Raw genomic sequence first — 57671 nt, forward strand, 5'->3', positions numbered from 1 at the left:
AAATAAAAGAATTAAAGGTAAAGAGGCGAAAGACTAGATGGCGGGTTTAAAAGGCACATTCACCACCGATGGCAATATGGTCTCCAAGACCGAAAATGGTCAAACAACGACATATGTTTACAACTATGAGGATAAGATGGTTCAAGTGAACTTGCCAAACGGCACCTCAATTGTCTATTCCTATGACCATTCAGGGAAGAGAATAGCGAAGACAGCTGGCGGAACGACGATAGATTACTATTTTGACGGCGATGATTTGATAATTGAGGCGCAAGGCTCCTCAATCCTCGCTTATTACACGCAGGGTCAAGGATTGATAAGCCAACGCCGAAACAACGCTTCTTACTTCTATCACTACGACGGTCTCGGCTCAACGAAGGTTTTGACAGATGCTAATCAAAACATCCAAAGCACAACGATTTATGATGCTTGGGGGAATATCTTGCAGGCGAGTGGAGCAATCACAAATCCCTATCTCTATGTTGGCGAGCTCGGGTATTATGGAGATGGCGATGTAGGGATGTATCTTTTGACTCAAAGATGGTATAATCCTACGATTGGAAGGTTTGTGGTGAAGGACCCACTAATCAAAGGTATAAGTGGCAAAACCTTCCAGGGGCAAGGTCTTCTCCCACATTCTTCACTTTATTTATATGTGGCTAATAGTCCCGCAAACGAGGTAGACCCCTATGGATTAGTTAATCCCGTTCTTACAGATTGCTTAAATCAATATTGGGTATGCATAAGAAAAGTTGAAAACGAATACGAGGAGTGCAAGCGGTGTGTTGAGAAGGCAAAGGATTGGTGTAATCGGTGGGGCGCTATAGGTTGGGGTGGAGGTTGCGGTTTGATTTGCGTTCCTTTTGGGGGAGTAGGGATGGTTATATGTTGGATGGCCTGTGGCGGTGTTGGATTCGAGTTAAGTCGCTGGGGATGCGAAGTAATACCTATGAGGATGTGCGAGCATGACCGACTTCGTGGGCAGGAAATGTGCCACAATGCATTTATGATGTGCCGCAATAGATATCGTTCACCTAACCATTATTTTCTTCAGCCAATTTTTGATAAATACTGGTAAATAGAGAGTTATCTCTATTGATAGAACTTAAACCAAATGGAAAGGAGGGCCACCCTGTTATGTTCTCAGAACCTGTGGAGAGAGGTGTCTTGATTAGTATATATCTATTGGGGTTGTTGTTTTTTATGTTTTCTTTTGTTTTACTTCTTCGGTACCGAAAAATAGGTTATATTCGCAACGCAATATTTAACACCTCCTTAATTGTTGTCATTCTTACCTCTTTCCAATATGCCGTGAGAAAATATTATTTTTTGTTTGGAGGTTTCTCCGAACAAGATAGCCACGGGCTCTTTTTTTTTGTTAATATTACCCTTTGTGTTGTCAGCCGCAAATAACCCTGATGTAGCGTTTTTCTTCTTAGCTCCCTACTATCTGCGAGGAAACCTCTCAAAGGGAGTTTGGGAAGCATCCTCACTTCAGGATTTTAGAAACAGTCTTTCTGTTCCTTATAAATCAGCACACATACGAGCTCTATTAGGGGGATACCTTTCTGGCTGGATATATATCTTTCCCGATCTCTTCATTGATAAGGAGAGAGTTGTTGGCTTACCTTGGTTTGTTCCCCCTTTTGCTTTCCTCTATGTTTTCACATTTATGTCCTCGGTTCTACTTCTTTCTTTCCACATTAAGATACCTCGCTGCAAACACGCTTTGCTTTATTCTCCTATAATTTCTTTCATTTTCCTTTTCGGCATCTATGTGACCAGTATAAGCTTTCAATCTTTTCCCCATATAAAATTTTTCTTTTTGTTGTTAATCCTATTATTTTTTATCTTTGGGGTAGGATGGTTAGATCTCCTCTTCTTTTTTGCTTCCCCTTATCTATTCCTTCGGGCAAAAATTAGAAGAGATGTAAAAGAGGAAGAATTGCAGTGGGTATATGACTTTCCACCAACATTATCAATTGAAAGTATGACACTGATGACTTTAATGCAATTAGGGATAATTTTTTCAAGTTGGTTTGTAGTGGATTACTTTATACTATTCCGTTAGCAAGAATAGATAAGAGCTTAGAAGCTATTTATGAATTCTACTCTATGACTAAAATTATTTAACTTAACTTCACGGACGGAGCTATTTCTATTTATAATATATTAGCGAAGGAAAGCGGATTGGGAAAAACAATGAATGGAACGAGGAAAGACTATTATTTCGATAGCGATGACTTGATTACAGAGGCGCAGGGCTCTTTGATCCTCGCTTGCTACACGCAAGGTCAAGGATTGATAAGCCAACGCCGAAACAACGCTTCTTACTCCTACCACTACGATGGTCTCGGCTCAACGAAGGTTTTGACTGATGCAAATCAAAACATCCAAAGCACAACGATTTATGATGCTTGGGGGAATGTTCTCCAAGCTACTGGCACAATCACAAATCCATATCTATATATGGGGATTTCTGGGTTCTACGGAGAAACAGGTATAAGTGAAGGCACCACTTATTCCTTTTCCTCTAGCATTCTAAGAGATACAACAATTTATAATCCCCTTCTAGGATATATTATGAATAAAAGGCGAAGACAGCCTATACCTCCTATACCGCCAGATTGGCCTTGGGGGAATTATGGCAAATGGCAGCCAACTTGTAACCCCCACCAATCACCAATATTTGAACACCCAACAAATTGTCAACAAGAAGCTTGGAGTGATTATATAAAATGTATGCAAAGGAAATGTGATAAATGCTACAGCTTTTGTGCGCAATATTCCGGCGTGTACACAAAGGAGGCCATAGAACTTCCTTGCTTTCCCCTACCCTCCCCACCATCGCATTACCCACCTATACCTCCGATTCCCTCCGCACCCGGTATTCAACCTAATCCTCCTAGCCCAATAGAGCAGTTTTTAGAGGAGCTAACGAAGCTGAGAATATATCTAAATTGCATGTACCATTGCTTAAATACAGCTGGTACTTTCGCACCTACCGAGGGATTGAAAGTGCCAGATCTCCCCAATTGTATATCCAAAGCCAGGGAAAAATACAAGGAGTGCTGTAAGAGAAGTAAACGATGAAAAAGTCGAGATCGTTATTAAAACACTCAGTAGCTTTTGGGATAGCGGTTTTGATAAACTCTGCAGTGATTTTTCTGATATCATCAGCGAAAACCAAGTATAATAGTAAACTCCCTATTAAGGAAGAAATAGTAAGTAACTTTCTTCTAAACAAAATCATCAAAGCAATCAAGTGGCAACCTCCTTCTTCTATTTCTTTTCTTCAGGATAAAGAAATTGTGGTTGATGGGAGATATAAACAAGGAGACCTTCGCGCTCTGCTTATCCTCTCTCCTCGAAAACAAGGAAGAATCCTCTGGCTGAACAGCAATATCGATTGGGTAGCTTGTTCACCTCATGGGAAGTATATAGCTTACCCTGGTCCAGAGGATATAGGTGGAGTTTGGCTCTTGGATTTAAAAACCCACACCGCAAAGCTGCTGGCACCGGAAGTTTTGCGGGGCAAAGTCCTATCAGGATTTGTGCACAGATTTTTGGATGAGAGGCATTTTGTTATAGAGAGGGTAGACGAAGAGTTATTGAAAAAAGGAGAAAAATTGGATGTATCTATCGATTTAAGGTGCTTAAGCCAAAGGGAAGTAGAGCGATATTTTGAATTACTTTCCCTCTTCTTCGCTGGAAAGCTAAAACCCGAGGAAGAGCAAGAATTACACCGCCTGGAAACCAAAGTCTTAAAACAAATTAGCAAGGAGGATTTGCAAAAATTGAAAGATTATGTGAAATACCTTGACCAAATAGCGGCAAGTAAAGAAATAAGGCTGGTGGATATACAAACGGGGAAAGAAAAGCTGCTTGCGAAAGGTGGGACGGTTATCGGGATAAAGGAGGACAAAAAGGGAGTTTATGTTTTAGATAATATGGACCACAAAGTGTTTAAGGTGGATATAGACAATCCTCCCCAAAAAGAGGAGCTTTTTTACAAGGGCTCTTTTGACCTGAGGATAAGAAAAGAAAGACCATTGAGATATGGTTTCGTTTATCCTCCTCTATCTTTCGCTGGTCTTTATTATCCTCTCTATCCTCCCTCCACTTATAAATGCTATTGCTATGAAAAGAAGAACAGCGAGATTAGGCTCTTAAAAACGATAAACTGCGGTGATGGGAGATTCCCTAATGATTCTCGTCTTTCCCTTTCGCCACAAGGGCACTTTTCCATTGCATATGGGCCAAAAGGACTTTTTCTCAAGGATTTAAGCAATGGCAAAATTAAAAAAATCACAGACAAATCAATATCTATAGTTGAGTGGAGCGAAGACGATAAAATGTTATTATACATTTCAAAGGGAAAGAAGTGTTATGAAATCTGGCTTTTTGAAACATCTTCATTGATGAATCTAAAAATGTTTCCTCCATAATAGAGACAAGATGACAACAAAAGCGCCGTCTTGCGAGGTATATTTAATAGAAATTATGATAGCGCGGGAAGGCGAACGAGTATGACCGACTATTTTGGTGGTCAGACAAGTTATAGCTATGATGCTCTGGGAAGATTGACTTCCCTCACTAATCCCGCTCTTGGCGAGCTCGGGTATTATAGAGATGGAGATGCAGGGATGTATCTTCTGACACAAAGATGGTATAATCCTATGATTGGAAGGTTTGTGGTGAAGGACCCCCTGTCACGTCGCGAGGAGAATTTTTCAGCCGAAGGTGTTTATCTCTATGTAAGGGACCTCTCCACAAGTTTAACCGACCCATTGGGCTTAATCAGTAGCGATTTCTGCAGAAAATGGCGAGACAAATGCTTCGAGGAAGCGGTAAAAGAGTTTGGCAAGTGTGTAATCGAGGTCGCGTTTGGTTCTTGGAAGGAAGCCGTAGGTGAATTGGTGTTGTGTAATTGCACGGCGAGAGAAACCCGTATACGGACTGAGAAGGCACCTGTAAAGGAATTTTGATAGCAAAATTTCTAATTGCGTAAAGCGTGATGACAAATATCGGTCTTATAATATCTATACTCTATTATTTAGTGTGTATATGGTGTTTTATAGCCTTAAGGAAACGCATATGGTATGACGAGGCGGCGAAAAGAGGATATAGAATCGCTTTATTAAATGCGATTGCTCTTCCATTTTATGTTGCGTTGGGATCATTTATTATAACTTTCCCTATAGAAGGATATCTGAAAAACAATAGCGTGAGAGCGATAGAGGGATTGATAATTTTCCTTAAAATTTTCTTTGTTTTCGGTTTCCTTTTCGCTTTCTGGATCGGTGAGATGGGCGGTTTTCTTTTTCTCTTTTCGCCAGTTTTTTGCTTTCAAAAGGAGATTAAGGGTTTTAAATTTGAGGACTTTTGCAAGTATATAAATGCTTCGGCTTCTATTAGAAGATGGGCCCGAGATTGGTTTAGAACCTGGTGGGGCATTGCGATTTGGGTCTCCTTTTTCCTACTTATAATGCTAACATTCCTCGGATGATTTCACGTTTAATAGTCTTTTCTTCTAAGTCTTTCAAAGCAATGAAAAGAAACAACCCAATCCACAATTCTTTTTATTTTGACGGCGATGATTTGATAATTGAGGCGCAAGGCTCCTCAATCCTCGCTTACTACACCCAAGGTCAAGGGCTTTTAAGCCAGCGGAGAAACAACGCTTCTTATTTCTACCACTACGACGGTCTCGGCTCAGCGAAGGTTTTGACTGATGCAAATCAAAACATCCAAAACACAACGATTTATGATGCTTGGGGGAATGTTCTTCAATCCTCTGGAACCATTACTAATTCTTACTTATATGTTGGAGAGCATGGCTATTGCTTTGACCAGGACATTAACCTAACATTAACAGGTGAACGGTTCTTAAATATCTCACATGGAACATTTCTAACAAGAGACCCTGCGAGGTTTAACGCACGTAACTCTTCCTTATATAGCTATTCCGATGCTTCTCCTGTGAACTACATCGACCCCACGGGTAGAGCAACGTGTTGGATAGGTTACACTTACTTCAAAAAATATTGTCTCTGGTATGATAGAAAGACCGGGAAATTGGACAAAATCACGCAAGGTTCAGAAAGTGTTCATCATGACTGGTGCGCTGAAGCCCGCTGTATCCCCAAATTTCTGTTGTTTGATTATACATATAAGGGCACTGCAAGATACGAAGACGGATTGTGGTATTTACCCCCTCCTTCAATACCTCTCATTAATTGGCACTTGCCTAGCGTCATAGTGGTTCCTTGGCTTCCTGCGCCGGTTAGTCCTTCCTATGATCGGAAGAAATGGAGGCTTTCTTGCACAATTGATTTTCAGCTTACTGTTAAGCTATTTTGGTGCTGCAAACAAAAGGATAAGGAGTGATAAAAATGGAGCAAACCATGGGCACCAGCAAATGGCTTATCATCAAGGAATACTTAAAATTAATAGCTCTCTGGAAAGGAATTTATGTAGGCTACTTTATATTTTGGATTCCTTTGATGCCCATAATCCAGCAGGTACCCGAAAGAAAGATTAATGCTGTGAAGCTTCCCAAATTGCCTTTTGAATTTTATACCATCCTCTTGGAGCTTTTATCCATAGGAGCTATAGTTTTTATTGTATATTCCCTGAAACATCTTTGGGAAAAAAGTAGTATTATGAAGGTTCACTTATATGTTCTGACCGTTCTCCTCTCTCTTAATTTGTTATTTTGGTTTCATATTATGCTAACTGCACCGCTTTTAATCATGCTCGCAAAACTTATCCAATGAAGAACTTCGCAGTGAGAGGAAGAGATAATCTGCAATTACAAGCTGTGGGAAGGATGACATCCGAATACGATTTGACTTGCACGGGAACCCCTCCGAACTACACAATCACTTGGGCGGGAAACACGATAACCTATCAATACGACTCGGCGGGAAGATTGACGAGAAAGACCTTGCCAAACGGAAGATATATATCTTATACTTATGATAGCGCGGGAAGGCGAACGAGTGTGACCGACTATTTTGGCGGTCAGACAAGTTATAGCTATGATGCTCTGGGAAGATTGACTTCCCTCAATAATCCCGCTCTTGGCGAGCTCGGGTATTATGGAGATGGAGATGCAGGGATGTATCTTCTGACACAAAGATGGTATAATCCTGTGGTTGGGAGGTTTGGGGTGAGAGATCCCACCGCGACGGAAAGGTGGTTTCAGATAAATACATATGCTTATGTAATGGAAAATCCTTTAAACAGCACTGATCCTTCAGGGCAGTACACCCTTATAGGTTTCCCACCAGCAAGTGTGGAACGCATAAGAAAAGAAATGGAAACCCTTTGTAATCTTCTAGTGCCGTCAGACCCCGAGAATCACTTTTGCTGCGCTGGGAAAGAAGCACCAAAATTGATACAGTGTTTGAAAGAATGCTGTAAGTCAGGGGAGATAATTTATATTGGCGTTAACTCTAAGTGTAATGGATTGGAAAACTGTGGTTTTGCTTATATTCATGGCAGAAAATGTAAAGCTTATGTTTGCTTAATGGGATTGAACGAATCTATGTGCGGACCAGTAGGAAGCACAGTAGCCCACGAATGGATACACAGTTGTGGATATCGGGGTGAAGAGTATCCTTCTCTCGTAGAGAAATGTCTCTATTCCCCTATTGGTCCTCCTCATATTCGCTAAAGAAGAAATGGTTACAAAAACACCTTCGTCTTTAAAGCTTACGTTTTTTGTATTGTTAGGGACTATCATTACTTTGGGAAAATTAATTAAAGGCGCGAAAGGGCCGGAATGTGTAGGTGTTAAGGAAGCATTGTGGTTGGCTTACCTTTGTCTATTATTAGCCTTCTTGGGGGGGACACTTATCGCTGTTTTTTCTTTTAAGAAAAAGGTCCCAGTTACCAGGTGTTTACTATGGGGTTTAATTGCGATTTTAATAGGAAGCCTCTCCGCATTATGGATTATTTTGGGGAATCTTTCTGCGCCCCTTTGGCAATGGTCCCATATTGTTCTGCCCTCAGGAGCATTAATAGGGCTTGGAGCATTCGCTGGAATCGCTTTGTGCTTAATTTGCATTTCCAAAGGTTTGAGCCCAATTAAAGCATTCGTTATCGGGTTTATAGTTTCCTTGTTAATTTCTGGGAGTGGCCTCATCTGCTTCTTCACTGTCCCTTGTATCCCCTATCCCGTAGATTTTTCCTGTGATATTGCTTTGGGGACCTATTTAGGTTTTACTGTGGGTTGGATTCTTTACCAGCGGGGTTTCCGAGCTTCCACCTCCTTTTTAACGGGGTTATTCCTATTTTTCATCATTTTAGGTGGTCTAATAGGGATTCTTTATATTCCAAAAGTGGACTTAAGAGAAGGGATTTCGTTTCCTTGGAGGAATATGTCTTCCTCATTTTTTTACACGGTGACCTCGATTTACCTACTGAAGGAAATCCTGTGGAAAACGGGTAGAAATTGCAATGTTATTAAGGCAAAGTAATATAAGAAGAAAAAGCAATAAAAATGTCTTAAGAAGTGATAACTCGCTTGGGGAGTTTAGAGTGCCGAGCATTTTGGCTTACTACACAAAGGGGCAAGGTCTCCCGAGCCAGCGAAGAAACAACGCCTCTTATTTCTACCACTACTATGGTCTTGGCTCAACGAAGGTTTTGACTGATGCAAACAAGAATGTCCAAAGCACAACAATCTACGACGCATGGGGAAATATTCTTCAATCCTCTGGCACACTCACAAATCCCTATCTATATGTCGGCGAGCTCGTGTATTATGGAGATGGGGATGCAGGGATGTATCTTTTGACTCAAAGATGGTATAGCCAAACCGAGGGTAGATTCGCTGTAAAAGATCCGTGGGAACAAGGTGTCAACCTTTATGTATACGCAAGATCAAATCCTCTCAGCTACATAGATCCTGAAGGAACATTTTGTTGGCATTTACTAGGGGATTGTATCGGCACAAGCTGCCATGGCAATCCTATCTGTCCCCCAGCGGGGAATAGTCCCCTTGCAAAGACTTGGAAGTGCGTGAAAGAAGCGATATGTATGTTTGCATTAACGGTCGGGCTATGCGGTATTCCTATGTCAGCAGTAGATGTATGGTGCGCTATAGGTTGCATCGGAACTACGGTGGGGTTTCTACCCTGCCTTGCGGGATGTGTAGCTGCATCAGAACTCGTTTTTGATATATGTTTATACACCCAAATCCCCACAATACTTATTGATTTTATTAATTGTAAAGCTAACGGGCTTACCCCCTGCCTGGACAACAAATCGCCTTTTTTAATTCTGCTACCATGCAAAGGTATCCCAAACTGACAAAGAGTGAACATAAATGGATGGAGGGCAATATAGGTATGAAAAATTTGCTATTAACTCTTATCACTATCTTTAGTAGGCTGATAGGTGTATTCTTCTGGACAGCTCTTTTTTGGGAAATAGGAAGAGCGATTGTGAGTCAATTCTCCTCCTCTTCCTATCTCAAGTTAGTAGGAGGTGCTACTGTTGCTGTTCCCTTCGCTCTAAGCTGCGCCTTGGTGGAATTCGTAATAGCAAACATGAAGTGGGGGATAATGCCCCGAATATCGCTATCTAAATTACTAGTTATAATTACAAATTTGCTAGTCTTCACATTTTGGAATATTCTTTTACTAATGGCTATATGGGTAGTATATACAACGAAATTACCGGTTCCTTTGCAGTTACTCGTCGTCTTACCCATTATTGTCGGATTTATCCTTTGCTCGGTATATGTAAGAAAAATCGTCTCCCTACATATGGACAACGCAAATAAATATCCCCCAGAAGAATATAGCAAGCTGAGGGAAAAATGCTCTAAGCAAGCATTTAGGGTGTTTAATCTCCCTTTCTTGATACTCGAGAGTTGTGCCATTGCTGCCATAGTTTTTTATTTGTATATGACAAGGATATTACCCTCTATTTGGTGGGTTATATTCATAATTGCTGTTAACAGTTATACGATGAGCCTACTAGCAGTTAGCAGATATGTGAAAACATTGGAAACCTTGCTTAAAAAGAAATCCTGCCATGAAGAAGAAAAACCCCCCAGGAAGAGGTGAATAATAAGACTTGAAGCTATTCTCCAAAGAGATAGAAAATGTGTTCTTACGAAAAGGGGCGATGCTCTTTACCAATGATTGCTCCGGCAATATGGCCTCAAAAACAGAAAATGGTCAGATTACTCCATGTGTTTACAACTATGAGGATAAGATGGTTCAGGTAATATTGACAAGTGGAGCGAGTATAGTTTATAATTATGACCACGAAGGCAAAAGGATAGGAAAGACTATGGACGGAACGACGAAAGACTACTATTTTGATGGTGATGACTTGATAATTGAAGCTCAAGGAGAGAATATATTGGCTTACTACACGCAAGGTCAAGGATTGATAAGCCAACGCCGAAACAACGCTTCTTATTTCTATCACTACGACGGTCTCGGCTCAACGAAGGCTCTGACAGATGCAAATCAAAACATCCAAAGCACAACAATCTACGATGCTTGGGGAAATATCTTACAGGCGAGTGGAGCAATCACAAATCCTTTCTTATATCTTGGAGCTTCAAATTGGTATGCTGAATTTGGGATAGATTCCTCTGTGCTTTATTTGAGTGCAAATACAGTGTTATCCACTTCAACTTTTTATAACCCTGCGATAGCTCGTTCAACGACTTCAAAGCGACCAAGGACCTTTCCTTTCCCCATTGATTGGGAACATGGAGGTTATGGACCTTGGCCAAATTGGCCTGGTGAAGACCCCTATGATATTCCGATTTTCCCTAATCCAAGAACCTGTCAAGGAAAAGCTTGGAATGTATACATCAATTGCTTACGTGGAAAATATTCTAACTGCAAACAGTCGTGTGCATTTCTTGTAGCAGCACTTATGGGGAAAAGGGTTGATCTGCAAATCCCTTCGCCTTTACCTACCCCTCCTTCATCTGCTGCTGTTGTTCAACCATGGCCCCCAAAACCCATCCCTTCTAACTGGGGAGAAGTGCTTATGAACTTGATAGAGCTTGTTTCTAATTCCTTTCAATACAGACTCTGTTTGGGACAATGTATGAACAGTGAGGGACCCTGGGAATTCCCGATTCTCTTGAAGACAGATAAAATAGAGTGGTGGAAATTTAATCTTCCAAATTGTTTTGCAGAAGGGAGGGATTTCTATAAGCAATGCTGCGAGGGTTCAAAATGAAAAAAACTATATGGAATAAACTTACATATTCGTTATTACTTGTAGTTGCGTTGATATTAACAAGCAAATTATTTTGGGCACAACTTGAAGGTCACCATGTTTTAAAAGTCAAGGAAGAACCATTGAAATCTTCAGACTCCATTCTTAATTTTTTCAGAGAGCAAGCTCCTTCTTGGATTGATTTCTTAAACCCAAATGTGGTGTTGGTCAGTAGTATGAGGGGTTCAAATAACCTTACTCCCCTCTTAATACTTTCCGGTCATTCCAGCGGAAAAGTACTATGGTTGAACGGAGAAGCTATCAATTGGTTCTCATCTTCTCCAAATGGAAGATACATAGCCTATTACCCTGGTTCAATCCACCAAAAGGGGATATGGGTCGTGGATCTGAAGGAAAAGCGCTCTAAGTTGGTAGTTCCAGAACTCCTAAAAGGTAAGCAGCTTTCGGTAACGCCTGGGATGTTTCTTGATGATGAACACATTATTATTGAAAGAATTGACGCAAAATTGTACCAGCAAGGGACGGAAACCGATTTTTTATCTAGCTATTATAAAGGGCTTCTGGCTCTAAGTGAAGAGGAAAGAAAACGTTTTGAAAAGTTAGATACACTTTTTTGGCAAAGTAAGCTTAAGCAAGAAGAATTTGAGGAATATATGCGTCTTCTAAGTAAAGTCATTAGTATGATGAGTCCGGAAGACAGGAAAGCAATGGAGCAGGCAGATGAAGCGCTTAGCGCAGCGTTCTCCGGACAAGAAGTCTACATTGTGGACATTATAAATGGGGAAGAAAAATTGTTGTTTAAGGGCGGGGAAGTAATAGGACTCTCGCAGGATGCAAGGTGGGTTTATGTGAGAGATGTACGCAGTAATAAAGTTTACAAGGTAAGCCCGGTTAATCCAAACATAAAGGAAGAGCTTCTTAACCTTTATTATCCTTTTCTTCGCATAAAATCAGATGCACCGTTACAATATGGATTTCCTTATCCTTCGCTCATCAGGTTAGGAGTTGCTACAAAACCATCAGCTTATAGGTGTTATTGTTATGAGAAGAAGGACGGCACTATTGCACTCCGAAAAATCATCAAGATTGGCGATGAAAGATTTCCCCCAGATGCTCGTCTTTCAGTCCCTAAAAATGGGATGTATGTCCTTGCAATAAGCGATAGCGGTTTTTATCTGAAGGAAATTGAAAAGGGGACTATAAGAAAGATAGAAAATGCAGATGTGTCAAGTTATAATTGGAACAGCGACCATACCAAGTTGGTCTATGCTAAAAGGAGCAAGATGGGTTATGAAATTTGGCTTTATGATTTACTCAGCCATAAGAAGACTCGTTTATTTCCTTGATAATAAACATCGCCATTCAACAGCTTGCACAGAGCGCAAATATGGTCTCAAAGACCGAAAATGGTCAAACAACGACATATGTTTACAACTTTGAGGACAAGATGGTTCAAGTGAACTTGACAAGTGGAGCGAGTATATTTTATAATTATGACCACGAAGGCAAAAGGATAGGAAAGACTATGGACGGAACGACGAAAGACTATTATTTTGATGGTGATGATTTGATAATTGAAGCTCAAGGAGAGAATATATTGGCTTACTACACCCAAGGTCAAGGATTGATAAGCCAACACCGAAACAACGCTTCTTATTTCTATCACTACGACGGTCTCGGCTCAACGAAGGCTCTAACCGATGCTAATCAAAACATCCAAAGCTCCACAATTTATGACGCATGGGGAAATATTCTCCAAGCTACTGGCACAATCACAAATCCCTATCTATATGTTGGCGAGCTCGGGTATTATGGAGATGCAGGGATGTATCTTTTGACTCAAAGATGGTATAATCTTACGATTGGAAGGTTTGTTGTGAGGGACCAAAGTAAAGAGGGTGTTAATTATTATCTTTATGCTTTTAATAATTCCCTTATCTTTGTGGACCCCACAGGATATACCACCAAGTCATACCCTGATGTGGGCGTTATAGGCTGGACCGGTGTATGCGATTCTTATTCTTTTGTCGTCGGGATTGGGGGAATTAAGGGTCATTTAGACTTAAGTTGTGTATGGCGTTCTAGTAAGTGTCCCCATAAAGGACTAAGATTTTGGGTTTCAGCAAAGTATTCATGTTTTTGTATAGGTGGAAACGTAGGGGTGGATAGCCATAGTTGTGATTGCTTAGCTAAATCGCTTGCTGGGCTCTTTGGAGAGAATGTGCAATGGAATATAAATGCGTTGAAAATCATTCAAGTGATTTTCTCATATAATGAAGAAGGGGTATGTATAGGGGAGGGCTAACATTGAGTGTTGGATTACTTTCATATTGTAAATGTAAAGTTCAAGTCAAGGATATAGGAGGGATAACCCCAATTAAGGAATGATGGAATTTTTACCCTGCAAGAAATTATTTGAGGGGCGATATCCATACTGGTTTACCTTTCTATTACATCTCCTTTTGACAATTATAATATTTTATATCTTAGGGTTTATCTTTTTCCCCCTTATTTTATTACAATTAAGTCCAAAAATAGAAAATTTCCTGTCTTCCTTCAACTCCTCTTCAAATCCATATTTAGTGAAAGATATAAACGATATCGCTTTTCGTGTCCTGCAATTGGCAAGCTCGCTTCGCAAAATTGGTTTCTGGATTCCCATTCGGAATATACCCTTAGCTATCCTCATTACCTATGCCCTCTGGATAGTAGCTCCTTCTTTGTTCTACAAGGCTTTCATTGTTGGAGAGGATGGCGTTTACCTTATCAGCAAGAGAATCATAAAGATACCCTGGAATAAAATTAAAGGGATAGGTAAACATAGGCTATGGATGCTTATATATTTGGAAAATGAACGAAAAATCCCTCTTGGAATCGTTTTTGTGGTTAAAGCATTGCCTGGATTTAAAGATTTTGAAAAGATAGTGAAAACATATGCGATAGGTAAGCAATCGGTTTCTATGCCTCTTTGCCCAGGTATCTATAAGTATTCTACTTATCATTGGTATTTGCGATTTATCGCCATTTTTTTAATCCTTTTGTTTTTTGTGAATTCCCCGTTTATACTTTATCCATTTTTCTTAGAAGAACCAAATAGAGCCTATCTTCCTTCTTTCCATCTTCTACTTTCCGTCATCTTTTATAATCTTTCTTTTCTTTATTTATACTGTAACGATATTTCGCCCATGCTTTTTCCAAGGGAGGTTCGGATTGAGAATAAAGGTGTTATTGTGCAATCCCTTTTTAAAAAGACCTTCATCCCCAGAGAAAATATTCAAACTGTTCAAAGCGGTGTAGTGCTTTTTCAATTTGGGAGTGTGCTTTCTTTAAAAGCTTCACTCCTGTTATTCACGACAACAGAAGTTAACATATTTAAAATGATAGTGCTTCCACCGGAGTTACCACCTACGGCGAAAAGCAAAAACGAACAAGGTGGTGAAGGTGAGAATGGAAATATTTTACCTGATGTTAATGTTTAACAATTTGTTATGGGCAATCGTCGGTGGGTATTTGGGGAAAATTTATCATAGAAAAACGATAAGTGGTGTTTGTATTGGGATTCTGTTAGGATGGTTAGGATGTGTTTTTCTTTTTCTCTTATCACTGGAAAAAGAGAGAACAGACACGGAGGCGATGAAATAGCCTTGACTCGTTTGTTTTCAATATTACATGAAGGAAATCTTGAGAATGGCTTTTCTTTTGGTTAGCTATTGCGAGGGTCTAATATAATGAGGCGATACCTGATATCATCACGGGTCTCAAATGTTATGAAATCATACAAGAATTTAACAAATTGCTAAGACCGGTTTATAATTTTAAAAAAGAGGTGAGTTAGTTGTTTAAAAAATTAAACATAGGCGCATCCGCAATAAGGGAAGCGATAACTATATGTTTATATTGTCTTCTAATGATGGGTCTTTTCCTTGTTGGCTCTTATAATGTGGAGGCAAGCGATGCAAAAATAAGCAAAATCCTATCCCAGCTAAGGAAAGTAATGGAATCCCCCGAGTTGGAAATTGTTGTAAGCATGGATGAAGGGTATGTAAAAGGACCCAATGGTGAAATTAGACAGCGCTCATACCCTGCCGATGGGGGACGGGTAAGATTTTACACTGATTCTTCTGGAAAGTGGCGTTACGAAAGCGGTGATTCCCTTGTTGTCTACGATGGAAAATATTGGTGGAAATATTCCCGGAAGAGGAATGTTTTCTCAAAAAAATCCATCACATCGGGATTCGCGAATTTTACTAAGCAAACTTATAAAAGAGCGCTATTAACAGCTTTTACATTTGCACTCCCTTTCAATGATGACCCTTTGCAAAAGGGGAAGCCGTGGGATTTCAATAAGGCTACCGTAAAGTGGGATGTAATCAATGGCAGGAAAGCTTTGCTTCTTGTGGTTCCCTCTTTTAAAGAGGCTTTTGAAACTTCCCCTTATTCAGCTGACCCAAAAGAACGTGAGAAGAGGACCGGCACGATGACTTTTAATTTTAAGGTCTGGGCAGACCCGAAAACCTATCTTCCAATCGCGATTCAAGTAGAGATGAAAATGGAAAAAGTTGAAAACCCTGAATTTAAGGGATGCATAGAGGTTCATTCATTAAAGATACATAAACTTTCCTTTAATCCAGCAATCAAAAAGGATATGTTCATCTTTGTCCCTCCTAAGGGGGCAAAGGAGATAAACCCCGCTGAGTGGAATGATTACTATTTAAAGAGGTGATTATGTTATCAAATGAGAAAATCGTTTCCACTGAAAACATTGACAATCCTCGCTTTAGGGATGTTTTTCTTGCAAGCTACCTTTTCAGGTGCTTCTTCAAACGATGATGTGCTCCGAACCGTCTTTGAAAAGCTCAAGGGGAAAGAATCCGGTCTCAAAACAATAACTCTTAATTTCACAATATCGTTGCAACAAACAGCATCATCCGAGAGTGTGCGGACTTCCTCCGAAGGGTGGAGAAGTTTTTCTTCAAGGGATTATCTGTGGCAAATGAAAGGCGAAAAGATGAAATTGGAGCGGAAGGGAGAAACGCAGCAAGAATCCAAAACAATTGCTTCATTTGATGGAGAGAAATTTTTTCGTTTCATTTATTATGAAGAACTTATGCAAGGTCAGAGGGAAGTCCAGAGCTCAAAGAAATATAAGCCCGGAGATGTTGTGCAAGTTCACATTTATGGTGAGCCAACACCTCTTCCCGATGCTTATGTGGGTGATATTTATGTTCCCCTTGGTTATCTCGGCCTGGGTATAAATAAGGAAAAGATTGCCGCTCTCCTTGAAGAAAGCAAGACATCTTTGGTTGGAAAAGAAAATATAGCTGGCGATTTATGTTATATCATAGAAGTGATAAAAGATGAGGAATTTCAGACTTCTAAAGGTGCGAAAACCGTTTTTCGGTGGAGATGGAGGCTTCGGATTGACCCGAACTTAAGCTGGAGCATACTTCGGCGCGTTGATTATGCCCCCGATGGAAGAGTTGTTTATACATTGGAATTTGAAGATTTTAAAAGCTATGCCGAGGGAATTTTTCTTCCGACTAAAGCAACTTCCACCCTGTATTTTTACGATGAGGTAATAAAGAAGAACCTTCCAATTTCCAAGAAAAAATTTGTTGTTAATGAATGCAAAATCAATCAAGATATTCCTGACCAGGTTTTTTCCCCTCAAATTCCTGATGGTGTTCTGGTTTGGGATGCCCGAGTAGATGAGGTTTATGTAGCGGGTCAGAAACAACCTACTGATGAAGACATCTTGTATGTTGCCGAGGCAGCGAGGAGTTTCAGAAACGGGGAAATGGGTTTGGAGGAGATAGAAAAGAACTTTGGTCCCCAAAAGGGGCAGAGGTCGTATAAAAATTGTGGTCCCAACGCCCTCCTTGCCATATGCGGGATTTTGGGGGTAAAGACGAGCTCAAAAGAGATAGCACAGCTTGCAGGCGCTGATGAGAAAGGTTTTACCTCTATGGCTGGTTTGAAGAAGGCAGCTGAGGCGCTGGGCTTGAAGGTGGAAGGCTTGGATATAACGATTGATGATTTGAGGAAATCAAACAAGCTCGCAATAGCCTTCATTCCTCCCAACCATTATATAGTAGTTGTTGGTTTCGCTGATGATAAAGTCGTGCTCATAGACCCTCCCACCATTCTTGGGGTTACTCCTATCTTCGCCCTTGATACCCTATGGGATGGAAGGGCTTTATTAATAAGCAAGCCATAATATTCTCGTTCTTTCTTGCAAATTGTATCCTCCAGGTAAGACCTCAAAGGGTTTACCAATCAGTGGTTGTAGACCATGCTTATCTTCGTATAGCACATTCACTGTATGATTCTGGCACAATCCATATCCTTTTGGTGGCAATCTGTTCCCAACCCTTACTGGCTTTGACCTTGATAATAAAGCTGTTTATGTGTATGTAGAAAATTTATGCGACAAGCCCTTAAATGTTAAAAAGCTATTTCTTGATAACCAAGATGTAACATCTCAAATCGCTAATCATATAAGGGCTATCCCGGCTTTTGGAAAGGATTGCTTAGTGGTTAGCCTAAGCAGACCTTTAAACCAGGGGGAATTTGCCACATTTAAATTGGAAACAGAAGAAGGTAATATAGCGGAAGCTACTGTAAGGGTTTTTTCCTTTTTCCCGATCACCTCGTGGGATGGTGACGACCGACAGGAACTGGATTTTGATTCTCGCCCTTTCTTGAACCTTTACACGTCTAATCCAGAAAAGCTCGTTGAATTTAAGAACAGGTCTCCGAATATGGTTAATTTATTGTTTGATGACCCTGTAGGTATGGATATAAAGAGCAGCTCCTCCAATGGGAATAGCCAGATTTTAACTACTGTCTGCCTTAGAGATGCGGAAAAGTTTCGCGCGTACTTCATATATGGTGAACTCGCCGATTCGCTTGCGATTAATCCCTGTGAAGGAGTTTATTACTTGCATCGTCCCCTCAAAGATGGTTATGAAGCCCAACTTGGGATAGAGAGGGAAATTGGGAAGATAAATCGGGGAATAAGAGAAGTTAGTGAACTTCTTAAAATTGGTGACCTATTCCAAATGGCTGAATCGTCCAATCCCCAGGTTGAGACATATTCTATTCTTTGTGGGGATAAAGGTATCATAGTCATCCTTATAAATCACGATTACGGAGGTAAACTTATTTATATTTTGCTTTTACTTCCTTTCCAACTTATCAAGGCTTCCCCGGATGCTTTTATCTCTCAGCTTAAAACTTTAAACTTGTGTCCTCAAAATGCCTATCTTGGAGATGTAGTGAAGGTAAGAGTTCACGCAAGAGATTTTCTCAAATATCCAATCCTTTTGGATAATAAACCAATTGGTTATATGCTCTGCCGGACGAACGGAGACATTGAAGAATTTAGTTTATCTCCCTTTCCCGCAAAGAGTCTCGTTTCGGTTAAAAGTTTTCCCCGCTACAAATACTTCCTGAATAGTCATGCTACTGTGTGTGGGATGCTTCTTGACCATCTTGGGTTGAGAGGAAACGAGAACGAGAAAAGTTTCGTTGCAAGCATTAATTTATTTATAGAAAAATGCATATGCAACCAACAGGGACAGCCTCTCATTTACGATATCGCAAAAGGTCTTCAAGATTTCGCCACTTATAAAAAGAGAAAGCTCTTAATAAGGGGGGCACGGCAAAGAGCAAAAGAAAGGAGGGAAGCGGATACGTTTTTGGGGGTTGGGCAACTTATAATGGGAAAAGAGACGTACCTTGTTCTCTGGGATGCAAAAATGGATAATTTCCTGGCTAAAAATTGGAATGGTTCGCATACAAACATAATCGTTACAGAGGTTAGCTTGGGGAAATGGTGAAAAGCGGGTTTAACCTGTTTTGGATATTGAGCAGTGCTTCGCGTTGATTTATAATTATTGTCGGGAAGAGATATGCTTGCTTGAGTAGCAAGCAATAAAAATTTTTATGGAGGCGATTACTATGAAAAGGGGTCTCTGTTTATGCTATCTTATTTTTGGCTTCATTATTTTCTCATTGACGCAACAGGGACGATTCAATGAGGGGGAAAAGTATTTTAATCAAGGTAATTATAGTAAAGCAATGTCAATATTTAGAGAGATTTATCAGAGAAAAACGAAAGACGAATTAACCGCAAAATCCGCTTTGAGATTGGGGCAATGTTATCTGGCTTTTAAATCATATGAAAACGCAAGGCAGTTCTTCAAGGAAGCACATAAATGGGGCGGGGCTATAGCTGATGAAGCCCAAATGGGAATAGCTTTAACCTATCTTGGAGAGAAAAAATATGACATAGCAATTGAGAACCTTACGAGCCTCATATCGCAATCCTATAGGGAGGAAATCCTCGCCTACTCCCATTATAATAGGGCGCTGTGCTATGAGGGGAAAAATTGGATTAAGAAGGCTATGGAAGACTTACAGGAAGCGAGGAAGAGGGCTAAAAAAGATGATAACCTCCTTCAAGCGATAAAAGAGGAGCTCAAAAAGTGCGAGTCTTTATATAAGGAATTCCAAGAGAAGGAAAATTCCTACCTCCAGAAAATAAAAGCAGACGAAGCTTTCGGCGATTACGAGAGCTGTGCCGGTTCCCTCAGAGAGCTCGCAAGGCTTTGCGAGGATTGGGGAGAGATGGATAAGGCTATTGACTACGAACTTCAAGCTATTGAGTACTCCCAATCGGAGGAGTTCCGAGCAGGAAGTTTGATGAATATCGCCTGGCGCTACTGCAAGGAGAAAAAATATGAGGCATCCGCCAAGACCTTCAAAAAAGTAGTGGATGAATATCCCTACAGCCAATACGCAGCTGAAGCTCTTTTGCGGGCAGGAGATATGTATTCTTCAGCGGGTAAAAATGAAGAAGCTATGAGATGTTATCAGGAATTTCTTGAAAAATTCCCAAATGACGAAAAGGCGTCAACTGTGATGCTAAACTTGGCTTGGGCTTTGTTTGGGAAGGGCGAGGAGAGCTCTATGGAAAGTTTATTTGAGAAGGTAGCGAAAAGCTTTCCCCAAACTGAAATCGGCTACTTCGCCCTCGGCTATCTCAATGAACTAAGGGGAAAATATAAGGAAGCAATAGAAGCATATAAAAAATGTCAAGATTATAATGGAGCATATTATTTCCTCGCTACTAATGGTATAGGCGTTTGTCTTTATAACATGGGTAAATCGGACGATATTGCAAGTCTGCGGGAATGTTTCAAAGTTTATGCTTCCCTCCTCCGAAGGGAGGATACCCCTGAACCTATAAAACAACAAGCTATGTATTTAGCAACCTTAGCTTCATTGAATCCACGATTAGATAGGAATCTGGGGTATAAGCAGCTTTGGGAGATAAAGGATTTGCTTTTAGAGGATGAGGGTTCATTTCTTCCTTATTTAATGAAGACTCAGGTTTATCTCGCCCTCAGCAGGTGTTATTTACAGATAGGCGAGCTGGAGAAAGCTGTAGAACTTTGGTCATCAGGTATTCCCTATGTTATTCCGAATGTGTCCCCATCTATTGATTTCCTTCACCTCCTATCTTCTAAGTTTTCTCCTATCGTTCAACAATCAAATATTTTCTCCAAATATGGTGGAAACATAGATAAATGCAGTTTCGCCTCAATTGAAAGCTTCTTCTTCCCCAAAGGCAGAGATTATCCCGAGGTTTATGTCATATACGGAACGCACCGTGATTCCCAATGGAAATCGTTTTATGAGAGCGTTGTCAAGGAAATGATTTCCTCTGATACTTTCATAACCTACCCTGAAGACAAAATCAAAGTTATGAAAGACGAGGAGGCAACAGATGAGGATTTGAAAAAGGCAAATCTATTGTTAATTGGCTCGCTAAGCGATAACTCGGTAATTGAGAAAATTAGGGATTCCCTTCCGATAAAGTTGGGTGACAAGTTCGTAGAGATAAGGGAAAGAAGATACGAAGGCGATGCTATCTTCCTTATTATGAATGTTCCCAGTCCCTTCAACAAAGAGAAACAGGTTTTGATAATCTGGTCTACTAATCCTGCTATTTCCTCTAAACAAATGAAGGGACTTTTTGGGTGGCCACTAAATTATGTTATTTCCAAAGGTGGGTTTCCCTCTAAAGAGGAATCTATCCTTGAGGCTGGTTTCTTCTACGAATGCCCGGATGGTAAATTAGAAGCATTTTAAAATTCTCCAAATTGTGGAAGTTCTTATATCCAGTTTAATGAATAGGAGAAGGAAAAAGTATATTTGCCTTTGGCTCGTTTATTCTAACCATAGTGGTTGGGCAGTTGTTCATTTTAGTTCGTCAAAATGCGCCAATTCTTGTTAGATACAAATTTGGGGTCATCCTCTGAACGCTATAATTGGCGCTTTACCTTTGGCAGAAGTTGATGTCCAGAGAAGATGCCTGCTTGGAGCCCTTATGGGTTTCTGCGGAGTTATATACAGTTTTATAATTGGCTGGTTTTTAGCTCATTCCGTTAAAGATAGGCATCCTTATATTAGCATGTATAATTTAATGGCGATAGCATCTATAGCCGTTATTTTTGGAATAGGCGGTTTAATAGGGGGATAATAGCGGACAAGATACATATGAAACGAATTATATTGGAGGATGAGTAAGAGAAGCTTATTCTGGTGCTCGTTTCTCTTTTGAAAGATGAAAAGGGAAAAGAGGATTGGGAAAAATTTCAAAGATTGCTGTTGATTGTTAACGCTTTGAGTGTCTCTTATGAGACCCTTTCTTGAGGTAGCCGAATTCCTCTAAAGCTTTTATGTCGCTTCGCCATTTCTCCCACGCTCTCACTATCAGGTCAAGATAAACAGGTTGATTCAATACCCGTTCACATCTCAAACGCGCTAAATGGGATGCCTGGGATATCAGTCCCCCTTTATATCCTATTATTGAAGATACTCGTTTCTCATTGTCAACATACAAATAGGCGATGATGTGGGTTTTGCCTTTTCCCACTGGTGGTCTTATCTCCTTTACCCTCACCTCCATCCTATTCGGTTCCCTATCGTGGAAGAAGTTCGTCACCTCTTCCCTTATCGCTTCCTGAACGGCGAACCAATCGGGCGGCGGTGGAGGTGGATTCTTAAATATTGGCTCCCTCTCCGGCAAATACAACTTTATTCTCTTGAGAAGGAAGTCAAGATTTTCCTTAAGCAAAGCGGATACAGGGAGCGTCTCAAGAAAAAATGTCTTCTTGAAAGCCTTGAGATATTCTTCCGTCCTTTCCTCTAATCTGAAATTCTTCACCGCGTCCATTTTATTTATGAGCAGGAAAGCGGGAACTTTGCTTTTCCTTATCTTAGCACAAAGCTGAAGCTCGGTAGGGGAAGGAGGGAAAGTCGCATCCACTACCATAAGCGCCAAATCGGAGGAAGTTAGCGCCCCTTTTATAAACGAGTTCATTATCTTCTCCAATTTGTTCTTTGGGATGATGAAAGTGGGGGTATCAATGAGCACTATTTGGCAATCATCCAAGTTCAAAACGCCTGTCATAGGACGCCTTGTAGCCCCCGCCCACCGCGTCACTATTGATCTCTTCTCCCCCAATAAAGAATTAAAAAGGGTGGATTTTCCTACATTACCTCTTCCAACTATAGCGACCCTTCCGCACTTTACCTTTCCCGCCATCAGGGAGGGATATGGCTTATTCCTCCAAGATAGGGACGGAGAGCCTCAGGTACTCTTATCCTACCATCCTCTTCCTGATAATTCTCTATTAAGGCGGCAAGGGTCCTGCCGACAGCTAGCCCCGAGCCGTTGAGTGTGTGAACGAAGCGAGGAGGAGAGGTGGGTGTTTCCCTATATCTAATATTCCCCCTTCTCGCTTGGAAATCGGTGCAATTTGAACAGGAGGAAACCTCTATAAACTTTCCCATCCCGGGAAACCAAGCCTCTATATCGTATTTCTTCGCAGCCGAGAAGCCCAAATCTCCCACGCACACATTCACGACTCTATAGGGAATCTCCAACCTTCTCAGGACTTCCTCCGCGTCATCAACGAGCTTCTCAAGTTCCTCATATGATTCCTCCGGCTTAGTGAACTTGAACAACTCCACTTTGTCAAATTGGTGATGACGAATTAATCCTCTTATCTCCTTTCCCCAAGAGCCCGCTTCCTCTCTGAAGCAGGGAGTGTAGGCCACATATTTCAGGGGTAGAAGGTCGCCGGGAAGGATTTCGTCCCTATGGAGATTCGCAAGGGGAAGCTCAGCTGTGGGGATGAGGAAGAAGCCATCTTTGGTTTGAAAGAGGTCATCAGCAAATTTGGGAAGGTGGGCTGAGGTAAGGCAAGAGGTTTGGTTTGCGAGCAGGGGAGGTGAGACCTCTATATAGCCATGCTCCTTTGTATGAAGGTCAAGCATGAAATCAATCAAAGCTCTCACTAACTTTGCGCCCCAATTCAAAAAGAGAGGAAAGCGAGAGCCAGCGATATCAGCGGCTTTTTCCAAATCGAATAAACCGAGCTTTTTCCCTATCTCCCAATGGGGTTTCACTTCAAATGGGAATCGGCGTATCTCTCCCCATCTTCTGACCTCTTCGTTTTCCTCATCCGTTTGTCCCTCGGGGACGCTTGAATGAGGAAGATTGGGGATGGAGAGCAATATCTCTCGCCAGCGTCCCTCTATTTCCCTTTGCTCAGCCAGTTTCTCCTTCAGAACTTCGGAGATGTGCTTCATCTCCTCAAGCAAAGTTTTGGGGATTTCCTTTTTATTTCGTTTCAATTGGGAGATTTCCTTAGAAGCCTTGTTCTGCTTTTCTCTAAGGGATTGAGTCTCTTGGAGGATTTGCCTTCGCCTCTCATCAACGGCGAGGAACTCATCAATAAGGGAATCCTCCATCCCTCTCAATTTGAGCATTGATTTAAACAGGTCAGGATTTTCTCTAATCAGCTTTGGGTCGTGCATTTTAGAGTATGGGAAGATATTTTTCCAGCTCAAAAGATGTGACCTGTGCCCGGTAGAGCTCCCACTCGTTGAGCTTATTCGTTATGAACCTCGTGAAGATATGCTCACCCAAAGTGCGTTTAACGAGCTCGCTTCTTCTCGTTTCACTTATTGCCTCAAAGAGGTCCACGGGCAGGTCGGGGATGCCCTTTTTCTCCCTCTCTTCTTTGGACATCTCATAGACATTCGCCTCAACAGGTGGAGGAAGTTCATATCCTTTTTCTATTCCTTCCAATCCCGCCGCGAGCATAACGGCGAAGCCGAGATAGGGATTCATAGCGGGGTCGGGAACACGAAACTCAGCCCTTATGGAAACTCCGCCATCGGGGCGATAGGCGGGAACTCTTATCATAGTAGTGCGGTTCTTCTGCGCCCAGGAAACATAGACTGGCGCCTCATAGCCGGGAACGAGCCTTTTGTAGGAATTGACCCATTGAGCAACGACGGAGCAGATTTCTCTTGCGTGCTTCAACTGTCCAGCGATGAATCTCTTCGCAACAATGGAAAGATTGTAGGGGTCGGAAGGGTCATAAAAGGCATTTCTATTCTCCTTGATGGAGAAAAGAGATTGGTGGACATGGAGACCGCTGCCGTTCACCCCGTAAATTGGCTTAGGCATAAATGTTGCATAGAAGCCGTGCTTCTGGGCTACTGCCTTCGTCACGAGGCGAGTAGTTATCAAAGCATCGGCAATTGTGAGAGCGTCGGCATATTTCAAATCAAACTCGTGCTGGCTTGCGGAGACCTCATGATGGATTGCCTCTACCTGGATTCCCATAAGTTCAAGCAATTCAACCGTTTCCCTTCTTAGAGCATTAGCCGTTTCAACCGCGATTACATCAAAGTAGCCACCCTTATCTAAAAGCTCGGGCAATTGGGAAGTCTTGAAATAAAAGAATTCCACCTCTGGTCCGACATTATAGATGTAGCCCATCCCCCTTGCTCTTTCCATCTGCTTTTTAAGGGCGAGGCGTGGGTCTCCATCGTAGGGTCTGCCATCCGGATAAAATATATCGCAGAACATCCTCGCGCTCGGTTGGTCCTGGGGAACATAAGGAAGAATGCAGAAGGTGGAGGGGTCGGGAAGGGCAACGATGTCGCTCTCCTCTATCTCCGCATAGCCGGTTATGGAGGAGCCGTCAAAGCCCTTTCCTCGCCTCAAAACCTCTTCAAGCTCGCCCGAAGTTATTGATATGCATTTTAGAAATCCGAGCAAATCAACAAACCAGAGCTCAATGAACTCAATTTTCTTGTCCTTAACTTCCGCTAACACCTTCTTACAGAGCTCTTCCCTTTTGGTCATAGATTCCTCCTATCTAAATAAGATTTTTGGATTAAATTTTAGGATTGGAAGGGCTAAAAGTCAAGACAAACCTTATGATTTATAAAAATTAACGGAGTGAAAGGAGGATTTTCCCTCCTTTACCGAATTTCAACCCCCGATATTTACATTTTTTTCCGGAAAATCATTTTTAAACTTTTTAAAAGCGCTATTTTCTTGATTAGAAACATCTTAATTTTATCGTTTTTATGCTTGTTATCCTACATAGACGCCATTCAACTTCTAGGACGAGTTTGTTCTTTTTAAGAGGGCTTAATTGTTTTTGACTCTCTATTGATAACTCTATTAATTAAGTTATAATTTTAAAAAAACGAAAAAGGAGGAAAGAACAAATGCGACTTGCTGTCATCGGTTCCGGCGGTATGGCTCAAGCCCACATCAAAGTTTTGCAAGACAAAGGCTTCCTGGGGAAAAGAGCCGATATAGTGGCTCTCTGCGACCCCGACCAGAAATCCTTGGATGCCACTGTGAAGCGATTTCCTCAGCTGAACAAGGCAAATCTTTACAATAATTATGAGGAATTGTTGGAGAAAGAGGAACTGGATGCGGTTTTGATAGCCAGCCCCCATACCTGCCATTACGAGCAATTGATTGGCTGTCTGGAGAAGGGACTCAATATACTTGTTGAGAAACCCATGGTTTGCTCCGTTGCGGAGGCGGAGAGGGTTGTTAAGCTCACTGAGGAGAAAGGAGTAATTGTGATGGTGGCTTATCAGCGCCGATTTATGCCTGCCTTCCTCTATGCCAAGGAGCAGATATCCTCAGGAAAGCTTGGCAAGCTTCTCTTCTTCACCGCTTATCAGGCGCAAAATTGGCTACCAGCCGCGCTCTATAGCTGGAGGGGAGAACCCCATTTGAGCGGCGGTGGGCAGATTAACGATTCAGGAAGCCATTTAGTTCACGCTATGTTGTGGCTAACGGAGGCTCGTCCCCTTGAAGTCTTCGCATATATGGAGAAGGAGGAAGCGAGAGTTGATATCCTTTCAGCGCTCGCAATCAAATTCAGCGATGGAATGCTCGGCTCTGTTGGCATAATTGGAGACAATCCAGGTTGGGGAGAGGAGATAGGAGTTTGGGGGAAGAAGGGAGCAATCTTGATAAGGGATGGATGGCAAGTGATTCAGCAGGGAGAGGATGGCAAATACTTCACTCCCAAAGAGCTTCCCGAAGGCAAACCACCCATAGAGGCTTTCCTTGATTGTGTGGAAGGCAAGGAGGATAACCAGGTTCCTCCGGTTTGGGGATTGAGGGTAATCGCTCTTACAGAGGCTGCTTGGCGTTCGGCTGAACAAGGCACTCCCATTAAGGTAGAGGGTTGGAGGTAGAGAAATGAAGCAATTTTATAGCGATGTAGAAGGATTAAGCAGGGAAGAACTGAGGAATCTGCAATCCGAGAGATTAAGGGCATTGGTTAGATATGTTTACGAGAGAATGCCCTTTTACAGGCAAAAATTTGACTCTCTCGGGATAAAGCCAGAGGATATAAAGGATATATCGGATATCACCAAACTTCCCTTCACCACTAAGCAGGACATCGTTGATAATTATCCCCTGAAGCTTCTCGCGGTTCCTATGAAGGAAGTGGTTCGTCTCCAAAGCTCTTCAGGGACTACTGGCAAGAATATTTACATTTCTAACGAAGGAAGCACTTCCCTTGATAAGGTATAGGACAAGGGATATATGCTCGCTAAATCCCGAACCCTGCAAATGTGGGAGAACTTTTTGGCGTCTCTCAAGGATAGAGGGACGCACTGACGATATGATAATCGTGCGGGGAATAAATGTATTCCCATCCCAAATTGAAAGCGTTCTCTTGAGCGTGGGAGGTGTAACACCCTATTACGAGATTATAGTGGATAGAGAGAAGGGGAGATTGGATACATTGGAGTTGAGGGTTGAGGTATCCGAATCGTTCTTATCTGATGAGATGAGGGATTTGGAGGAGTTGCGTGAGAGGATAGAGGAGGCGTTGGAGAGCGCTCTTGATATATCGGTCAATTTAACTTTGGCTGAGCCTGGTAGCATACCGAGAAGCGAGGGAAAGGCGAAAAGGGTTATTGATAAAAGAGAACTATTCCAAAGGGAAGGAGGTGAGAGGAAATGATAAGGCAGTTAGCTGTGTTCTTGGAAAATAAGCCGGGCAGATTAGCGGCGGTGGCTGATTGTCTTGCCAAAGCAGGGATTAACATTAGGGCGCTTTCGGTTGCTGAGACGAAGGACTACGGAGTTGTTAGATTCATACCTAATGAGCCGGAAAAGGCGAAGGAAGCCCTTCTCAAAGAGGGATATGCTGTTATTGAGACGGAGGTATTGGCAGTTGATGTGCCCGACAAGCCTGGTGGATTAGCCTCAGTAACTTCTCTCCTCGCGAAGGAAGGGATAAATATTGAATATTGTTATGCGAGCGTTATAAGGTTGAAGGAAAGCGCTATCCTCATCCTACAGGTTGACGATAAGGAAAGGGCAAGCGCTCTATTGAAGGAAGCGGGCATTCGCTTATTGACGCAGGACGATGTCAAAGCCATTTAAGGATATGCGGATTGCTCTCGGTAGCGACCACGCGGGCTTTCATTTAAAGGAAGAATTGAAGCAGTATCTGAGGGAGAGAGGATGGGAAGTGGAGGATTGTGGTGCTTTCAACACCGCCCCTTCCGATTATCCTGATATAGCTTTCTTTGTAGCGGAGAAGGTGGCGAGGGGAGAGGTGGATAGGGCGATACTTGTTTGTGGGACGGGGATAGGCATGTGTATGGCGTCGGATAAAGTGGAGGGGATTAGGTGTGCTGTATGCACCGACGAAACGACCGCTCGCTTCGCTCGCACTCACAACGATGCGAATATACTTGCCATAGGGGCAAGAATAGTGGGGAGCGAGCTTGCCAAGAGCATCGTAGATGTTTTCTTGAACACGCCCTTCTCTGGGGCAGAGAGACACATAAGAAGGATTAAAAAGATAGAGGAATATGAGAAAAGGAGGAAAAGAGAATGAGAGACAAGGAAATTATGATGGCTTCTTTGAAGGAAGTTGACCCAGATGTCTGGAATGCGATAAAGGGTGAATTAGTAAGGGAAAGGAACAAGCTGGAACTTATTGCCTCGGAGAACTTCGCTCCTCGCGCTGTTTTGGAAGCGGCAGGTTCGATTATGACGAACAAGTATGCCGAGGGATATCCGGGTAGGCGATATTATGGTGGATGCGAGTTTATGGATATCGTTGAGAACCTTGCCATAGAGAGGGCTAAAGCCCTCTTCGGGGCGGAACATGCCAATGTGCAACCCCACTCGGGCACGCAAGCTAATATGGCGGTCTACTTCGCCACTTTAAAGCCTGGAGATACTATTATGGGAATGAACCTCGCCCATGGTGGACATCTTTCCCATGGTAGCCCCGTTAACTTCTCCGGAATTTTCTATAATGTCGTCTTCTACGGAGTTTCAAGGGAAACAGAGATGATAGATTATGAGGAAGTCTATCGTTTGGCTCAGCAGTATAAGCCCAAATTGATAATCGCCGGCGCTTCCGCTTATCCAAGGGTTATAGATTTCCAGAGATTCAAGGAGATAGCAGATGATGTGGGTGCGCTCTTGATGGTTGATATGGCTCACATTGCGGGATTGGTCGCTGCGGGAATCCATCCCTCCCCTGTTCCCTACTCCCACTTCGTGACATCAACAACTCACAAAACGTTGAGAGGTCCCCGCTCGGGATTCATTCTCTGCAAGCAGGAGTTCGCTAAAATCATAGACAAAATGGTGATGCCTGGTATGCAAGGTGGACCATTAATGCATATAATCTCGGCTAAAGCTGTCTGTTTCAAGCTGGCAATGAGCTCTGAATTTAAAGCTTATCAGGAAAGGATAGTAAAAAACGCGAAAGCCCTCGCTAAAGCCTTGTCTGAAAGGGGATTCCGTATAATCTCTGGTGGAACAGACAACCACCTTATGTTGGTAGATGTTAAGTCAAAAGGGATAACGGGAAAGCAGGCGGAGCTTTTGTTGGATGAAGTGGGAATAACTGTCAACAAGAACCTCATTCCCTTTGATGAGGAAAAGCCGATGGTGACTTCGGGTATAAGACTTGGGACACCAGCTCTGACCACGAGAGGAATGGGGGAGGAAGAAATGGAGGAAATAGGGGATATAATTGCAAGCGTTCTATTACATCCCGATGATGAGAATGTCAAGAAGCAGGCAAGGGAGAGGGTAGCGAGATTATGTGAGCGATTCCCTCTATATGAAGGATTGAATGGTTTATGGAAGGATTAACGAGACCCTCTTGGGATGAATATTTTATGCAGATAGCAAGGGTCGTGGCGACCCGTTCAACTTGTTTAAGGAGACAAGTTGGAGCAGTATTAGTTAAGGAGAAAAGGATTCTTACCACAGGTTATAATGGGGCTCCTCGTGGATTGCCTCATTGTCTTGAAGTTGGTTGCTTGAGGGAGCAATTGGGGATTCCCTCGGGTGAGAGACAGGAGCTTTGCCGTGGTTTACACGCAGAGCAAAACGCCATCATTCAAGCTGCTTATTACGGAGTCTCAATTGAAGGAGCTACTCTCTATTGCACCCATCAGCCCTGCATAACTTGCGCGAAGATGTTAATCAATGCGGGAATTAAAAAGATAATCTTTGAGGCACCTTATCCCGATGAATTGGCTGAGCAGATGCTGAAGGAGGCGGGAGTGGAGCTGATAAAGATAAAATGAAATTCCATCCCTTTGTCCTATTTCTCATCGCCTTTGTTCTTTCACTTCTTTTAACTCCTTTTTCCATTTTCATCGCGAAGAAGGTTGGTGCTCTTGCTGTCCCCGATGAACGGAGGCGTCATAAGGGATATATTCCTCAGCTTGGCGGATTAGCCATCTTCCTTTCCTTTGTGTTCACTTCTTTTTTCCTTCTGCTAAAGGGAGTCATAAGTTGGGAGAGTGGATATAACGCGGTCATTGTAGGTGGTGGGTTGATAGTGATTCTGGGGATATTGGACGACATCTTTGAACTTCCCGCTTATCTCAAGTTCATCGGTCAGGCAATTGTCGCTTGCCTAGCTATCGCGATGGGTTTAAGGGTTTCCCTTTTATCATCTCCCTTCAGTGGAGGGTATATCCGTTTGGGAATTATAGGAACGATAGGGACTTTCTTCTGGATTGTGGGACTAATAAACGCGATAAACTTCATTGACGGCTTGGACGGTTTAGCGGCGGGGATATGCGCCATCTCATCCGTAGCCCTTTTCACCCTTTCCCTTTTCCTTCAGAGAATTGAAGTCGCTCTTCTCTTCCTCATCCTCGCCGGTTCTTGTCTCGGCTTTCTTCCCTTCAATTTTTACCCGGCGAAGACATTTATGGGCGACACTGGAGCGATGTTCCTCGGCTACACCATAGCCGTCCTCGCTGTGATGGGAGCGGTTAAAACCGCCCTCCTCGTTTCAATAGGCGTTCCCTTTTTCGTCTTAGCCATTCCGATTATTGATGCCCTTTTCGTTACCTCAAAGAGGATAGCTAACAGACGCTCACCTTTTAGAGGTGATAGGGAACATATTCATTTCACGCTCTTAAACAGAGGATACAGCGAAAGGGAAGTCGTCATTATTCTTTATTTAGCCACGATTCTTTTCTCAGGTTTAGCTTTATTTCTCGCGAGGAGTTGAAAAATGAAGATAATTTGCGTTGTTGGGACGAGACCCGATGCGATAAAGATGGCACCACTAATTAAAAAACTCAAAGAGGACGAGAGATTTGAGGTAAAGGTCCTCGCCTCAGCCCAACATAGGGAAATGCTTGATGTCGCTTTAAGGGATTTTGATATAATTCCCGATTATGACTTGAATGTTATGCGAAGACTTCAAAGTTTGGAGGAACTTTCTGCAAGATTGTTGAAGAGGGTAGGGGAAATATTGAGGAAGGAAAAACCGGATATGATGATTGTGCAGGGAGATACAACAACGACTTTCATATCCTCCCTCGTAGCGTTTTATCAAAAGGTGAGGGTAGCGCATCTTGAGGCTGGATTGAGAACAAATGATAAGTTTGCTCCCTTTCCCGAGGAGATAAATAGGCGATTGACAACTCATATAGCGGATTTGCATTTCGCCCCTACGAGAAGGGCTAAGGAGAATCTTTTGAGGGAAGGGATAGAGGAGGAGAGGATATTCGTTACCGGCAACACGGTAATAGATGCGTTGGAGATGGCTTTAGAGAAGAACTGTGAGCTTCCTGTTTCTTCCAAAGGGCGCTACATCCTCCTGACGATGCATAGAAGGGAGAATTGGGGAGAGCCTATGAGAAGGGTCGCTTTAGCGGTCAAGAAATTATTGAAAGAATTCAAGGACTTGGAGCTCGTTTTTCCAATGCACAGAAATCCAATTGTGAGGAGGACGGTTAAGCCGATTTTGAAGGGGGAAAGAATTCATCTTCTTGAGCCGCTTTCATTTATACACTTCGTAAAACTAATGCAGGGTGCCTACTTTATCATGACGGATTCTGGTGGTATACAAGAGGAAGCATCATATCTGGGGAAACCGGTTTTGATTTTGCGTGAGGTAACAGAGCGTCCCGAGGTGGTTGAGGCTGGCTGTGGGGTTTTAGTTGGGACGGAGGAGGATAAAATCGTTGAAGAAAGCAAAAAACTCTTGCAATCTCGGGAGGAATATGTGAAAATGTCAAGGAAGGTGAAAATATTTGGAGATGGAAAGGCGAAAGATAGAGTTTATCAAGCTATCCTCTATTTTCTCGGCTGGAGGAAGGAAAAAGTTGAGGAGTTTGAGCCGATATGTTAGGTAGGAGGGAGCTCTTCACTACTTTCCTCTGGCGTCTGCTATTAATCGCTCTTTTCGGTTATTTTCTCTGGAGAATTCGCTCGCTCGTCCTCATAATTATCATTGCGGTTATCTTATACTATTGTCTTGCTCCTTTCATCAAATGGCTTCAGAGAAGAAGGTTTTGGGGGAGGATAAAGGGCGGTGCGAGGAGAACAATCAGCGCGATTATAGTGATAATAGTCACACTTGGCATCGCTGTTGGCGCCTCTTATTTCCTTGTGAGCCCGCTCGTAGGCGAGGCAAGAAGCTTGCAGGTAAACATAACAAAATACACAAAGGATTTGGTAAAGATAGCGGAGGATGTTCAGAGAAAGCTCCTAAATCTACCTGACCCATATCAGAAGGTGATTGCTGACCAATTCGCGAAAATCACAGAGTATATCTCCACGGGCGTTCAATGGATAGTTGAGAAAACCGTATCCGCATTCGGACATATCTTGGAGGTCTTCCTCATCCCAATCATAGCCTTCTATTTAGCAATAGGAGCGAAGGGATTGAGAAGAGAGCTTTTCCTTTTCATCCCTCCCAAATATGCTCGCAAGGCGCTTCTGATATTGAGGGAAACGGACTTGGCTCTTCGTCAATTCATAGTTGGGCAGTTTTTAGCATGTCTCATCGTTTGGATTATTGTGTGGGGAGGTTTAGCGATTTTGGGAATGGATTATCCCCTTTTTCTCGGCGTAATCGCTGGGATAACAAGGGCGATTCCCATCATTGGACCGATTGCAGGAGGCGCCCCTATAGTTCTCTTAGCTCTCATAAAATCACCCCTATTTTCCCTTTATGTCCTCGTCTTTTTCTCCTTCGTTCAGTTCATAGATGACAAATTCATTCTCCCTCTATTTATCGGACATCAGATGCGACTTCATCCGATAACGATAATCATTGCTGTATTCATAGGTGGGGAATTTTTTGGCATCTTGGGGATGTTTATGGCAACTCCCGTGGCGGCGGCGATTAAATCACTCTTTCACATCTTCTACGCACCGAAGGTGAGGATTTGATGAAGGGACTGATTTTATCGGGAGGCAAAGGGGAAAGGATGAGGCCCCTTACTTATACATCCGCCAAGCAACTTCTTCCCGTTGCCAACAAACCGGTTCTCTTTTACGCGATTGAGACCCTCCTTGAGGCGGGAATAAAGGAAATAGGGATAGTTGTGGGCGAGACGAAGGGGGAGATAATCAAGGCTTTGGGAAATGGCTCTCGTTGGGGAATAAATCTGACTTATATTGAGCAGGAAACGCCAGCTGGGCTCGCCCACGCGGTGAAGGTCGCCCATCACTTCCTTGGGGACGAACCATTCGTTATGTTCCTAGGTGATAATATCATAAAGGAGGGGATAAAGAGCTTCGTAGAGGAGTACGAGAGGGAGAAACCTGATGCCCTCGTTCTTTTATCGCCTTCAAAGCATCCCGAGAAGTTCGGCGTTGCGGTTGTTGAAGAGGGAAGGATTGTAAAATTGATGGAAAAGCCGAAACCACCTCCAAGCAACCTTGCCCTCGTCGGCTGCTACATCTTCAACCAGCATATCTTCTCCGCCTGTAGGGAGATTAAACCCTCAAAGAGGGGAGAGCTGGAGATAACGGATGCAATCCAATGGCTGATAGATAAAGGATATAGGGTTAGCTATCACATAATAAAAGGTTGGTGGAAGGATACGGGGATGGCGGAGGATTTGCTTGAGGCAAATAGGTTGGTTTTGGAGGAAATAGAGGAGGAGATAAAGGGGGATATAGATGACTTGACAAAGGTTTCCGGAAGGGTGAAAATTGGGCTAGGGAGTATGATAAGGAATAGCGTTTTGCGAGGTCCACTCGTCATTGGGGATAATTGTGTGATTGAGGATTCTTATATCGGACCGTTTACCTCCATAGGGAATGATGTGAAGGTGAAGGAAACGGAGATAGAGCATTCAATAATCCTTGATGGATGCTTTATAAATCTAAAGGGAAGGCTGGAGGATACAATCTTGGGGAAAGGGGTGATATTAAAGAGGACGGAAGGGCGCCCTCTTAGTTATAAGTTAATTGCGGGAGACAAGAGCATATTGGAGGTGATGTGATGAGATTGATAGAAGGAGTGAAAATAAAAATTCTCAAGCCAATTCCCGATGATAGGGGATGGCTTATGGAGATACTGAGATGCGATGACGAGATATTTGAGAAATTCGGACAGGTTTATCTGACTGTTTGCTATAAAGGGGTGGTGAAGGCGTGGCATTATCACAAATTGCAGACAGACCATTTCGCCGTCATCAAGGGAATGGCTCAAGTAGCCCTCTATGACCTGCGAGAGGATTCCCCTACGAAAGGGGAGATAAACGAGTTCTTCGTCGGGGAGCTCAATCCCCTCCTAATAAAGATACCACCGATGGTAGCCCATGGCTTCAAAGCAGTTGGGGAAGGTGACGCTTATGTGATAAATGTTCCCACGGAACCATATAACAGGGAAAACCCCGATGAATATCGCCTTCCCTGGAACGACCCCAATATTCCCTATAGCTGGGAGGTGAGAATGAGATGATAGGTGGGAGGGTAAAGGTATCGCTTTTGTATGGCGAGAAGGTGCTATTTTTGGAGCTTCCAGCGGAGAGGGTCAAAGCTGTTTTGCACAGCAAAGATGCTCCTGCTTTGGAGGATGTAGAGGGGAGAATTATGGAACTACTTGATAATCCCATCGCTTCTCCACCGTTAAGGGAGATAGCGAGAGGAAAGAAGACTGCTTGCGTTGTCATATCAGATATAACCCGCCCCGTTCCGAATCGTATTATCCTTCCACCTCTCCTTAGGTATTTGGAGGAAGCGGGGATAAGAAGGGAAGACATTTTGATATTGATAGCCACGGGTCTTCACCGTCCCAATTTGGGAGACGAATTGGAGAGAATGGTGGGGAGGGAGATAATGAGGAATTATCGCATTGAAAATCACATAGCAAGGGATAAATCGCAACAGAAATTCTTGGGAAAGACAAAGAGGGGAACGGAGGTGTGGGTCAATAGATTGTATTTGGAAGCGGATTTGAAGATATTGACCGGGCTCATTGAGCCCCATTTTATGGCTGGTTATTCGGGAGGACGCAAGAGCATATGCCCCGGCATTTCAGGGGTTGATACCGTGAAAATCCAGCACGGTCCCCATTTCCTTGAACATCCAAACGCCGATAATGGCATAATTGAGGGGAATCCCTTCCATGAGGAAGCTTTGGAGATAGCGAAAATAGCTGGCGCCGACTTCATTTTGAATATCACGATCAATAGGGAGAGGAAGGTAACAGGTGTTTTCGCTGGAGACATGGAGAAGGCTTGGGAGGAGGGGGTTAAGTTCGTGGATAAATTCGTAAAGGTGGGGATAGATGAACCTGTTGAGGTCGTCCTCACACATGGAGGAGGTGCTCCCCTTGATGCGACCTTCTATCAAACAGTTAAAGGTATGGTGGGCGCCCTCCCAATATTGAAGCCGGGTGGGACAATCATCATAGCCTCCTCCTGTTCAGAGGGAGTGGGTAGTGAGGAGTTCAGGACCCTCCTTTGGAATTCGGAATCTTTGGAGAAGACCGTGGAGAGGATGTATGACCCCGCCAATTTCATAATTGACCAGTGGGAGGTTGAGGAGCTCGCCAAGGTTTACAAGAAAGCGAAGGATGTCTATCTTTACACAGATGGATTGAGCGATGAAGAGATAAGGCACTGCTTTGTCAAGCGAGCGGAGGATTTGGAGAGGACGATTATGGATGTGCTTGAAAGCTATGGGAAGGATGCGAAGTTGGCGGTAATTTCGGAAGGACCGTATATAATTCCCTATGTGAAATGAAAGACACGATAATCTGCCCATATTGTGAAGCGGTTAATAGCAAGGATAGCAAGTTTTGCAGGGTATGTGGCTCAAGGCTGCCCACAGCCTCACAGAAGGAGATAGCTCAGCTGCTCCTTTCCGCAAGCCTCCATTTGGCGAATAAGAGATATGATGATGCGGAGAGGGAATGCAGATTGGCTATTGAGAACGACCCCTTCAACGCGGATGCACATTCCCTTTTGGGGGATATAATGGAGAGGAGGGGAGATTTCCAATCTGCTATAGAGGAATATAGGGAAGCGATTAGGTTGGCGCCGCAGGAGAGATTCTATCGCACGAGATTAGATGAGATAGGAAAAAAGAAGTCCAGGAGAGTTCCTTTAACAAGAAGATATATTCTCTGGCTACTTTCCCTTTCCTTTTTGATATTCTTAGCCTATCGTCTTTTCACCCTTTTAATAAGCCAAGGAAAGCCATAGTTTTCAAGTCTCAATTTCTCAATTGAGGCTTTCCGAAGGAAAGGCCCTGGGGACATCCTGCTTTCCTTTTTGAATACAAGATTGCCACGGCTTCTGAAAAACAGAAGGCGTGCAATGACAAAGGGTGGAGACGCTTTTGCCTCCACTTGCGATGACGGAACATGTAAATTGTCATTGAGGAGGTTTGCATCTTCTTGCTTCCTTTAAAGACAAAGGAGCAATCATTCACATTAAATTCTTTCAAAAATACTTTTTGAAAACGATTTGCAGTATAGCAGTTCCGCCATACATTTGACACAAAAATGACATTTTCACTGGTTAAAATTTCAGTAGGAGGTGAATATTCTATGTTTGGTTTTGCTTGGAAGGAGATAACGAGAAGGAAGGCTCGCTCTACTTTAACCATTGCTGGGATATTCCTCAGCATTCTCCTTCTTGTTGCCGCGCTTGCGATTATGCAGTTTTTTAGAGACGCTATGATGGTCCCCTTCAAGACAGCGGGTTCAGATTTAGCAATTACTGCGTTTGTTGAGCCCGGACCCTTCAAAAAAATACGCCAAGCGAGACATTTAGGCGCCTTACCCGATAGTTTGCTGCAACAAATAAGCCAGGTTCAAGGGGTAAAGGGGGTAAGTGGGGTTCTTCTCTTTTGGGATTATCATCCAGAGGAAAAAAATCCTATGTATAACTGCTGTGGAGTTGATGTTAGCAATCCCTCCATCGGACCTCTTTCCCTTGCTCCCGCTGCAGGTCAGGTATACGCGGTTATAAGTGGACGGTCGTTTAGCTTGGATGACAAGTATGTAGCTATTGTGGATAAGAAATTCGCGCAAGCGAAAAACTTGAATATAGGCGACCATATAGAGATAGGTTATAAAGACTTTGAGATTATTGGGATAGCCGATATGCAGGGTGTGCCCCGTGTGGCTGAAGCGGAGGTATTTATCCCCCTCGCGACAGCCAAGGAGCTCGTTCACGAAAACCAGCCCAATTTCCCGAAGGATGCGGTAAATATGATACTCGTCAAGCTGGAAAATCCCAAGGAGGCTGAAGCAATAAAGCCGAAGATAATGAAGTTGGTAGCGCAAGCGACCGGTCTGAAGCCGAAGGAGCAGATAAAAATCATAACCGCTGAGGCGATACTGCCTGACACAACGGGAGTTTCCACAGTTGCCCAAAGAATGATTAAAGTTCTCAGCATCTTAGTTGTTATAGGGGTGGCGATATTGGTGATGAGGACAGCTGTTGCGTCCATAGGGGAGCGCACGAGGGAGATAGGGATTATGAAAGCCTTGGGTTGGAGAAATGGGGATATCTCAAAGCTAATGATGATGGAGATGGCTGTTCAAACAACTATTGGTGGAGTTCTGGGAATAATAGTAGGCTATATCCTTGCCTATATTTACGCCTCTTCCGCTGTATTCAAGTTGCCTCATATGCTCCTTCCTTATTCCTGCGCCCCCGCTGCCGCTCCACCTGAAAACTTGAAAGTGGCTATGCATGTATATCCTTGGATTATCATAACAGCCCTTCTCATCTCCATAGTCGTGGGCGTGCTTTCTGGATATCTCGCCTCTCGGAAGGCTGCTGCCCTTGAGCCCGCGCAGGCGATTAGGGCTATTTAAGGAGGTGAAAGAAATGCCCTTAATAAAAGTTGATAATGTAACGAAGGTTTATAGAAAAAGGGATTTGGAGATCCGCTCTTTAGATGGAGTGAGTCTGGATATAGAGAAAGGGGAATTTGTGGTGATTTATGGAGTCTCCGGTTCGGGGAAGACGACCCTTTTAAACCTCATAGGAGGATTGGATAAACCTACCTCCGGTAAGGTTATTGTGGATTCAATTGACCTTACTGTTCAGGATGAGGAAAAGCTCTCTTTTTATAGGCGAGAAAAGGTCGGATTTATTTTCCAGGGCTTCAACCTCATCCCAACCCTTACCTCCTTTGAGAATGTCCTTTTCCCGCTCGTCCCCATCCCTATGCCAGAGAGCGAGAAGAGGAAAAGGGCAATGGAAATATTGAGCCAGATATTGCCGAATAAAAGACTTTGGAATCAGCTTCCCGTTGAACTGAGCGGAGGGGAGCAGCAGAGGGTAGCAATTGCGAGAGCGCTCGTCAACAATCCAGAGATTTTGATAGCGGATGAGCCGACGAGCGACCTTGATAGAAAGACAAGCGAGCAGATAATAGACCTCTTATTGGATGCAAATAAGAAGGGATGCACGGTTATAATCGCCACCCATGACCCTCGTATCATGGAGAGGGCAAGCATGGGCGTTGAAATGGAAGATGGAAAGATAATTGATATAAAGAAAGGAGCGAGTGCTTGAAATGAATGTGATGACTTTCCTTTTTCAGCACGGCGGCTTCACTATGTATATCCTCTTCGCCCTTTCGCTTATCCTTATAGCTGTGGCAGTGGAGAGGTCGCTACTCTATCGCAGGTTCAGAAAAGAGCTGGAGAAGTTCCTTTCCGATTTTGAGGCTAAATTCAAAAGCAATAAATCGGCGAAGGCTTTCTTCCCCTCACCGTCAAATCCATTGGTTGAGCTTCATTTCTCAAATCCCGGCGAAAAGGAACACGAGAAGCTGATGGAACTTAACCTGGCAAGGGTTTCCTTTTTCCTTGAGAGAAACCTTCCCTTCTTCGCAACGGTTGGAGCGGTTGCTCCCTTCATAGGTCTTTTTGGAACAGTTTTGGGGATAATGAATGCCTTCCACTCCATATCGGTTTATCGCTCGGCGGGAATAGCGGTAGTTGGGGCTGGAATCGCAGAGGCTCTTGTCTGCACAGCTGCGGGATTGGCGGTCGCTATAGCCGCTGTGACGCTTTACAATGCTTATCGCTCCCTCACGGGAAGGATAGTGGAAGCTTTGGAGATTAGGCAAAACGAGTTTCTTCTCAAAATGAAGGAGGAAGGATGAGAAAGAAAAGGGAGATTTTCTGGGAAATAAATATGGTTCCCTTCAATGACATACTGCTTGTTCTCCTCATCATCTTTATGATGACCGCTTCCTTCATCGTCACGGGAACGGGAATAGACATATCGTTGCCCCAAGCAGCAACCGCTGCCCCCCAGGAGCAGACCCAAGTCGCTATATTCATAACCAAGGATGGCAAGGTTTATCTCGGTGGGGAGGAGGTAACGGTTGAGCGTTTGCTTGATAGGTTGACTGAGGAAGCCCAGAGAAATCAAAAGATAGTCGTGATAGTCAGCGGTGATAGGAATGTTCCCTATGGGAAGGTCATAGATGTTTTGGATGCTGTTCGCCTTTCCGGTTTGGATTATATAGCTTTGGCTGCAGAGCTCAAATCACCGCCCTCTAATGGGAGGGTTAAAAGATGAAGAGAATGGATTTCAACTTCGTTAATAAAAAGAGGGTATGGGCAACGGCATTCGCTGTTTCCTTCTCACTTCATATCGTGGCTCTGCCGATGGCGGGAAGATTCCTTGAGGCTTGTCCAACCTGTCCACCTCCTACTCTTCAGCTTCCACCCATCTACGCAAGGATTCGCAATCCCTCTCAGAAGAGCGAGGAGCTTGAGAAAAGGGCACAAATTGTGAAGCAAAAGATACAAACCATTAAAAAAGAGGCAACTAAGAAAGAGGTAACGAAAGAGCTGCCCAGAAAACCGTTCTTGGCGAAAAATGTTGAGAGGTCTCCTTGGCTTCCCGATGAGAAGCCAGCGTCCCAGACGCCGGGAGGTGGGGCAGCTCAGGTTCTTGCGAAGACGACGCCTGGTGAGGGAGAATTCGTTGTGGGTGGAATCCCGAAGCCGGAGCCAGGCGCCACTGGACCGGGGTTAGGAGGGAGCGGTAGCGCTCCCGGGGTAGGTGGTTCGGGCGATAAGCCAGCGATGCCCTCTTCTCCACCTCCGCCTCCACCACCACCTCCTCAAGAAAAGAAGGAACCGCCTCCACCTCCTCCGCCTCCACCCGTGGAGAAACCAAAGGAGGAAGTGAAGCCACCACCCCCTCCTCCCCCTCCGCCACCCCCTCCACCACCTCCTAAGAAGAAGATAGACCCAAAGGAGATAGCGGCGTTCCAAAAGATGATATACAAGAAGATAAATTCAGCGAAGGAATATCCCTATCAGGCGAAACTGAGTGGGATGGAGGGAACGGTAAAGGTTTCCTTCGTTGTGAAAAGGGATGGCACGGTATCGGATGTAAAAGTCGTCAATTCATCAGGCTATAAGCTCCTTGACGATTCTGCTGTTGATACGGTGAAAAAAGCAGAGCCTTATCTTCCCTTCCCCAAGAGCGTTGAAGCCAACTCCCTGCGAGTGAGCGTAGAAATAGTGTATAAGCTGAGATAAAAACTTTCCGCTCAATAAAGATAAATCTCGTGGATTGACCAGAAGAGGAAGGGATTGGAGCCAAGCTGGGTCAGCTTTATGTATCTTGCCTTGACTTTAGGGAAATCAATTCCTAAAATCCCGTTCCATTGCCTCTTCTCAACCTCCTCGGCGTCTATCTCTGCAATCTTCTGCCAAATCTTCTTATCGAGAGAGACCTCAACTCTCAATCCTCTTGGGTAATCCCCTGGCGAAAGGGAGGAATCCAAAACCATCATGCTTATCTCTTCCTCCCTCCCCAAATCCAAAATGTAAAACATGCCGGGTTCCATCGCTTTATTTGATGACCAACGAGTTCGCACATCCCTATCAAAGGCGAATTCCTCACTGCCCTTCGGCTCTGCCTCGCCCACCCAACCGAAAGGTTTGATTTCCCTCAAGCCTCCCTCGGGAAGAATAAGGGAATAGCGAATGTCTTCAAGGGGATTTCCATCTCCATCAACTATCCTCGCCGATAAGCCCCATTCTCCGCTCAGCTGAGTCACCTTGAATAAGAGGCGATGCCAGCCCTTGCTCAATTTAATCGCTATTTTATCGGAATCCAAAGTCAGGGGACGAACGGCGGGATTCCTCCATATGAGCTTCCCATCAAGCCAAATCATAACGGAATCGTCGCTTCCCACATGAAGATATGCTTCCCTCTCTTTTGGAGAGTATAGGTAAATTCCCGCATAGCCAATTGCATAATTTTTATTCCACAAAGATTTGAAATTGAGAGGGGAATCTATCACTTTCCTCCATACTCTCCCACTTGCCACCGTCATCTCCTGAGGATATATCCCTTCCTCATCAATGTATCTCTCAATAAGCATTTCAAGATTATCCTTCCCCTCAAATGGTCCGAGAACAAGCCAGCTCATTATGTAGCCGTTCTCGTCAACATATATATCGGGCAAACCGCTGGGACGCATCTCCAAACCCAAATTTGAGAGAAGGAGGGAAAAAGCGGTGAGGAATTTGGGATATATCGGGCTTATATTCATTCCACATAGTATCAGCTTTCCCTTCCCTATCTCAATTTCCCCTACAACACACTTGGGCGGAAGAGCGCTTCTCTCCAGCTCCGCTTTGAGGATAGCGGCGGTCTTAATGTTCTCGCCCTGCCAATTCCATTTTCGCCAATCAGTATAGGAGGTTATAAGTATCGGTTTTATATTATCTCCCTCAAAATAATAGTTCGCTATCTCCCTTGCGCTGTTTCTCTCCAACCAATACAGCCAATCCAAATGGAGACCATCGGAAAGAGGATTCTTCCCCGCCCTTATGAGCTGAACTTCTCCTCTCAACGGAAAGATTTTTAATGATGGAACGATCTCGTTTAGGATTTTCTCGTTTTGAATAATCGGGTTAAGGAGGAGTAGTCTCCCACCTTTATCAAGGAAATCTCGCAAGGCGGAGGAAGAGGGGAGTCTTCGCCCATCGCATATAACCACATCATAACTTATTAAGTCTGCTTCCTTTATGTATGTGGCTTGCAGACCCAAAGACGAGATGAGGCTGGAGAGGGGAGTGCCGGCTTGCAAGAGGAGACCGACCTGAGGATAGCTGTTTTGGTCAAGAGAACGGAGATACTCAAGGGAATTTATCAGGAAGGCGAGGGCTGTTGGTTCCTCCTTTACTTGATTCAAGATATCCATCTCACTCAGAAGAATCGTTCCCTTACCTCTTTTTATCTCCAAAAAGCAGACCTCACCTGCACCGCAGAAAATTATAGGCTTAATCGTTCCCGAAATGGGAAGGGAATAACCACCGTTCGCAACCTTTCCGTGTCGCCAAAAGAGAAGTTCCTCTTTCTCTATTCCCTTTAGAATTGGATGCTCAAAGGGAGCGAAGGCTCTTTTGACCGAATAGTTTTGGCGGGAGAGCTTGAGTAGAGTGAGAAGGGAAGGGGAGGGCTCTAAAACCAAGACCTTTCCTCCCTCCTCAACCTTCTCCAACAAATCTTGGGCGCTTGAATCGTCCAATGCCTTAGCAATTATCAAAATATTCTGGGGAGTCAAGGATTTTATATCTGCCAGGGGAACAGCTTGAAAGGGCAGACGATTGGGGTCTCCGTGTATGAGGGGAGGGAAGGTGGGTTGGATGGGTGGATAGACATAGAACTTATAGTGTTCCTCTTTGACCTTAACCCATCCTTTATTCTCCTTCCATAATGCGACATTCATCTGGATGGCTTCCTTTTTGGGAACCTGAGGAAGAGCAAAGGAAATCTTTATTTCTTTGAACTCGCAGGGGGCGAGGGAAAGGGGAATGGCTTGGCTGAAAATCTTCTCCTCACCGCGCAGAACCTCAATGCGAAGCTCCAGATTTGAGCTCTCCGAGATATCATTGAAGATGGTGAATGTGCGGGATATTTTCTCTCCGCTGAAGAAAGAGCAGTTTCTTTCGCTTATAAAGAAGGTAATTGGTTGAAGGAGCTCTTTTATATAGGGATAGAGGGAATTAGGCTTGTAGGGTGGAAGGGAGGGGTCATAACCGGGATTAAGAGTTGAGCAGAAGGGACCCCATCGCTCTGGTTTAACGCCTGGGGTCTGCAAATCTTCATACGAGAGAACTCTTGTTATCGGCAGGGGCTCAAGGGAATACCAAACTACATTGAAGGGGGTGATCTGTTGAGCCCATCTGCGATACTGGGGAATCAAATCCCTAAGCTCTTCGCCGACCCCCTTTAGGCGATTGCTGAAGCTGAGATAAACATCCTCACCAGCTGTGGGGGCGACCTCGGGAGGAGTAGAGTAGAACATAGAGCCGGACTCTCCTATGGTTATTGGTTTCTGAGTTTTAGGGGGATTTGGTCCGGGGTAGTGGAGACTGAAAATCTCGCCTCTTCCACCAATATCTTCATCTCCGTCGGAGGAAACTGGGCGGGTCCCGTCCAATTCCTTTATCTCCCTTACCAATCCATAAATTCTCTCCAATACCCAATCCAAGGAAGGAGCGATATTATGGGGGATTGCTCCAAAGGAAGCCATAATTTCGTTTGCAACGCTCCAAATGACAACCGAGGGATGATTTCTATCCCGCAGGACGAATTCCCTTATATGTTGAGAGGCTCTACGCCAGAAATCATCGTTATAATAAAAATTGCAAGCGGAAGCCCAAATGGCGCTTTCATTCGTTATGAGGATGCCTTCCTCATCAGCGATATCCAAGAAGAAAGAGGGATAAACCTGAGCGTGAAGGCGAATGTGGTTCAAACCTGTTTCCTTAGCCATCTTGAACCAAAGGCGAGCATATTCCGGCGTCTGATAGGGGATTCCCATATAGTGCCAGGCATCGCCCCTGAGCTTTATCCTCTTCCCATTGAGATAGAAGGCGTTTCCCTCAATCCAAAATTCCCTGAAGCCGAAGCGGAGACGGTACTCATCCTTCATTAACGAATTGTGAATGCTTGCAACCAAAGTGTAAAGGTAGGGGTCATCTGGTGACCAAAGGCGAGGATTGTTCCAAGGAATAACGAATTCAATCTCTCCTCTCTCATCGGGAGCCAATCTCATTGGCTTTTCTTGAATGGGAAGGGGAACTTCCTTCCCTTCCTTATCCAGAATTGAAAGGAAAACTCCAAGATTCTGTTCGGACGCGGATTTATTCTGTATCCAGAGCTTTACCTTCATCTCCTTATTGCGATAAGAGGTGTTGACGAAGATGTCGTCAATATATACTTGTGGGCGGGCGATGAGGTAAACATCCTGCCAAATTCCCCTTATATGACCTCCCCAGAAGGAGCCCCAGGGGTAGGGGGTAAGTCCGTTGACATCGTAGAAGCTCTTATCTTTCACACCTACCAAAAGCTCGTTTTCCCCTTGCCAATTGACGAAATCGGTTATATCAAACTCAAAGGGGGTAAATCCACCCTCATGAGCGCCAACCTTCTTGCCATTAAGATAGACCTCGCAATAATAATGAACCGCTTCGAAGCGGAGGAAAAGGCGCATACCTTCCATAACAGGAGGGATTGTGAAGGTGCGTCTATGCCAGCCTATGAGGTATTTTTCCCAATCTTCGGGGTAGGAGGGGAAAAGCCTGAAATCGCCGCCCTCCCCTCGCGAGAAGGAATTAACATTCCAAGGGGAGGGGATGCGGATGGGGACTTTGTCCCATTTCCCTTCTGGTAGGCGGAATTCTCCCTCTTGTCCTTGAAACTGCCAATTGCCGTTGAGGCAAAGTTGTGGGCGGTTAGGGGATAGCCAAGAGACTTCCTCCGCGAAGAGGATGGAAGAGAGAAAGATTGCGAAAACGAAATGGGTCAATTTTGGAATTTTCCTCAAGGCGATATATCACCTACCTGTGAAGTTTTGATAAATTATAATGAGAGGGAAGGAATCTGATAAGGAAAAATGTTCATTTTGTCACTGGGAGGACAGAATCTTTCAGTCATTGTGAGAAGAAAAACGAGGAGGCAGTCTCTTTGAGATTGCTACGGTTTATGCTACTGCGCAGAACCCTCGCAAATAGAAAGGGTTATCTGAAGACCTCTGGGTAACCCTTTATCTGCTTGCCTATATCACTATTGTAGCGAATAACTATAACTCTATATCCATTCAAACGCAAATCCTCGCGAATTATCTCGTCCTTTTCCCTTTGCTTCCTCTCATCGTGGACCGGACCATCGCAAAAAACGCAAACATTCGGTTCATAGAAGAAATCAACAGAGCAATGCTCCTGATTGAGTTTCCTACTTGCTCCCTTGCTCAGCGGATGAGGATAGCTACATCCACACCTTGTCTTCCTCTATAGGTGTGAATCTCGTCAAAGACGAGGAATCTCAGCCCTTCTCCACCGAGGAACATCTTCTGCTCATCCGTTCGCATAATGAAGAATTCAGCCATAACATAATTCGTGAGGATGATATGGGGAGGATTTTTCTGGAGATTTTTTCTTTCCTCGTCAGGGGTATCGCCTGTATAGCGGGCGAATTTGATGTGAAATTCTTTACCATATCTTTCCTTATAGGCTGATTCAAGATTTTGGAGGGATTTGAGTTGGGAGTTGACGAGGGCGTTCATTGGGTAGACGATGAGAGCGAGGACACTTTTTCCCTCAGCTGGCTTGGTGAGAATGGAGTTGAAAATGGGGATGAAATATGTTAGGCTTTTTCCCGAGCCGCTTCCGCTCGTTACGACATAGCTTTTGTTCTTCTGCGCGAGGAGAATGGCTTCTTCCTGATGTTTATAGAGGATGATGGGGGTGCCCTTTCGGCGGAAGATTTTGGGGATTTCGGGATGGAGGATGCCTTCATCGGCGAGTTGTTGGATATTTCTCCCGTTGGCGTAGGAAGGGGATAGGTGGAGGAGGAAATCGGGACAGTAGCGGGCTTCGCCTTTTAAGAGGTGTTCAACCTTAGATGATATTTTATAAGGAGAGGAAGATTTAGCAAGATATTCTTTTAGAGAGGATGAAAAAAACATCGGAAATGTCCTTTAGCCGAGTCGTATTCCAAGATAAAAGATGTTTTCCAGCCCCTTCAAAAGGAATTAGAGGGAGAAATCAGTGGACATGAATGAGATTCGCGCTGAATATAGCGACAGAATTAAGGAAAAAGGAGGATTTATCGCCATCATAACTGATTATAAGTCGGCTTGAGATTAAAATACCCTAAATTCCTCCATGTCTTCTTGCTTCTATTTTACCCTTTCTTTAAGTTTCCTCAATCTCGTTCCGAATTCCTTCTCTTCTTCTCTATTTCAACTTCATCATCAGAATTTGTCGCAACATCCAGAAGGAATGAGAAATCAGGGTTTAGCGTCCTCACAATTCTTGCTATCTTAGTCTGTTAAGGACACAACTACTAAAAAATTGGGAATTTTAAAATGAGAAAGTCTTACTTGAGGAAACTTCCTCATCAAGATAACATTTTAATAAATGAAGAAACTGTCTCTCCTTTTCTGCCTTTTTCTCGCCCTTACCTCCCTTGAGGGAAATGAACTGCCCGATATCATCATAGGGAAAGATGGAATGGAGATGGTCCTCGTTCCCGAAGGGGACTTTGTTATCGGCCCGAATGTTGAACCCGACGAAAAACAGCGGAGAACTATTTATCTTCCTGCCTTCTATATTGACCGCTACGAGGTAAGCAATGCTCAATACGCCCAATTTGTTAAGGAGACCGGCTACCCTCCTCCGCCCCATTGGAATGGAACCAATCCTCCACCTGGAAGCGAGGACTTGCCAGTCACAAACATTACCTGGTTTGATGCGATGCGATATGCAATCTGGGCAGGAAAGCGCCTTCCAACTGAGGCAGAATGGGAGAAGGCAGGAAGGGGAGGGGATGGACGATTGTTTCCTTGGGGAAACGAGGATAATCCAAAAGCGAGAAACCTCAGCACAGATAAGCTCGCTCCCGTGGATTCATATAAGGAAGGCGTTTCCCCTTATAAGTGCTATAATATGACGGGAAATGTATGGGAATGGACAGCGGATTGGTATGAAGCCTATCCAGGCTCGGAGGTGAAATCCCCTCACTTTGGAAGGAAATATAAAGTAGTAAAGGGAGGGGGAGCTTTTGATTTTTATCCAATTCCAAACACGGGACGCCTCGACCAGAGAGCTCGCTGTTTGCCTTATGGCTTCTACGAAGGATTGGGCTTTCGCTGTGTGAAAGATGTCAATCCAAACCAAGCTCCCTATGACCCGAAAGCTCTCCTTGAAGAGGCAGAGAGAATTCTTAAACGTCCTCAGCCACCTCCGAATCCACTCTCCTATGAGATGGAGTTCAAAAAATTTTTGGGGGATGGTTTTCTGCCGATAAAAGTCCAAGGAATGCCTGGGGAGGAGGGATATGTTCGGGTAGGAGTTCCTTTTCCAAGGGGATTTCTTAGGGATTTGAAGAATCTCCAAATTTCCTCTTCTGCTGGGAAAATCCGCCCCCCTACAAGTAAGGGCATTAAGCTTCTGGGATGATGGGTCAATCTCTTGGGCTCTGCTTGATTTTTGGGCAAAAGAGGGAGAGGTTTTGAAGCTTAATTTTTCGAATAAAAATAATCTTCGTTCGCTTAACGAATCTATTGTCTTTAAAGAGAGGGAAAGAGATATACTTATAAATAATGGGAAATTCTTATTCCTGATCTCAAAAGAGCCTCCTTTTATGAAAATCAAAGAAATTGACGGGGTGGAGATTGTTAATGGGTTAGGGATGCGCTTTATGGTGAAAAAGAAAGGAAAAGATGTTATCCTTCTACCTCTACCGGCGGAAAAAGTAGAGAAAGAAGAAATTGGATTCCTGCATTCCGTTTTCCGTATCAGGGGGCAATTCGGCACGGCTGATGGATGGGTTAGCTCCTTCGCCTATGACCTCCGGCTCCATATTTTCCTCGAATCTGAAAGGATTTGTTTCTCTTTAACAATTACTAATTATTCGGAAAGGGAAAGGGACTCAGCTTTAATTTCCTCCGGGAATTTCTTTTTTTCATTGAATGGGAAAGTCTCAAAGGTAATATTTGGGGCTGATGGTGATGAAATCGGATGGGATTTCAAGGAGAAAGCGGAGCTTCTTCAGGAAGGAGCATATAGGTTTAAAATAGATGTTGATGGAAGGAAGAAAGGGGAGGGGAAGAGGGCTGATGGTTGGTTGAGGGTGGAGTTGGGAAGGAAGATTTTATATCTTTGGGTAAAATATTTCTGGCAGAATCATCCAATTGCACTTGTCTCACAAAATAGAGAGTGTGGATTTTCTATCTTTAAGAGAGAGGAACCGTTTGAATGGGAGGGAGGATTGGCAAAGACATTAGATTTCTGCCTTACCATATCGGATAATGGAAGAAAACAGCTACCAAATGAAAGTTTAGTGGGTATTGTTTCTCCTTCCTGGATTGCAGGAACGAAAGCTTTGGATGATTTATTGCCAAGGGGTGAGGAAACATTGAGATATTTCCCCTATTGGGAGGCTATTATGGAAAGCAGCGCGAGGAGGTGGGTAAGGGGGATGGCAACGGGGATACGAGATTTCGGAGATGCATATTATGGAGGTCCTTATAAGGGAAAGAATTCCTATGCGAATTTGGAATACGATGTTCCTCTTAATTTTCTCGTGCAATTCCTCAGGACGGGGAAGAGATGGTATCTTGATGTGGCGGAGATGCAGGTTAGACACCAAGCTGATATAGACATTGACCATTACACCGGACGCCAATGGAAACATAGTCCTCTACACACCACAACGGAAGCTGACCTTGGGCATGTATTCCTCAGGGGACTTCTTTTACATTATCTCTTAAGAGGGGAAAAACGCTCTTTGGAGGCGGCTGAAGAGATAGGAAAATGGCTTGTGCAGAAAGTTGAGAGGTTTGAGGGAATGGGAAACGAAAGACAGATAGGTTGGTCTTTGTTTGCCCTCTCCCAGTTGTTTAAAGTTACGAGAAAGGAAGAATATCTGAAGGCAGCTGAAAAAGCGGCTTTGAAGCTCGCCCAAGGTCAACTTCCTACTGGTCGTTTCAACATTCGTTGGGATAATCGTATATCTTTTATGAACGGCATAGCTATGGCTGGGCTTCTGGAGGTTTATCTTCATTCAAAAAGGGAGGAAATCTATCAAGCTATCCTCAAGCTCGCACATCGCACGCTTGGATTTTACCCTGAATATGCTTGCAGAACCCTTGACGCTCTATCTTGGCTCGCTGAGAAAACGAAGGACCCTCGCTTCTGGGACCTAATTGAAAGAACTTGGGAGACATCAATGGAGTTCTTGATTCCGAGGGATGCCCTCTCAGCAGGAACTTTTTCCTGGAAGTTTCTTCATTTTGCGGGAAAATATCGTTTCCCTTTGTATATAAAAGAGCCGGCAAATCTTGACCCAGAAAGTTGGCGCTTTTTGAGGTTGAGAGGGGAAAAGGTAGAGATAAATATGCAAGGAGAGGGGGAGGTTTTAATTGTCCTTGAAGGATTGGTTGAAGGAAAGGCTATTTTATACAATGAAAAAGGGGCGATTGTTAAGAAGGTGGGGTTGGGAGGAGAAAAGCTTTTTAAGAGCGTTAATTTTAAACTTGCTAAAGGGAAGTGGAAGGTTGTTCTTCTGGGGGAAGAGTCGGCGATTTGGGAGGTTCATTACGATAAGAGAATCACCCCGACTATTTATGACCCTTCATTTTCCCAGCTCGCAAACATTTACCCTAGAGCAAATTGCGTAGTGAGGGAAGGGGCGAGGCAGATAAGGATTAAGATGAAGGCAAAAGGGGAAGGTTTTCATAAGGCAATTATTTACGACCCAAAGGGGCGTTTAGCAGGTGTAGTTGAAAAGTTCATAGAGCTTGGCGACGAGAATACATATGATATGGAGGTAAAAGTTGAGGTTGATAAAGGCATACAGAAGGAAGGGTGGGGGATTGAGATATACGAGTGCGAAGTAACGGAAGTTGAAGGCTTATCGCCCTTCCTTTATCCCTCTCTTTAAAAGGAGTTCAAATTCTTTATAAAAGCCCTAATTCTTTCATAAGAACGGAAAGATACTTTTTCGCTTCTCGCACATCTCCTATGGGGTCCTCGCCGACTTCCCTCTCTATCGTGAGATACCCCTTATAGCCAACCTCTTTTAGAGCCAAAAGATATTCCCGCCAGGGAACCTGTCCCTTTCCAAGAGGTGCCTCTCCGATTCGCCCATCGGGATACCTCACTCCATCCTTTGCGTGGGTGTGAACTATGTAGGGAGCGAGAACCTTCACGCCCTTCACAGGGTCGAAGCCCATCATCACTAAATTAGCTGGGTCAAAGTTTACTTTTATCGCCGAGGTATTCAAGGATTTGAAGAATTCAACCATTAACTCGGGCTCCTCCGGACCAGTTTCAGCGGCGAGGACAGCGCCCACTTTCTCAGCGTGAGCCCCTATCTCATCAAGGGAGCGTCTGAGCTTATCCCAGTCTGGATGATTGCGGTCCTGGGGAATCACCCCTATATGAGTCGTCACTATGGGAGAGCCTAATTCAACGGAATAGGAGAGATATTGTTTTGTCTTCTTTATTCGCCATTCCAAGCCCTCCTCATGGGCGAAACCATAGCCAAGATCACCACAGAGGGCGCTTATCTCCAAACCATATTTAGAAACTTTCTCTTTGACCCATTCCGCACCACCCTCCAACCTCTCTGGGTCCAGCTCTCCCGTTACCCAAATTTGCACGCCTTGAAAGCCCATTTCCTTGGCGATTTTGAGGGCTTCCTCAAATGGCAAGCGAAAGTTAGCATCCACAACGCCGAGCTTCATTTCTGTCCTCCTTTCAATTCATTCAAAATATCTTTTAAGTAAAGAATATCCTTCTTCGCCCTGGGGGTGGGGTCTCCAAGCCCACAATATTCTATGCAGATGTTTCCCTTGTAGCCCTTTCCGTAAATAAAAGATAGAGCCCTGAAGTAATCAATATCTCCATCCTCAAGTGCCCAGCTGTAATCGTATCCATTAGCGATTTTGCGACAATTCTTCAAATGTATATAACCTAATCCATCCCCCAATATCTCTATCGCTTTTATCGGTTCCTCGGCATGAGGAGTCGCATACATATTTCCCAAATCAAGATTAGCCAAAACCAGGGGGGAATTCACTCCATCAATTATCCTCATAGCCGAGGAGGCGGTGTCGTGAAGGGTGTTCATGTGGATTTCCAAAGTGATAAGGAGATTGTTCTCTTCCAAAATAGGCACCAACTCTTTCAGCCCCTTTATCGCTCTTTCATAGTGTTCATCGGTGGCGATAGCGCTTCCTCCCTGAGAGAAATCGCTTGGTTCCTTGCCAGCGAGCGGACCGACGCTTCCATTGAGAATCTTCACACCCAACTTCTTCAGCAGGGGTATCGCTTGTCTCAAAATGTCAACGCTTTCCCTCATACTTTCATCAGATGTAATGAAGTTGGCGGGGAAATCGGCTGTTATAATCGGCAAATCATATTTCTTTTGCATATCATTTAGCCTATGAATTTCTTTCTCAAGCTCGAAGAAGTCAAAATGGACGGTGGAGAGCTCTATCCCGTCGTAGCCGAATTCCTTCGCCTTTTGAAAAGCTTTCTCAAGTGGATAACCTCTATAAGTATAGCTGTGCATAAGAATGCTCATCTTTTATCCTCCTTTCTTGCTACTCTGGAAGACAGAGGATTCTTTTCACTTTCATATTGAAGAAGCGGGAGGAACCCTCCGCTTGGAGTAGGACGCAGGTATCGGCGCCGAAACCTGTTCCCGCAACACAGAGGGCGTCAGCTCCCTCTTGGACAAGACCGGCATCAACCGCCATACTCGCTATCTCCAAGCAGACCTTCATACCTTGTGAGAATATATACAGCACTTCCGCTATGAGGCGGGAATGGGGGATACCTCCAAATCTCTCCATAAGAGCCATATCCAATCCGCCGCTGAGGGTATGGGTGGCTTGAAGGAGAGGAATTCCCTTTGAGGCAAGGAATTCCTTTATGTCCTCTGAGAATTCCACATTGAATTCGTGGTCCCTTGGGACAGCTAATTTGACAACGGACATTTTGACCCTGTCCAAGGGTAGTGCTTTAGCCATCTTTTCTGCCGTGTACCCCCTGCTTGAGGCAACCACGAGGTATTTCACCTCGGGGTGTTTTGTGAGGAAGTCCTTAACCAATTCCACTACCTTCTCCGTGTTTTCCTGCCAATTTTCCTCATCTTTGAAATAAACTATCTTCTCTTCGGTATAGGTCATTTTACAAACCTCCTTTCTAATTTATTTTAAAGGAAATTATGCCATATCAATAGCAATGAGAAAAGGGAAACACTATAGAGAAAGCATTTTCTCAAAAATTTTGAGGAGGGCTCGGCAACAACTTCTCCTGCAAGGAAGAGGAGGAAAAGAGAGTAATAGAGTAGGGTAGGTGGGAGGGAAAGGTTTAAGCTCGCTAAGGGCAAGTGAGAGAAGAAATCAACGATGCGGATGAGAAGGATTATGGGGATATTGAGGAGGGGTGCTATTATGAGTTTAGAGGCAGGGATTATGATTAAGAAAGGAATGAAGATGAGCCCCTCTACAAGGATGAGGAGGGATAAGGGAACGGCGAAGATATTGGCGATTAGAGAAATCGGGCTGAACATCTTAAAATAATGGATTAGGAGAGGGGAGACAGCCAGTTGTGCGGAGAGGGATGTGGCGAAAATTAGGTAAAGGAAGCGCGCGATAGGGGAATGAGGGGTAGGAATTAGGGCTTGAACAATGGGTAGGAGGGATATGAGTCCCCACACAGCCAAGAAGGAGAGTTGGAAGCTTGGTGTGTATAAAGCGGGAGGATGAGATAATAGAATAACCAAAGCAGTGATGGCGAAAATATTGAATGTGTCCATTTTCCTTCCCAATGCCGTGGCTATTAAGCCGAGTATTCCCATCAGAGAGGCACGTTGAATGGGAAGCTCTCCACCAACGAGGAAGGAATAGCCGATGATTAAGAAGGAGAAGAGGAAAAGAAAGCTCAGGCCACGAGAGAGAAGGACAAGCTCGTCTTTTACTTCCAGACCGATTTTTCTCCTGATTTGTTTTCTGAGGAAGAGAACTCCGAGAGAACTTGCTCTTACATGGAAGAGCCTTAAGAGAAACCAGACGAAGGCGAGTAGAAGGGAAACTTGCGTTCCCGATACGACGAGGATGTGGATTGTTCCTGTTTTCTTGAAGCTTTCCAGGAGTTTGGTAGGAGAGGGGGAATCGGCTTTCCCGACGACGAGATTGGTCAATATGAGGGCAGAGGTTGGAGGAAGGGCATTTTTTGAAGCCTCCAAAATCTTACCTCTCAATTTACCGATTAAGGAGAGAAAGCCTTCCCCTTCGCTGACATTGAGAAATTCGGCTGATTTCATATAATAGGAAGTCCCTTGAAGCCTTATCTTGGTGGAAGGAACAACGATATTCCCCTTCAATTCTACTTTTTCTCCCATTTTTATTCTCCTTCCCTCCCAATCGTCAAAGAAAACCTGGACTATTTTCCCTTTATCTTCGTTGTTTCCCGCCCTTATCCTCTCGGCTTTAACGAGAAGAAAAGGCTTTTTATTTTTCGTAAAGCTTATCTCCTCAACTACCTTTCCCTCCAAAAATCCTTTCCCGATACAGGAGGGAGGGGTTCTATTATGGACGAAATAGACGGAGTTTATTGCGACGCTCAAGGGGAAGAAGGCAAATAAAAGGAAAGATTTTGCTAAAGGGTGATGGAAGAAAACGGGGAAAAGAAAGAAGAAACAGGCTAAAAAGAGGAAATATAATGGGGGTGGGATGAAATTGAAGGCTAAAACTATTCCCGCTATCCATAGGAAAAGAACGATTGCTATGGGTCGGTTTAACATTACCTACAGCTTCTTCAATAAATCCCTCACCGTCTGCAAAGTTATATCCTCAACTGTTGGGAGGAAGGGGGCAGGGTAGCCATACCATCTATAGGCGTCGCTTACCTCGTAGCCTCCCTCTTCAAATGCTGATGTAGTTGGCAGATAGCCAATAATTTTATCATAATATCCAACTACAAATGGCATAAATCCCTTCTCCCTGATGAGCTCCTTAGCTTTTTTCCCTATCTCAGAGAAAACCTCCCCTGGGAGGAAGAGAAATAAGAGCTCACCTATTTTAAGAAGGCTGATTTTTCCCTTGACTACCTTCTCATAATTTCCTTCCTCTACCTTTCTCAGCGTGTCGGTAGCCCAGCGAATATAGGAAGTTCGCCAAATCTGTTCGGGAAGCGAAGCGTTTTCTATTCCTTTTTCCTGTTCCTTTATGAAGTCCTTCAGCCAGTCTGTTGAAGGCGGTTCAGCAAGAGGGAAGGATTGGAGTTTGTGAGCATAATCAATATAGTCAGCTTTGACTTCGTTGGATTTCTCATAAACGCTAAAGACGGATTCAGCGAGCTTTCTACCTGTTATCTCCAAGCCGTAAATACCTCTTTCCTTTGGATTTTGGTCGCCAGCAGGTCCATTAGCCATAAGAACAGCGGGAGTAGTGAGAAAGGACTTGAGATAAACCCTTGCTCTTCCGGGAAAGTCAGCGCTTATGAAGCGATTATCTCCTCCTAAGCAGACAGCGTGGCAAGTGAAGTTGACAAGTGGTATATTATCAAAGAAGAGGACGGCGAATTCCTTTTCTACATACCCTTCTTCCTTTCTAGTAGGAAGCCATCCCGGGAGCGTTCTCCTATTCAAAGCGATATCAACTTCCCCAGTGACAACTTTTAATTTTTTCTCCTCTTGTCTTTCCATTGCCTCTTTTATCTTGTTCGCTATGCTTTTCCCAATGTCCTTCAACCAATTTTGATAAGTGTTTCCCATATAGGGAACAGCCCCCGTGCTTGGCGCTGAGTGAGTGTGGGTTGCGAAGGGAAAAATTTCCTCTTGAGAGAAGCCCAATCTCCTTAAATGAGGAAGCAGGCTTTGCCTTAATCTTTCTCCGAAGGCAAGAAGGTCGAAGCTGAGAAGCAAAGCTTTTTTCTTATCGCTTTCCAACAAAATGAATGTGCAAAAAACTGGGTCCAAGATACCTAAGCAAGGGTTCACCCTATTCCCATATCCTACAAGGTCTACGGGAAAATGGGGAGTTATATCAACTTCTCCATAAGAAATTCGCAATTTCGCCATTTCCATACTCCTTTTTAAATTTCCACTTTTCTCAATTCATCAACATTTTCCTTAATTTTCCTTATAGCTTCCGCTATATCTTCCACATCGTTCTTATCGCCTAAGAGAAGAGTATGAAATAGCCATACACTTTCCTTCTCAAGTATTCTCGCATTTGTGAGTGGCTCTCTAACGAATTTCTCATCCTTTAATAGCTTTCCGAAAGGACCGAAATGCCCTTGTGCGTAGACTGGGGCGTCGCAAAGCAGGCTGTATCCCGCTGAGCAGGGAATTCCCTCCGCGTTCAACGCTCTAATAAATACATCCTTATCCACCCCTCCAAAAGCTTCCTTTTGATTGCGGAAGACATAGAGATGATAAGCCCTCCTATTGACTCTCTCATCCCGTTCCTGAGGGATTATACCTTCTATTCCCTTTAGGAGGGAATCCAAATAGAGGGCGTTTTCCTCCCTCCTTTTGAATTCCTCCTCTATCTTATCCATCATGGAGAGTAGAATTGCTGCTTGGAACTCCGTCATTCTCATATTTGCGCCAAGGATGTAATGCTCATACCATTCACCACCCACTCTTTTCCTTCCCACATGATGGACGCTGAAAGCGTATTCGTATAATTCTTCATTATCAGTTGTTATAGCACCTCCTTCTCCCGCGGGTAAATTCTTTGACTCTTGGAAAGAGAAGGCGCCGACATCGCCCAGAGAGCCAACCCTTTTGCCTTTCCATTCCGAGCCGTGTGCATGGGCACAATCCTCAATTATAGCTAAGCCATATTTATCCTTTATTTCCTGGAAGGCATCCATGTTCGCCGGTTCTCCGCCAAGATGGACAGGAATTATTGCCTTGGTGCGTGGAGTGATGAGCGCCTCTGCGGAGAATGGGTCTAAGCAGAAGGTCTTCAAATCTATATCAGCGAAGACTGGAACCGCTCCTAACATAGCGGCAGCATTAGCGGTAGCGATAAATGTATAAGGAGGAACTATCACTTCATCCCCTGGCTCAACACCGCAGACCCAGAGGGCAAGATATAGAGCTGTTGTGCCGGAAGTGAGGGAGACGCAATATTTGGTCTGGCAATATTCAGCGAATTTACTTTCAAATTCCTCCGCCCTTGGTCCCCTTGTCCCCCATTTCCCTGACCTTACCACATCGGCTACCGCCGAAACCTCTTTTTCCCGCCAAATCGGCCAAGATGGAAAGGGTTTCTCTCTCACGGGCTTGCCGCCCAATATAGCCAATTTTGCCAATTTTTAACACCTCCAATCTATTAAAAAGAAAAAATCGCATAATTGCAATTATAGACATGCCCAACCCTCTGTCAATTTTCTAATGGTTTTGAGAGATGTGGGTGAATTTTAGGGTGCGAGGACGCTAATACCCGCTAATAGGATAGAGCTCCTTGTTTTATAAGAAACGATTTTTATCTTTTGTATCTTTCTATGGGGATTTGGATTCTTCCAGAGGAAAATCCTCAAGCCAGGCACTCTATTTGAGAGGGGAGGGGAGAGCCATATCGTCAATTTATCGCTCCCAATGGGCATAATATTGTTGCCCAAGGATAGAACCAATACCTCCTTCCCACCGTCCTCATATTGAATGTCGTATTCACCAATTGGTGTATCGGGCGGTTCTTCTCCTACCGCGGTATGGAGAAAATATATTTCCTTTGCTGGCAAAGGCGCTTGCAATTTCAACTCTATTGTTGTGGGAGCATCAAAAGCAAATGGATTTTGTCCCTGCAAAGACACCTTCTTATCAGGAACGATAAACTTCCTTCCACCTAAAAATCTCTCACCAGAAGGGATATCGGCGAACTCTACTACACCTGAATCGCTCAAATCCAGAAGCCAGCCACTTCCCTCTCTTTCCATTCCGCCTTCCCAGAGGTCCTTGAAGAGTTCCGCTATGTGGGGAAGGAGGTTTGGGGCAGGTGCATCTGGATTCCAAGCATATATGGCGCTTAGGACATAAGGGGCTATCTGGTTAAAGCTCTTTGATAGGGATTGAATATTGTAGAAACCAGCCCAAGTGGTTTGTAGCAGTCCCATAGCTCCTTGTCTATATGCTGATTGAGAAAATTTATAGATGTTTTGAGGTCTATACCAGGTGCAAGCTATGATGTTAGTGAAACCTGCCTGCTTAAAGATTCCGATTGATGGATAATTTTCAAAGGGGTTGTAGTGCCA

The 57671-nt window shown here is 43.8% G+C and carries 50 protein-coding genes and 1 pseudogene (1 of these 51 running past the window's edge); 39 read left to right on the forward strand and 12 right to left on the reverse strand.

What is annotated here, in order from left to right; translation table 11 throughout:
• Positions 1–37 precede the first annotated feature (37 nt).
• The 19 genes from H5T88_05130 to H5T88_05220 all read left to right on the forward strand — a co-directional run bounded on the left by H5T88_05130 (position 38) and on the right by H5T88_05220 (position 21772).
• The gene (locus tag H5T88_05130) at positions 38–1078 is read left to right on the forward strand and encodes an RHS repeat-associated core domain-containing protein (protein ID MBC7329727.1); all 1041 of its coding nucleotides are present in this window, start codon (positions 38–40) and stop codon (positions 1076–1078) included.
• A 1124-nt stretch (positions 1079–2202) separates the two neighbouring features.
• Complete coding sequence (locus H5T88_05135) at positions 2203–3093, forward strand: hypothetical protein (protein MBC7329728.1); 891 nt, start codon at positions 2203–2205, stop codon at positions 3091–3093.
• Positions 3090–4448: a hypothetical protein gene (locus H5T88_05140; protein ID MBC7329729.1), complete on the forward strand. Its 1359-nt coding sequence runs from the start codon at positions 3090–3092 to the stop codon at positions 4446–4448. The genes H5T88_05135 and H5T88_05140 overlap by 4 nt, the downstream gene beginning before the upstream one ends.
• 81 nt (positions 4449–4529) lie before the next feature.
• Positions 4530–4988: a hypothetical protein gene (locus tag H5T88_05145; protein MBC7329730.1), complete on the forward strand. Its 459-nt coding sequence runs from the start codon at positions 4530–4532 to the stop codon at positions 4986–4988.
• Between the two features lie 562 nt (positions 4989–5550).
• Positions 5551–6390: a hypothetical protein gene (locus H5T88_05150; GenBank protein ID MBC7329731.1), complete on the forward strand. Its 840-nt coding sequence runs from the start codon at positions 5551–5553 to the stop codon at positions 6388–6390.
• Entirely contained in the window at positions 6387–6779 is a 393-nt protein-coding gene (locus tag H5T88_05155) for a hypothetical protein (protein ID MBC7329732.1), read from the forward strand. The genes H5T88_05150 and H5T88_05155 overlap by 4 nt, the downstream gene beginning before the upstream one ends.
• A complete protein-coding gene (locus H5T88_05160; GenBank protein ID MBC7329733.1) occupies positions 6776–7681 on the forward strand; it encodes a hypothetical protein in 906 nt (301 codons plus the stop codon). Before H5T88_05155 ends, H5T88_05160 begins: the two co-directional genes overlap by 4 nt.
• Positions 7682–7688: 7 nt before the next feature.
• Complete coding sequence (locus tag H5T88_05165) at positions 7689–8486, forward strand: hypothetical protein (protein MBC7329734.1); 798 nt, start codon at positions 7689–7691, stop codon at positions 8484–8486.
• Positions 8467–9321 carry an RHS repeat-associated core domain-containing protein gene (locus H5T88_05170; protein MBC7329735.1) on the forward strand — a complete coding sequence of 285 codons (855 nt, stop codon included), beginning with the start codon at positions 8467–8469 and terminating at the stop codon, positions 9319–9321. Before H5T88_05165 ends, H5T88_05170 begins: the two co-directional genes overlap by 20 nt.
• A gap of 38 nt (positions 9322–9359) precedes the next feature.
• Positions 9360–10082: a hypothetical protein gene (locus H5T88_05175; protein ID MBC7329736.1), complete on the forward strand. Its 723-nt coding sequence runs from the start codon at positions 9360–9362 to the stop codon at positions 10080–10082.
• A gap of 151 nt (positions 10083–10233) precedes the next feature.
• On the forward strand, positions 10234–11223 hold the full coding sequence (locus H5T88_05180) for a hypothetical protein (GenBank protein MBC7329737.1): 990 nt from the start codon (positions 10234–10236) through the stop codon (positions 11221–11223).
• Positions 11220–12569, forward strand: coding sequence for a hypothetical protein (locus H5T88_05185; GenBank protein MBC7329738.1), 1350 nt, complete (start codon positions 11220–11222; stop codon positions 12567–12569). The genes H5T88_05180 and H5T88_05185 overlap by 4 nt, the downstream gene beginning before the upstream one ends.
• A gap of 41 nt (positions 12570–12610) precedes the next feature.
• On the forward strand, positions 12611–13528 hold the full coding sequence (locus tag H5T88_05190) for a hypothetical protein (GenBank protein MBC7329739.1): 918 nt from the start codon (positions 12611–12613) through the stop codon (positions 13526–13528).
• Between the two features lie 157 nt (positions 13529–13685).
• Positions 13686–14702, forward strand: a complete 1017-nt coding sequence (locus tag H5T88_05195; GenBank protein MBC7329740.1) for a hypothetical protein — start codon at positions 13686–13688, stop codon at positions 14700–14702.
• Positions 14703–15058: 356 nt separating this feature from the next.
• Positions 15059–15946, forward strand: a complete 888-nt coding sequence (locus H5T88_05200) for a hypothetical protein (GenBank protein ID MBC7329741.1) — start codon at positions 15059–15061, stop codon at positions 15944–15946.
• Positions 15947–15958: 12 nt separating this feature from the next.
• Positions 15959–17440, forward strand: coding sequence for a hypothetical protein (locus H5T88_05205; protein MBC7329742.1), 1482 nt, complete (start codon positions 15959–15961; stop codon positions 17438–17440).
• A 544-nt stretch (positions 17441–17984) separates the two neighbouring features.
• The gene (locus H5T88_05210; protein MBC7329743.1) at positions 17985–19064 is read left to right on the forward strand and encodes a hypothetical protein; all 1080 of its coding nucleotides are present in this window, start codon (positions 17985–17987) and stop codon (positions 19062–19064) included.
• A 121-nt stretch (positions 19065–19185) separates the two neighbouring features.
• A complete protein-coding gene (locus H5T88_05215) occupies positions 19186–21381 on the forward strand; it encodes a tetratricopeptide repeat protein (GenBank protein ID MBC7329744.1) in 2196 nt (731 codons plus the stop codon).
• A gap of 193 nt (positions 21382–21574) precedes the next feature.
• Positions 21575–21772, forward strand: coding sequence for a hypothetical protein (locus H5T88_05220; GenBank protein MBC7329745.1), 198 nt, complete (start codon positions 21575–21577; stop codon positions 21770–21772).
• Between the two features lie 135 nt (positions 21773–21907).
• Here H5T88_05220 and era read toward each other — a convergent pair whose 3' ends face one another.
• Genes era through H5T88_05235 form a run of 3 tightly spaced genes read right to left on the reverse strand, consistent with a single transcriptional unit; the run spans position 21908 to position 25459 of the window.
• On the reverse strand, positions 21908–22840 hold the full coding sequence (gene era, locus H5T88_05225) for a GTPase Era (GenBank protein ID MBC7329746.1): 933 nt from the start codon (positions 22838–22840) through the stop codon (positions 21908–21910).
• Complete coding sequence (serS, locus tag H5T88_05230) at positions 22840–24117, reverse strand: serine--tRNA ligase (protein ID MBC7329747.1); 1278 nt, start codon at positions 24115–24117, stop codon at positions 22840–22842. Before serS ends, era begins: the two co-directional genes overlap by 1 nt.
• A 1-nt stretch (position 24118) precedes the next feature.
• The gene (locus H5T88_05235; GenBank protein ID MBC7329748.1) at positions 24119–25459 is read right to left on the reverse strand and encodes a glutamine synthetase; all 1341 of its coding nucleotides are present in this window, start codon (positions 25457–25459) and stop codon (positions 24119–24121) included.
• Positions 25460–25830: 371 nt separating this feature from the next.
• On the opposite strand from H5T88_05235, the gene H5T88_05240 reads away from it, so the two are divergent.
• The 18 genes and pseudogenes from H5T88_05240 to H5T88_05325 all read left to right on the forward strand — a co-directional run bounded on the left by H5T88_05240 (position 25831) and on the right by H5T88_05325 (position 40910).
• Positions 25831–26823 (forward strand): Gfo/Idh/MocA family oxidoreductase, encoded by a 993-nt coding sequence (locus H5T88_05240; GenBank protein ID MBC7329749.1) that lies wholly within the window; start codon positions 25831–25833, stop codon positions 26821–26823.
• A gap of 4 nt (positions 26824–26827) precedes the next feature.
• A pseudogene (locus H5T88_05245) lies at positions 26828–27602 on the forward strand (hypothetical protein).
• Positions 27599–28027: an ACT domain-containing protein gene (locus tag H5T88_05250; protein ID MBC7329750.1), complete on the forward strand. Its 429-nt coding sequence runs from the start codon at positions 27599–27601 to the stop codon at positions 28025–28027. The pseudogene H5T88_05245 and the gene H5T88_05250 overlap by 4 nt, the downstream one beginning before the upstream one ends.
• 4 nt (positions 28028–28031) lie before the next feature.
• Entirely contained in the window at positions 28032–28487 is a 456-nt protein-coding gene (gene rpiB, locus H5T88_05255) for a ribose 5-phosphate isomerase B (protein MBC7329751.1), read from the forward strand.
• Between the two features lie 17 nt (positions 28488–28504).
• Positions 28505–29764 (forward strand): serine hydroxymethyltransferase, encoded by a 1260-nt coding sequence (locus H5T88_05260; protein ID MBC7329752.1) that lies wholly within the window; start codon positions 28505–28507, stop codon positions 29762–29764.
• A complete protein-coding gene (locus H5T88_05265; GenBank protein MBC7329753.1) occupies positions 29752–30204 on the forward strand; it encodes a dCMP deaminase family protein in 453 nt (150 codons plus the stop codon). Before H5T88_05260 ends, H5T88_05265 begins: the two co-directional genes overlap by 13 nt.
• The gene (locus tag H5T88_05270) at positions 30201–31145 is read left to right on the forward strand and encodes an undecaprenyl/decaprenyl-phosphate alpha-N-acetylglucosaminyl 1-phosphate transferase (protein ID MBC7329754.1); all 945 of its coding nucleotides are present in this window, start codon (positions 30201–30203) and stop codon (positions 31143–31145) included. The genes H5T88_05265 and H5T88_05270 overlap by 4 nt, the downstream gene beginning before the upstream one ends.
• Before the next feature lie 3 nt (positions 31146–31148).
• Complete coding sequence (gene wecB / locus H5T88_05275; GenBank protein ID MBC7329755.1) at positions 31149–32273, forward strand: UDP-N-acetylglucosamine 2-epimerase (non-hydrolyzing); 1125 nt, start codon at positions 31149–31151, stop codon at positions 32271–32273.
• A complete protein-coding gene (locus H5T88_05280; GenBank protein ID MBC7329756.1) occupies positions 32267–33319 on the forward strand; it encodes an AI-2E family transporter in 1053 nt (350 codons plus the stop codon). The genes wecB and H5T88_05280 overlap by 7 nt, the downstream gene beginning before the upstream one ends.
• Entirely contained in the window at positions 33319–34380 is a 1062-nt protein-coding gene (locus H5T88_05285; GenBank protein ID MBC7329757.1) for a glucose-1-phosphate thymidylyltransferase, read from the forward strand. The genes H5T88_05280 and H5T88_05285 overlap by 1 nt, the downstream gene beginning before the upstream one ends.
• Entirely contained in the window at positions 34380–34841 is a 462-nt protein-coding gene (locus tag H5T88_05290; GenBank protein ID MBC7329758.1) for a dTDP-4-dehydrorhamnose 3,5-epimerase family protein, read from the forward strand. The genes H5T88_05285 and H5T88_05290 overlap by 1 nt, the downstream gene beginning before the upstream one ends.
• The gene (gene larA, locus H5T88_05295; protein ID MBC7329759.1) at positions 34838–36127 is read left to right on the forward strand and encodes a nickel-dependent lactate racemase; all 1290 of its coding nucleotides are present in this window, start codon (positions 34838–34840) and stop codon (positions 36125–36127) included. The genes H5T88_05290 and larA overlap by 4 nt, the downstream gene beginning before the upstream one ends.
• Complete coding sequence (locus tag H5T88_05300) at positions 36124–36588, forward strand: tetratricopeptide repeat protein (protein ID MBC7329760.1); 465 nt, start codon at positions 36124–36126, stop codon at positions 36586–36588. The genes larA and H5T88_05300 overlap by 4 nt, the downstream gene beginning before the upstream one ends.
• 347 nt (positions 36589–36935) lie before the next feature.
• Positions 36936–38213, forward strand: a complete 1278-nt coding sequence (locus H5T88_05305; protein ID MBC7329761.1) for an ABC transporter permease — start codon at positions 36936–36938, stop codon at positions 38211–38213.
• Positions 38214–38226: 13 nt separating this feature from the next.
• Positions 38227–38919: an ABC transporter ATP-binding protein gene (locus H5T88_05310; GenBank protein ID MBC7329762.1), complete on the forward strand. Its 693-nt coding sequence runs from the start codon at positions 38227–38229 to the stop codon at positions 38917–38919.
• 1 nt (position 38920) lies between these two features.
• Entirely contained in the window at positions 38921–39514 is a 594-nt protein-coding gene (locus H5T88_05315; GenBank protein MBC7329763.1) for a MotA/TolQ/ExbB proton channel family protein, read from the forward strand.
• Positions 39511–39936, forward strand: a complete 426-nt coding sequence (locus H5T88_05320; GenBank protein MBC7329764.1) for a biopolymer transporter ExbD — start codon at positions 39511–39513, stop codon at positions 39934–39936. Before H5T88_05315 ends, H5T88_05320 begins: the two co-directional genes overlap by 4 nt.
• Positions 39933–40910: an energy transducer TonB gene (locus tag H5T88_05325; protein MBC7329765.1), complete on the forward strand. Its 978-nt coding sequence runs from the start codon at positions 39933–39935 to the stop codon at positions 40908–40910. The genes H5T88_05320 and H5T88_05325 overlap by 4 nt, the downstream gene beginning before the upstream one ends.
• Positions 40911–40921: 11 nt before the next feature.
• Here H5T88_05325 and H5T88_05330 read toward each other — a convergent pair whose 3' ends face one another.
• Both H5T88_05330 and H5T88_05335 read right to left on the reverse strand, forming a co-directional pair.
• Entirely contained in the window at positions 40922–45217 is a 4296-nt protein-coding gene (locus tag H5T88_05330) for a discoidin domain-containing protein (GenBank protein MBC7329766.1), read from the reverse strand.
• 423 nt (positions 45218–45640) lie between these two features.
• A complete protein-coding gene (locus H5T88_05335) occupies positions 45641–46357 on the reverse strand; it encodes a DEAD/DEAH box helicase (protein MBC7329767.1) in 717 nt (238 codons plus the stop codon).
• A gap of 454 nt (positions 46358–46811) precedes the next feature.
• On the opposite strand from H5T88_05335, the gene H5T88_05340 reads away from it, so the two are divergent.
• Together H5T88_05340 and H5T88_05345 are read left to right on the forward strand one after the other, a co-directional pair.
• Positions 46812–47852, forward strand: a complete 1041-nt coding sequence (locus H5T88_05340) for a formylglycine-generating enzyme family protein (protein ID MBC7329768.1) — start codon at positions 46812–46814, stop codon at positions 47850–47852.
• 184 nt (positions 47853–48036) lie between these two features.
• A complete protein-coding gene (locus tag H5T88_05345) occupies positions 48037–50337 on the forward strand; it encodes a hypothetical protein (protein MBC7329769.1) in 2301 nt (766 codons plus the stop codon).
• A 16-nt stretch (positions 50338–50353) separates the two neighbouring features.
• On the opposite strand, the gene H5T88_05350 is transcribed toward H5T88_05345, so the two are convergent.
• The 7 genes from H5T88_05350 to H5T88_05380 all read right to left on the reverse strand — a co-directional run.
• Positions 50354–51142, reverse strand: coding sequence for a sugar phosphate isomerase/epimerase (locus H5T88_05350; protein MBC7329770.1), 789 nt, complete (start codon positions 51140–51142; stop codon positions 50354–50356).
• A complete protein-coding gene (locus tag H5T88_05355; protein ID MBC7329771.1) occupies positions 51139–51984 on the reverse strand; it encodes a sugar phosphate isomerase/epimerase in 846 nt (281 codons plus the stop codon). The genes H5T88_05350 and H5T88_05355 overlap by 4 nt, the downstream gene beginning before the upstream one ends.
• Positions 51985–52003: 19 nt before the next feature.
• Positions 52004–52591, reverse strand: coding sequence for a hypothetical protein (locus tag H5T88_05360; protein MBC7329772.1), 588 nt, complete (start codon positions 52589–52591; stop codon positions 52004–52006).
• 26 nt (positions 52592–52617) lie between these two features.
• Entirely contained in the window at positions 52618–54210 is a 1593-nt protein-coding gene (locus tag H5T88_05365; GenBank protein ID MBC7329773.1) for a ComEC/Rec2 family competence protein, read from the reverse strand.
• Positions 54211–54213: 3 nt separating this feature from the next.
• Complete coding sequence (locus tag H5T88_05370) at positions 54214–55488, reverse strand: neutral/alkaline non-lysosomal ceramidase N-terminal domain-containing protein (protein MBC7329774.1); 1275 nt, start codon at positions 55486–55488, stop codon at positions 54214–54216.
• A gap of 14 nt (positions 55489–55502) precedes the next feature.
• Positions 55503–56732 (reverse strand): DegT/DnrJ/EryC1/StrS family aminotransferase, encoded by a 1230-nt coding sequence (locus tag H5T88_05375; protein MBC7329775.1) that lies wholly within the window; start codon positions 56730–56732, stop codon positions 55503–55505.
• Positions 56733–56840: 108 nt separating this feature from the next.
• Positions 56841–57671, reverse strand: partial view of a family 20 glycosylhydrolase gene (locus H5T88_05380; protein ID MBC7329776.1) — the 3' end only. Its footprint extends 1821 nt past the window's final position; only the last 831 of its 2652 coding nucleotides appear in the window; its start codon lies off the right edge, out of view; its stop codon occupies positions 56841–56843.

The organism is bacterium, from assembly GCA_014360495.1.
In the GTDB taxonomy this organism is placed as follows: Bacteria; Armatimonadota; JACIXR01; order JACIXR01; family JACIXR01; genus JACIXR01.

What these genes read in the sequence shown, in the direction of transcription:
- H5T88_05215 (MBC7329744.1), top strand. Translation starts at nt 19,186, where the DNA reads ATGAAAAGGGGTCTCTGTTTATGCTATCTTATTTTTGGCTTCATTATT.
- H5T88_05140 (MBC7329729.1), top strand. Translation starts at nt 3,090, where the DNA reads ATGAAAAAGTCGAGATCGTTATTAAAACACTCAGTAGCTTTTGGGATA.
- H5T88_05135 (MBC7329728.1), top strand. Translation starts at nt 2,203, where the DNA reads ATGAATGGAACGAGGAAAGACTATTATTTCGATAGCGATGACTTGATT.
- H5T88_05185 (MBC7329738.1), top strand. Translation starts at nt 11,220, where the DNA reads ATGAAAAAAACTATATGGAATAAACTTACATATTCGTTATTACTTGTA.
- H5T88_05240 (MBC7329749.1), top strand. Translation starts at nt 25,831, where the DNA reads ATGCGACTTGCTGTCATCGGTTCCGGCGGTATGGCTCAAGCCCACATC.
- H5T88_05130 (MBC7329727.1), top strand. Translation starts at nt 38, where the DNA reads ATGGCGGGTTTAAAAGGCACATTCACCACCGATGGCAATATGGTCTCC.
- H5T88_05250 (MBC7329750.1), top strand. Translation starts at nt 27,599, where the DNA reads ATGATAAGGCAGTTAGCTGTGTTCTTGGAAAATAAGCCGGGCAGATTA.
- H5T88_05350 (MBC7329770.1), bottom strand. Translation starts at nt 51,142, where the DNA reads ATGAAGCTCGGCGTTGTGGATGCTAACTTTCGCTTGCCATTTGAGGAA.
- H5T88_05145 (MBC7329730.1), top strand. Translation starts at nt 4,530, where the DNA reads ATGACCGACTATTTTGGTGGTCAGACAAGTTATAGCTATGATGCTCTG.
- H5T88_05325 (MBC7329765.1), top strand. Translation starts at nt 39,933, where the DNA reads ATGAAGAGAATGGATTTCAACTTCGTTAATAAAAAGAGGGTATGGGCA.
- H5T88_05320 (MBC7329764.1), top strand. Translation starts at nt 39,511, where the DNA reads ATGAGAAAGAAAAGGGAGATTTTCTGGGAAATAAATATGGTTCCCTTC.
- H5T88_05290 (MBC7329758.1), top strand. Translation starts at nt 34,380, where the DNA reads ATGAGATTGATAGAAGGAGTGAAAATAAAAATTCTCAAGCCAATTCCC.
- H5T88_05170 (MBC7329735.1), top strand. Translation starts at nt 8,467, where the DNA reads ATGTTATTAAGGCAAAGTAATATAAGAAGAAAAAGCAATAAAAATGTC.
- H5T88_05300 (MBC7329760.1), top strand. Translation starts at nt 36,124, where the DNA reads ATGAAAGACACGATAATCTGCCCATATTGTGAAGCGGTTAATAGCAAG.
- H5T88_05310 (MBC7329762.1), top strand. Translation starts at nt 38,227, where the DNA reads ATGCCCTTAATAAAAGTTGATAATGTAACGAAGGTTTATAGAAAAAGG.
- H5T88_05235 (MBC7329748.1), bottom strand. Translation starts at nt 25,459, where the DNA reads ATGACCAAAAGGGAAGAGCTCTGTAAGAAGGTGTTAGCGGAAGTTAAG.
- H5T88_05260 (MBC7329752.1), top strand. Translation starts at nt 28,505, where the DNA reads ATGGCTTCTTTGAAGGAAGTTGACCCAGATGTCTGGAATGCGATAAAG.
- H5T88_05305 (MBC7329761.1), top strand. Translation starts at nt 36,936, where the DNA reads ATGTTTGGTTTTGCTTGGAAGGAGATAACGAGAAGGAAGGCTCGCTCT.
- H5T88_05280 (MBC7329756.1), top strand. Translation starts at nt 32,267, where the DNA reads ATGTTAGGTAGGAGGGAGCTCTTCACTACTTTCCTCTGGCGTCTGCTA.
- larA (MBC7329759.1), top strand. Translation starts at nt 34,838, where the DNA reads ATGATAGGTGGGAGGGTAAAGGTATCGCTTTTGTATGGCGAGAAGGTG.
- H5T88_05270 (MBC7329754.1), top strand. Translation starts at nt 30,201, where the DNA reads ATGAAATTCCATCCCTTTGTCCTATTTCTCATCGCCTTTGTTCTTTCA.
- rpiB (MBC7329751.1), top strand. Translation starts at nt 28,032, where the DNA reads ATGCGGATTGCTCTCGGTAGCGACCACGCGGGCTTTCATTTAAAGGAA.
- H5T88_05335 (MBC7329767.1), bottom strand. Translation starts at nt 46,357, where the DNA reads ATGTTTTTTTCATCCTCTCTAAAAGAATATCTTGCTAAATCTTCCTCT.
- wecB (MBC7329755.1), top strand. Translation starts at nt 31,149, where the DNA reads ATGAAGATAATTTGCGTTGTTGGGACGAGACCCGATGCGATAAAGATG.
- H5T88_05165 (MBC7329734.1), top strand. Translation starts at nt 7,689, where the DNA reads ATGGTTACAAAAACACCTTCGTCTTTAAAGCTTACGTTTTTTGTATTG.
- H5T88_05180 (MBC7329737.1), top strand. Translation starts at nt 10,234, where the DNA reads ATGGTTCAGGTAATATTGACAAGTGGAGCGAGTATAGTTTATAATTAT.
- H5T88_05355 (MBC7329771.1), bottom strand. Translation starts at nt 51,984, where the DNA reads ATGAGCATTCTTATGCACAGCTATACTTATAGAGGTTATCCACTTGAG.
- H5T88_05160 (MBC7329733.1), top strand. Translation starts at nt 6,776, where the DNA reads ATGAAGAACTTCGCAGTGAGAGGAAGAGATAATCTGCAATTACAAGCT.
- H5T88_05175 (MBC7329736.1), top strand. Translation starts at nt 9,360, where the DNA reads ATGAAAAATTTGCTATTAACTCTTATCACTATCTTTAGTAGGCTGATA.
- H5T88_05205 (MBC7329742.1), top strand. Translation starts at nt 15,959, where the DNA reads ATGAGAAAATCGTTTCCACTGAAAACATTGACAATCCTCGCTTTAGGG.
- H5T88_05210 (MBC7329743.1), top strand. Translation starts at nt 17,985, where the DNA reads ATGGTTAATTTATTGTTTGATGACCCTGTAGGTATGGATATAAAGAGC.
- H5T88_05285 (MBC7329757.1), top strand. Translation starts at nt 33,319, where the DNA reads ATGAAGGGACTGATTTTATCGGGAGGCAAAGGGGAAAGGATGAGGCCC.
- H5T88_05265 (MBC7329753.1), top strand. Translation starts at nt 29,752, where the DNA reads ATGGAAGGATTAACGAGACCCTCTTGGGATGAATATTTTATGCAGATA.
- H5T88_05360 (MBC7329772.1), bottom strand. Translation starts at nt 52,591, where the DNA reads ATGACCTATACCGAAGAGAAGATAGTTTATTTCAAAGATGAGGAAAAT.
- H5T88_05315 (MBC7329763.1), top strand. Translation starts at nt 38,921, where the DNA reads ATGAATGTGATGACTTTCCTTTTTCAGCACGGCGGCTTCACTATGTAT.
- H5T88_05365 (MBC7329773.1), bottom strand. Translation starts at nt 54,210, where the DNA reads ATGTTAAACCGACCCATAGCAATCGTTCTTTTCCTATGGATAGCGGGA.
- H5T88_05370 (MBC7329774.1), bottom strand. Translation starts at nt 55,488, where the DNA reads ATGGCGAAATTGCGAATTTCTTATGGAGAAGTTGATATAACTCCCCAT.
- H5T88_05150 (MBC7329731.1), top strand. Translation starts at nt 5,551, where the DNA reads ATGAAAAGAAACAACCCAATCCACAATTCTTTTTATTTTGACGGCGAT.
- H5T88_05340 (MBC7329768.1), top strand. Translation starts at nt 46,812, where the DNA reads ATGAAGAAACTGTCTCTCCTTTTCTGCCTTTTTCTCGCCCTTACCTCC.
- era (MBC7329746.1), bottom strand. Translation starts at nt 22,840, where the DNA reads ATGGCGGGAAAGGTAAAGTGCGGAAGGGTCGCTATAGTTGGAAGAGGT.
- serS (MBC7329747.1), bottom strand. Translation starts at nt 24,117, where the DNA reads ATGCACGACCCAAAGCTGATTAGAGAAAATCCTGACCTGTTTAAATCA.
- H5T88_05190 (MBC7329739.1), top strand. Translation starts at nt 12,611, where the DNA reads ATGGTCTCAAAGACCGAAAATGGTCAAACAACGACATATGTTTACAAC.
- H5T88_05345 (MBC7329769.1), top strand. Translation starts at nt 48,037, where the DNA reads ATGAAAATCAAAGAAATTGACGGGGTGGAGATTGTTAATGGGTTAGGG.